At 66.9% G+C, this 46,170-nt stretch carries 40 protein-coding genes (1 of these 40 cut by a window edge); 15 read left to right on the top strand and 25 right to left on the bottom strand.

The features are described from left to right. Positions 1 to 280: 280 nt before the first annotated feature. From DFR39_RS18085 to DFR39_RS18065, 5 genes are all read right to left on the bottom strand, one after another. Positions 281 to 1,789, bottom strand: a complete 1,509-nt coding sequence (locus DFR39_RS18085; protein WP_133605236.1) for a tripartite tricarboxylate transporter permease — start codon at positions 1,787 to 1,789, stop codon at positions 281 to 283. 13 nt (positions 1,790 to 1,802) lie between these two features. Next, positions 1,803 to 2,267, bottom strand: coding sequence for a tripartite tricarboxylate transporter TctB family protein (locus DFR39_RS18080; RefSeq protein ID WP_133605235.1), 465 nt, complete (start codon positions 2,265 to 2,267; stop codon positions 1,803 to 1,805). Positions 2,268 to 2,409: 142 nt separating this feature from the next. Further along, positions 2,410 to 4,209 carry a type IV pilus assembly ATPase TfpB gene (gene tfpB / locus DFR39_RS18075; protein WP_133605234.1) on the bottom strand — a complete coding sequence of 600 codons (1,800 nt, stop codon included), beginning with the start codon at positions 4,207 to 4,209 and terminating at the stop codon, positions 2,410 to 2,412. Continuing rightward, positions 4,206 to 5,006: a spermine/spermidine synthase domain-containing protein gene (locus DFR39_RS18070; RefSeq protein ID WP_211343903.1), complete on the bottom strand. Its 801-nt coding sequence runs from the start codon at positions 5,004 to 5,006 to the stop codon at positions 4,206 to 4,208. The genes tfpB and DFR39_RS18070 overlap by 4 nt, the downstream gene beginning before the upstream one ends. Continuing rightward, the gene (locus tag DFR39_RS18065) at positions 5,003 to 5,533 is read right to left on the bottom strand and encodes a DNA-deoxyinosine glycosylase (protein WP_133605233.1); all 531 of its coding nucleotides are present in this window, start codon (positions 5,531 to 5,533) and stop codon (positions 5,003 to 5,005) included. Before DFR39_RS18065 ends, DFR39_RS18070 begins: the two co-directional genes overlap by 4 nt. A gap of 38 nt (positions 5,534 to 5,571) precedes the next feature. On the opposite strand from DFR39_RS18065, the gene DFR39_RS18060 reads away from it, so the two are divergent. Continuing rightward, a complete protein-coding gene (locus DFR39_RS18060) occupies positions 5,572 to 6,381 on the top strand; it encodes a mechanosensitive ion channel family protein (RefSeq protein ID WP_133605232.1) in 810 nt (269 codons plus the stop codon). On the opposite strand, the gene DFR39_RS18055 is transcribed toward DFR39_RS18060, so the two are convergent. The 5 genes from DFR39_RS18055 to DFR39_RS18035 form a co-directional block, all read right to left on the bottom strand. Beyond that, on the bottom strand, positions 6,378 to 7,199 hold the full coding sequence (locus DFR39_RS18055) for a TatD family hydrolase (protein ID WP_133605246.1): 822 nt from the start codon (positions 7,197 to 7,199) through the stop codon (positions 6,378 to 6,380). The two genes, DFR39_RS18060 and DFR39_RS18055, sit on opposite strands and share 4 nt — an antisense overlap. A 140-nt stretch (positions 7,200 to 7,339) precedes the next feature. Continuing rightward, positions 7,340 to 8,206, bottom strand: coding sequence for a formyltetrahydrofolate deformylase (gene purU, locus DFR39_RS18050; RefSeq protein WP_133605231.1), 867 nt, complete (start codon positions 8,204 to 8,206; stop codon positions 7,340 to 7,342). Between the two features lie 43 nt (positions 8,207 to 8,249). Beyond that, positions 8,250 to 8,924, bottom strand: coding sequence for an ABC transporter ATP-binding protein (locus DFR39_RS18045; protein WP_133605230.1), 675 nt, complete (start codon positions 8,922 to 8,924; stop codon positions 8,250 to 8,252). Further along, positions 8,917 to 10,188 carry a lipoprotein-releasing ABC transporter permease subunit gene (locus DFR39_RS18040; RefSeq protein WP_133605229.1) on the bottom strand — a complete coding sequence of 424 codons (1,272 nt, stop codon included), beginning with the start codon at positions 10,186 to 10,188 and terminating at the stop codon, positions 8,917 to 8,919. Before DFR39_RS18040 ends, DFR39_RS18045 begins: the two co-directional genes overlap by 8 nt. 52 nt (positions 10,189 to 10,240) lie before the next feature. Beyond that, on the bottom strand, positions 10,241 to 10,930 hold the full coding sequence (locus DFR39_RS18035) for a hypothetical protein (protein ID WP_133605228.1): 690 nt from the start codon (positions 10,928 to 10,930) through the stop codon (positions 10,241 to 10,243). A gap of 148 nt (positions 10,931 to 11,078) precedes the next feature. Between DFR39_RS18035 and DFR39_RS18030 the strand changes: the two genes are divergently transcribed. Further along, positions 11,079 to 12,362, top strand: a complete 1,284-nt coding sequence (locus DFR39_RS18030; RefSeq protein WP_162849578.1) for an alpha/beta fold hydrolase — start codon at positions 11,079 to 11,081, stop codon at positions 12,360 to 12,362. On the opposite strand, the gene DFR39_RS18025 is transcribed toward DFR39_RS18030, so the two are convergent. Genes DFR39_RS18025 through DFR39_RS18015 form a run of 3 tightly spaced genes read right to left on the bottom strand, consistent with a single transcriptional unit; the run spans position 12,334 to position 15,428 of the window. After that, the gene (locus tag DFR39_RS18025; protein WP_133605226.1) at positions 12,334 to 13,800 is read right to left on the bottom strand and encodes a sensor histidine kinase; all 1,467 of its coding nucleotides are present in this window, start codon (positions 13,798 to 13,800) and stop codon (positions 12,334 to 12,336) included. The two genes, DFR39_RS18030 and DFR39_RS18025, sit on opposite strands and share 29 nt — an antisense overlap. Continuing rightward, positions 13,797 to 14,468: a response regulator gene (locus tag DFR39_RS18020; protein ID WP_133605225.1), complete on the bottom strand. Its 672-nt coding sequence runs from the start codon at positions 14,466 to 14,468 to the stop codon at positions 13,797 to 13,799. The genes DFR39_RS18025 and DFR39_RS18020 overlap by 4 nt, the downstream gene beginning before the upstream one ends. Positions 14,469 to 14,528: 60 nt before the next feature. Beyond that, positions 14,529 to 15,428, bottom strand: coding sequence for an alpha/beta fold hydrolase (locus DFR39_RS18015; protein WP_133605224.1), 900 nt, complete (start codon positions 15,426 to 15,428; stop codon positions 14,529 to 14,531). 246 nt (positions 15,429 to 15,674) lie between these two features. Here DFR39_RS18015 and gbpA point away from each other — a divergent pair, with 246 nt between their 5' ends. Beyond that, positions 15,675 to 17,150: an N-acetylglucosamine-binding protein GbpA gene (gbpA, locus tag DFR39_RS18010; RefSeq protein WP_133605223.1), complete on the top strand. Its 1,476-nt coding sequence runs from the start codon at positions 15,675 to 15,677 to the stop codon at positions 17,148 to 17,150. An 88-nt stretch (positions 17,151 to 17,238) separates the two neighbouring features. Here gbpA and polA read toward each other — a convergent pair whose 3' ends face one another. Beyond that, positions 17,239 to 20,004 (bottom strand): DNA polymerase I, encoded by a 2,766-nt coding sequence (gene polA, locus DFR39_RS18005; RefSeq protein WP_133605222.1) that lies wholly within the window; start codon positions 20,002 to 20,004, stop codon positions 17,239 to 17,241. Positions 20,005 to 20,075: 71 nt separating this feature from the next. Here polA and DFR39_RS18000 point away from each other — a divergent pair, with 71 nt between their 5' ends. From DFR39_RS18000 to DFR39_RS17985, 3 genes are read left to right on the top strand one after another with little or no spacing between them, the layout of a single operon-like run. Next, entirely contained in the window at positions 20,076 to 20,375 is a 300-nt protein-coding gene (locus tag DFR39_RS18000) for a hypothetical protein (RefSeq protein WP_133605221.1), read from the top strand. A 46-nt stretch (positions 20,376 to 20,421) separates the two neighbouring features. Then, complete coding sequence (locus DFR39_RS17995) at positions 20,422 to 21,405, top strand: homoserine kinase (RefSeq protein ID WP_133605220.1); 984 nt, start codon at positions 20,422 to 20,424, stop codon at positions 21,403 to 21,405. Between the two features lie 19 nt (positions 21,406 to 21,424). Further along, positions 21,425 to 22,282, top strand: a complete 858-nt coding sequence (locus DFR39_RS17985) for a BPSS1780 family membrane protein (protein ID WP_162849577.1) — start codon at positions 21,425 to 21,427, stop codon at positions 22,280 to 22,282. A 90-nt stretch (positions 22,283 to 22,372) separates the two neighbouring features. On the opposite strand, the gene DFR39_RS17980 is transcribed toward DFR39_RS17985, so the two are convergent. After that, the gene (locus DFR39_RS17980) at positions 22,373 to 24,604 is read right to left on the bottom strand and encodes a PhoX family protein (protein ID WP_133605217.1); all 2,232 of its coding nucleotides are present in this window, start codon (positions 24,602 to 24,604) and stop codon (positions 22,373 to 22,375) included. Between the two features lie 163 nt (positions 24,605 to 24,767). Further along, entirely contained in the window at positions 24,768 to 27,179 is a 2,412-nt protein-coding gene (locus tag DFR39_RS17975; RefSeq protein WP_246030884.1) for a UvrD-helicase domain-containing protein, read from the bottom strand. A gap of 94 nt (positions 27,180 to 27,273) precedes the next feature. Between DFR39_RS17975 and DFR39_RS17970 the strand changes: the two genes are divergently transcribed. Further along, complete coding sequence (locus DFR39_RS17970; protein WP_133605216.1) at positions 27,274 to 27,678, top strand: YchJ family protein; 405 nt, start codon at positions 27,274 to 27,276, stop codon at positions 27,676 to 27,678. A gap of 467 nt (positions 27,679 to 28,145) precedes the next feature. Continuing rightward, on the top strand, positions 28,146 to 28,874 hold the full coding sequence (locus DFR39_RS17965; RefSeq protein WP_133605215.1) for a pseudouridine synthase: 729 nt from the start codon (positions 28,146 to 28,148) through the stop codon (positions 28,872 to 28,874). Between the two features lie 21 nt (positions 28,875 to 28,895). Here DFR39_RS17965 and pbpG read toward each other — a convergent pair whose 3' ends face one another. From pbpG to DFR39_RS17935, 6 genes are all read right to left on the bottom strand, one after another. After that, on the bottom strand, positions 28,896 to 29,918 hold the full coding sequence (pbpG, locus tag DFR39_RS17960) for a D-alanyl-D-alanine endopeptidase (protein WP_133605214.1): 1,023 nt from the start codon (positions 29,916 to 29,918) through the stop codon (positions 28,896 to 28,898). 127 nt (positions 29,919 to 30,045) lie between these two features. Then, positions 30,046 to 31,587: a 2-isopropylmalate synthase gene (locus DFR39_RS17955; RefSeq protein ID WP_133605213.1), complete on the bottom strand. Its 1,542-nt coding sequence runs from the start codon at positions 31,585 to 31,587 to the stop codon at positions 30,046 to 30,048. A gap of 196 nt (positions 31,588 to 31,783) precedes the next feature. Further along, positions 31,784 to 32,620: a CDP-diacylglycerol--serine O-phosphatidyltransferase gene (gene pssA, locus DFR39_RS17950; RefSeq protein WP_133605212.1), complete on the bottom strand. Its 837-nt coding sequence runs from the start codon at positions 32,618 to 32,620 to the stop codon at positions 31,784 to 31,786. Positions 32,621 to 32,820: 200 nt separating this feature from the next. Next, on the bottom strand, positions 32,821 to 33,837 hold the full coding sequence (gene ilvC / locus DFR39_RS17945; RefSeq protein ID WP_133605211.1) for a ketol-acid reductoisomerase: 1,017 nt from the start codon (positions 33,835 to 33,837) through the stop codon (positions 32,821 to 32,823). A gap of 143 nt (positions 33,838 to 33,980) precedes the next feature. Continuing rightward, positions 33,981 to 34,472 (bottom strand): acetolactate synthase small subunit, encoded by a 492-nt coding sequence (ilvN, locus tag DFR39_RS17940; RefSeq protein WP_133605210.1) that lies wholly within the window; start codon positions 34,470 to 34,472, stop codon positions 33,981 to 33,983. Positions 34,473 to 34,657: 185 nt separating this feature from the next. After that, entirely contained in the window at positions 34,658 to 36,451 is a 1,794-nt protein-coding gene (locus DFR39_RS17935) for an acetolactate synthase 3 catalytic subunit (protein WP_133605209.1), read from the bottom strand. 254 nt (positions 36,452 to 36,705) lie between these two features. Between DFR39_RS17935 and DFR39_RS17930 the strand changes: the two genes are divergently transcribed. From DFR39_RS17930 to DFR39_RS17910, 5 genes are read left to right on the top strand one after another with little or no spacing between them, the layout of a single operon-like run. Continuing rightward, positions 36,706 to 37,272: an RNA polymerase sigma factor gene (locus DFR39_RS17930; RefSeq protein ID WP_133605244.1), complete on the top strand. Its 567-nt coding sequence runs from the start codon at positions 36,706 to 36,708 to the stop codon at positions 37,270 to 37,272. Then, positions 37,269 to 37,730 carry a DUF3619 family protein gene (locus DFR39_RS17925; RefSeq protein ID WP_133605208.1) on the top strand — a complete coding sequence of 154 codons (462 nt, stop codon included), beginning with the start codon at positions 37,269 to 37,271 and terminating at the stop codon, positions 37,728 to 37,730. Before DFR39_RS17930 ends, DFR39_RS17925 begins: the two co-directional genes overlap by 4 nt. Positions 37,731 to 37,752: 22 nt before the next feature. Next, complete coding sequence (locus DFR39_RS17920) at positions 37,753 to 38,601, top strand: DUF3106 domain-containing protein (RefSeq protein ID WP_133605207.1); 849 nt, start codon at positions 37,753 to 37,755, stop codon at positions 38,599 to 38,601. Further along, positions 38,598 to 39,113, top strand: a complete 516-nt coding sequence (locus DFR39_RS17915) for an RDD family protein (protein WP_133605206.1) — start codon at positions 38,598 to 38,600, stop codon at positions 39,111 to 39,113. Before DFR39_RS17920 ends, DFR39_RS17915 begins: the two co-directional genes overlap by 4 nt. Beyond that, the gene (locus DFR39_RS17910) at positions 39,110 to 39,490 is read left to right on the top strand and encodes a diacylglycerol kinase (RefSeq protein ID WP_133605205.1); all 381 of its coding nucleotides are present in this window, start codon (positions 39,110 to 39,112) and stop codon (positions 39,488 to 39,490) included. The genes DFR39_RS17915 and DFR39_RS17910 overlap by 4 nt, the downstream gene beginning before the upstream one ends. 93 nt (positions 39,491 to 39,583) lie before the next feature. On the opposite strand, the gene DFR39_RS17905 is transcribed toward DFR39_RS17910, so the two are convergent. Both DFR39_RS17905 and DFR39_RS17900 read right to left on the bottom strand, forming a co-directional pair. Further along, complete coding sequence (locus DFR39_RS17905; protein WP_133605204.1) at positions 39,584 to 39,922, bottom strand: P-II family nitrogen regulator; 339 nt, start codon at positions 39,920 to 39,922, stop codon at positions 39,584 to 39,586. A gap of 60 nt (positions 39,923 to 39,982) precedes the next feature. Continuing rightward, on the bottom strand, positions 39,983 to 42,034 hold the full coding sequence (locus tag DFR39_RS17900; protein ID WP_133605203.1) for an NAD(+) synthase: 2,052 nt from the start codon (positions 42,032 to 42,034) through the stop codon (positions 39,983 to 39,985). A gap of 56 nt (positions 42,035 to 42,090) precedes the next feature. On the opposite strand from DFR39_RS17900, the gene DFR39_RS17895 reads away from it, so the two are divergent. Then, positions 42,091 to 43,293, top strand: a complete 1,203-nt coding sequence (locus tag DFR39_RS17895; RefSeq protein ID WP_133605202.1) for a GNAT family N-acetyltransferase — start codon at positions 42,091 to 42,093, stop codon at positions 43,291 to 43,293. Positions 43,294 to 43,356: 63 nt separating this feature from the next. On the opposite strand, the gene ppa is transcribed toward DFR39_RS17895, so the two are convergent. After that, positions 43,357 to 43,899 (bottom strand): inorganic diphosphatase, encoded by a 543-nt coding sequence (ppa, locus tag DFR39_RS17890; RefSeq protein ID WP_133605201.1) that lies wholly within the window; start codon positions 43,897 to 43,899, stop codon positions 43,357 to 43,359. Between the two features lie 253 nt (positions 43,900 to 44,152). On the opposite strand from ppa, the gene DFR39_RS17885 reads away from it, so the two are divergent. After that, positions 44,153 to 46,170 carry the 5' portion of a sodium-translocating pyrophosphatase gene (locus tag DFR39_RS17885; RefSeq protein WP_133605200.1) on the top strand. It continues 136 nt past the right edge of the window, so 2,018 of the gene's 2,154 nt are visible here — the first part of the coding sequence; its start codon is at positions 44,153 to 44,155; its stop codon lies beyond the right edge, outside the window.

The following is a 46,170-nucleotide window of genomic DNA, read 5'->3' as shown; positions in this document are numbered from 1 at the left end:
TACTGTTCGCCGCGCTTTTCGCTTCCCTTCACTCACCACCACCGCTCTTGCGAGCCGCTGTGATCAGCGAAGCCCGCAACTGTAGCACAGGATTTTTGGCGCGCAAGCAACTTTTTCATGCGCCGTCTTCACGCCCGCTAGACCAAGCGTCTTTCGGGGCAGCCAAGGGCTGGGCGACCGCGAAAGAGAAAAAGCCCCGCAGCTTTCGCTGCGGGGCCATTCCACATACTTGGCGCCGACGAGTCCAACGCCAGGTCGGCGCTTGGCGGCAGGTTCAGACTCAGTCTTCGTCCTTGAACGCCTCTTCGCGCTTGTTCTTGATGGACGGCAGCATGACCACCACCACCATCAGCGTCGCGGCGATCAGCAAGCTGGCCGACAAGGGGCGCGTCATGAAGGTGGTCCAGTCGCCGCGCGACAGCAGCAAGGCGCGGCGCAGGTTTTCTTCCATCATGGGGCCGAGGATGAAGCCCAAGAGCAAGGGAGCAGGCTCGCAGCGCAGCTTGTAGAACAGGTAGCCCACCACGGCAAAGAGGGCCGTCAGGTACACATCGAAGCTGTTGTTGTTCAGCGTGTAGGTGCCGATGCAGCAGAACACCACAATGGCCGGAAACAGGAAGCGATAGGGAACGGTGAGCAGCTTGATCCAGATGCCGATCAAGGGCAGGTTCAGGATGACCAGCATCAGATTGCCGATCCACATGGACGCGATCAAGCCCCAGAACAGTTCCGGATTGCTGGTCATGACCTGCGGACCGGGCTGAATGCCCTTGATGGTCATGGCGCCCACCATCAAAGCCATCACGGCATTTGGCGGAATACCCAGGGTCAGCATGGGAATGAAGCTGGTCTGTGCGCCGGCGTTATTGGCCGATTCGGGACCGGCCACGCCCTGGATCGCACCCTTGCCGAACTTCTCCGGCGTCTTGGACAGCTTTTTCTCCAGCGTGTAGGCCGCGAAGGAAGACAGCAGCGCACCGCCACCGGGCAACACACCCAGGATGGATCCCAGCGAGGTACCGCGAAGCACGGCGGGCCAGGCATCCTTGAAGTCCTGCTTGGTCGGCCACAAACCCTTCACATCCTTGGTGAAGACCTCGCGATGCTCGGCGGGCTTGCCGAGGTTGGCGATGATCTCCCCGAAACCGAACACGCCCATGGCGATGACGACGAAGTTGATGCCGTCGGTCAACTCAGGAATGTCGAAGGAGTAGCGCGGGGTGCCGGAAATCACATCGGTGTTGACCTGCCCCAGCAACAGGCCCAGCAAAATCATGGCGATGGCCTTGATCAGAGAACCTGAGGCCAGCACCACGGCACCGATCAGACCCAGCACCATCAGCGAGAAGTACTCGGCCGGACCAAACTTGAAGGCCAGTTCGGTCAGCGGCGGCGCAAATGCGGCAATCACGATGGTGCCCACGCAACCGGCAAAGAAGGAGCCCAGACCGGCGGCCGCCAAGGCGGCGCCCGCGCGACCCTGGCGGGCCATCTGGTAACCATCGATCGCGGTGACGACCGAGCTCGATTCGCCCGGCACATTGATCAGAATGGCCGTGGTCGATCCGCCGTACTGTGCGCCGTAGTAGATGCCTGCCAGCATGATCAGGGCGGGCGTCGCGTCAAGCGCATAGATTGAGGGCAGCAGCATGGCGATGGTGGCCACGGGGCCCAGACCCGGCAGCACGCCGATCAGGGTGCCCAGCACCGCACCGCCAAAGGCGTACAGCAGATTCTGCAGCGTGAGCGCCGTGCCGAAGCCCAGCGCCAGATTGTTCAAAAGTTCCATGTCCCGCTACTCCTCAACGCCCCAGGAAGGTGGGCCACAGCGGGATCACCAGATTCAAGCCCCACACAAAGATGACCCAGCTGCCGACCGTGAGGAAGGCAGCCGTGAGCAGGGCTTCCAGCCACTTGAACTCATCACCGGCCATGGCAGCAATCACCACCAGCAGGGGCAGCGCGATCACCATGCCCAGGTGCGGCAAGGCCCAGCCGAACAGCACGATGGCCCCGACGATGACGCCAAGCGGGCGCCAGGCGATGGCACCAATGCGGCCGCCGTCCTCCGATTCGATGGTCAGCGCCTTGAACAGCACCACGGCTCCCAGCACGGCGAGCAGAATGCCCAGGCCAAAGGGGAAGTAGCCGGGGCCGGGTCGGGCCGAATTGCCGAAGCTGTATTCCGTAGCGCCCCAGGCAAAGCCCAGGCCCACCAGCAAGAACATCAGCCCCGACCAGAAGTCTGTTTGACTTTTGATCTTCATGTGAGGAACCCTCTATCGCATTGGACTGCCCGCATTCTAGGCAGCCCCCTCCTGCGACCCTGTGTGGTTTCCACGTAAGCATCTGCCACAGCGCAGCCCGGCAAAGCGGGCCGAAGGCGGCCTCAATGCCTCAGGGCATTCCTCAGGCTTCCCATTGCGGAGTGCTGCGCAAGACCTCTTCCAGCGTGGTCAGGCCTTCCGCCACCTTCATGGCCCCTGCAAGGCGCAGGGGCCTCAAGCCCTCATGCATGGCCTGACGCCGCAAGGCGGACGCATCAGGCGTGGGGTGGATGGTGGCCTTGACGGCCTCGCTGACGATCAGCAATTCATACAGGCCGGCACGCCCACGGTAGCCCGTGTTGCGGCAGTCCAGGCAACCCACCGGCTTATAGGGCTTGACCCCACCGCTCATGCGCCAGTGCTTGAGCATCTCGTTGAGCGTCTCGCGCGTCACCTGCGGGTCGGGCTGCTTGCAGGTCGGGCACAGAGTGCGCACCAGCCGCTGAGCCAGCACCCCGATCACGGTTGCCGTGATCAGATAGGGAGGCACACCCAGATCGGTCAGGCGGGTAATGGCCGAGGCGGCGTCATTGGTGTGCAGGGTGCTGAAGACAAGATGCCCGGTCAGTGCCGCCTGAATGGCCATCTCGGCCGTTTCCAGGTCGCGGATCTCGCCCACCATGATGATGTCCGGATCCTGGCGCATCAGGGCGCGCAGGCCTTCGGCAAACCCCAGGTCCAGCGCGGGCTGCACCTGGGTCTGATTGAAGGCCGGCTCGATCATCTCGATCGGGTCCTCGATGGTCGTGACATTGACCTCGTCCGTGGCCAAACGCTTGAGCGTGGAGTAGAGCGTCGAGGTCTTGCCGCTGCCGGTGGGCCCAGTCACCAGGATGATGCCGTGGGGCTGGGCCGTCAGGCGGGTCCAGCGCTCCGCGTCATGGCCGGCAAAGCCCAGCTGGTCCAGGCTCTTCACGGCGGTATCGGGGTCAAAGATGCGCATCACCATCTTCTCGCCGAAGGCCGTGGGCAAGGTGGAGAGGCGCATTTCCACCTCGTCCCCAGCCGGGTTGCGCGTCTTGATGCGGCCATCCAGCGGGCGGCGGCGCTCCACCACGTCCATGCGGCCCAGCAGCTTGATACGCGAGGTCATGGCGCTCATCACCGAGGGCGGCAGCTGGTAGACCGTGTGCAGCACCCCGTCGATGCGGAAGCGGATCACGCCCATATCGCGGCGCGGCTCCAGATGGATGTCACTGGCGCGCTGGTCAAAGGCGTACTGCCACAGCCAATCCACCACCTGGACCACACCCTGGTCGTTCGCGTCCAACTGCTTGTTGCTCTTGCCCAGCTCCACCAGCTGCTCGAAGCTGGCGATCTGGGTCACTTCGCCCGTCTTGGTGGCGGCACGCACCGAGCGCGCCAGGGTGTAGAACTCGGTGGTGTAGCGCGCAATCTCCAACGGATTCGCCAACACCAGGCGCACCGGCTTGCGCGCATGCGACTCGATCTGGGCCACCCAGCTGCGGTCATAGGGCTCGGAGGTGGCGATCACGACCTCGGTCAGCCCCACCTGCACCGGCAGACAGCGCTTGGCCTCCGCGTAGCCCACCGACATGATGTCGGACACCCGCCCCACATCAACCTTGAGCGGATCGATGCGCAGATAAGGCATCTGCGCCCTACTGGCTAGCCACTCGGTGAGCTGCTCCAGATCCAAAGACTTGCCGGTGCCCGCGCGCACCAGACCCGCATGCCCCAGGCGCACAAGGGGATGCAGTGAGGAATCCCCCGCCGCAAAGCGAGCCTCCGTGCGCTGCACCTGATCGGCATCTACCAGCCCATCCTCCTGCATCCAGCGCAGGAGGGTGCGCCACTCCAGCCGGCCCTCGGGCTTGACGGGGCCGGCGGCAGGCTTGGTCGGGGATGGCTTCGCACTCATGCTTGCGACTCGCTCAGAAGCTGGTTGATGATGCTCATCGGCAGCGGCCTCACCAGGCGCAACCATTTGCGCGCCGGCAAGTCGTACTGCGATTCGATGTTATCTGCACGCCGCTCCAGCGTCTCCCGGTCCGGCACCTGCACGCCTCGCGCGGCCACCACCACGGTATTGCCTTCCTTGGTGGGGGCCAGGCTCCAGACCTGGTCGCTGCCAAAGACCCGGGCAATGCGCGCGGCACTGCGTGCAAAGCTGGCGTGGCGGCCGAAGAGATTGACCGTCATCAGCCCCCCGTCCTCCAGCACGGCACGGCAGTCGGCGTAGAAGGCTTCGTCGTCCAGCACCGGGGAGGCGGCATCGTGGTCGTAAAGGTCCACATTCAGCACCGCGGTGCTCTGCCAGTTCGCCGGGTCGGCGACCCAGGCGGCGGCGTCCTCGTTGAGCACGCTCAGGCGCTGGTCGTCCTCCGGCAGATGAAACCAGGCCCGGCAGGCCGAGATCACCGTGGGATTGAGCTCCACGGCGGTGGTCTTCATGCGCAGCACCTTGTGACTGAAGCGGGTCAATGCCGCCGCGCCCAGCCCGAGCTGCACCACCCGCCCCTCGCGCAGGGACGCGCTGTCACGCCAGAGCATCCAGGCCATCATGCGCTGGATGTATTCCAGCTCCAGCTGCTGGGGCTTGCGGATGCGCATCGCGCCTTGCACCCAGATGCTGTCCAGGTGAAGGTAGCGCACACCATCATGCTCGCTCAGCGTGGCGGGCACCCAGTCAATCTTCTTGTTGCTCTTCTTGCTCATGGCGTGAGTAGACCATGGCGGGCGAAGACCTCGCGCCAGGCTGCGAGCTTGCGCTCGAAGGACCAGCTGGCATTGGCCGGACTGCTGGAGGGCAGACGGTAGACCGGCCGGCCCAGGGCGGCCGTCACCCTCATCAGCCGGGCCGATTCGCCGCCGTTATGCGCCACGGCCTGCAGCTGGGGCAGGCGCGCGGCCAGACCGGCCAGATCATTGGGCTCGGCGGCACGGATGGCACTGTCCAGACTGCCTTCGCGTTCGCAGGCGGCATAGACATCCCAGATGGCCAGGCCGCGTGCGCGCACCCGCTCCAGGCGCTGCTCATAGCCCAGGGCACGCAGATCCTCACCCCACAGGGCAGACAGCAGGGGCCAGAACTGATTGCGTGGGTGGCCGTAGTACTGCTGAGCGGCCAAGGAGGCGGCGCTGGGAAAGCTGCCCAGCAGCAGCAGGCGGGCGCTGGGCGCCCAGACCGGGGCCAGGCCTTGCCATCTTGGGGGGTGGGCAAGCGCTGCAGGCTTTGCCATCATGAGCCTATCCGGCACAGACACAGGGAGAGTTCCTCATCATGAACACCGAAGCAATCTGGCAATTCATCAGCACCCAAGGCCTGGATTTCGGCCTCAAGGTGCTGGCCGCCCTGGCGGCCTGGATCCTCGGCCGCTGGATTATCAGTCTGGCCGTTCGCCTCTTCACCCGCGCGCTGGAAGCCGGCAAGCGGGTGGACTCCACCCTCTCCAACTACCTGCGCTCCATCCTCACGGTGCTCTTGAACATCGTGCTGGTGCTGGCGATTTTGGACATCTTCGGCATCAAGACCACCTCCTTCGCCGCCCTGCTGGCCGGCGCGGGCCTGGCCATCGGCACGGCCTGGGGCGGCCTGCTCACGCATTTCGCCGCGGGTGTCTTCATGCAGGTGCTGCGGCCCTTCAAGGTGGGCGACTTCGTACAGGTGGGCGGCGTCACCGGAACGGTCAGCGAGATCGGCCTGTTCGGCACCACGGTGATCACACCCGATAACGTCCAAACCATCATCGGCAACAACAAGATCTTCTCGGACACCATTCAGAACTATTCCACCCTGCCCCACCGCCGGGTGGACTGCGTGGCCAAGGTGGCCAATACCGTGGACCCGCTGGACGCCATCGCTCGTCTGCGGCCCGTGATCGCCGCCATCCCGAACGTGGTGGCCAAGCCGGCACCCGATATCGAGATCCTGAGCTTCACCCCCGAGGGCCCACTGCTCTGCGTGCGCCCCTACTGCCACACCGACCACTACTGGCAGGTCTATTTCGACACCCACAAGGCCGTGGTCGCCACCTTCGGCGCCGCCGGCTATCCCGTGCCAGAAACCCCGCTGGCGCCGCGCAACCGCTAAGTGCGCATCAACGCGGCCAGGCGCGGCAGGGCCGCCAGGGTATTGGCCCGGGTGCAGGCGGCGGTGGCCTCCAGGGTCCAGCCGCGCAGATGGGCCAGGCTCTGGGCAATGCGCGGCAGCTCGGCCGGCTCGTTGCGGCCCTGGGCCTGGCCCGCGGCGCGCTGCTCGGCGGTGGCATAGAGCCAGTGCGGCGGAATGTCGGGCGCATCGGTCTCCAGCACCAGGCTATCGGCCGGCAGCTCGGCCGCCAGGCGGCGGATCTGCAGCGAGCGCTCATACGTGAGTGTGCCGCCGAAACCCAGCTTGAAGCCCAGGGCGATGAAGGTGTCGGCCTGCTGGCGGCTGCCATTGAAGGCGTGCGCAATGCCGCCCCGCACCACGGTGCGGCGCAGGCCGCGCAGCAGCTGGTCGGCGCTCCTGCGCACATGCAGGATCACCGGCAGCTCGAAGCGCTGCGCCAGCCTGAGCTGTTCGGTGTAAAAAAGCTCCTGGCGGTCCGCGTCCAGGCCCGGCACAAAGAAATCCAGGCCGATCTCGCCCACGGCCACCAGGCGCGGGTCCTCGCGGTGGCGCTCCAGCAGACGGGCCAAGGTGGCCAAATCCTCGTCGCGCGCCTTCATCACATAAAGCGGATGGATGCCCAGGGCATAGGCAAAGCCATGGGCATGCGCCAGATCGCGTGCGGCCTCGAAGTCGAAGGCGCCGACCGCGGGGATCACGATTTGCGAAACACCCGCAGCGCGGGCGCGAGACACCACCTCGTCCCGATCCGCGTCGAACTCCGGCGCGTCCAGGTGGCAGTGGCTGTCCACCCACATGAGGCTCACCCACCCCCGTTGACGCTGCGCGTCTCCCCCTCAAGGGGGCGCAGCCAGTGGCCTGGCAAAGCCAGTTCCACGGCTGCCGCTCGGCTCGACCGAGCTTTTGCGATGAGGAGCCGGCTTGCCGACATCGGGCCTTACCTGAACACCACCGTGCGGTGGCCGTTGAGCAGCACGCGGTGCTCGGCATGCCACTGGATGGCGCGCGCCAGGGTCACGCATTCCACATCGCGGCCCATGGCCACCAGCTGCTCGGGCGCCAGGCTGTGGTCGATGCGCGCCACCTCCTGCTCGATGATGGGGCCCTCGTCCAGGTCCGAGGTCACATAGTGGGCCGTGGCGCCGATCAGCTTGACCCCGCGCTCATAGGCCTGGTGGTAGGGCTTGGCGCCCTTGAAGCTGGGCAGGAAGCTGTGGTGGATATTGATGGCCCGGCCCGAGAGGTATTGGCACAGCTCGGGGCTGAGGATCTGCATATAGCGCGCCAGCACCACCAGGTCGATGCGGTTCTCCTCGATCACCTCGATGATCTTGCGCTCCTGCGCCGCCTTCTGCTGAGGCGTGCTGTTCAGCAGCGGGAAGTGGTGGAAGGGAATGTTGTGCGAGGCGGCCAGCTGGTAGAAGTCGCGGTGGTTGCTGACGATGGCCGGGATCTCGATGGGCAGATGCCCGGTCTGCACGCGGAACAGCAGATCGTTCAGGCAGTGGCCCAGCTTGGACACCAGCAGCAGCACGCGGGTCTTGGTCTCGCGGCCCACCAGCTCCCAGTCCATCTGCAGGCGCTGGGCCAGAGGCTCGAAGGCCTGGCGCAGGGCCGCGCCCTCGGCCGGCGCCGCCGCCTCGAACTCGATGCGCATGAAGAAGCGCTGGTGGTCGGCGTCACCATGCTGGTGCGAGGTGACGATATTGCCGCCCTGCTCCAGCAGAAAACCGGTCACGGCGTGGACGATGCCGGCCTGGTCGGGGCAGCTCAGTTTCAGGATGAAGCGGGCGGTCTGGCTCATACAGCGGTGGCGGCTGGGTTGGAGAGAAATCGGGCCCGCGATCCTACTGCAGGGCGCCGCCCACCAGTTTCAGCTGCGTTTCGCAGCGCGCGGCCAGGCCCTGGTCATGGGTCACCAGCACAAAGGCCGTGCCCTGGGCGCGGGCCGTCTCCAGCATCAGGGCGAAGACGGCGTCGGCCGTGTCGCGGTCCAGATTGCCGGTGGGCTCATCGGCCAGCACGCAGGCCGGCTGGGTGACCAGGGCGCGGGCGATGGCCACGCGCTGGCGCTCGCCGCCCGAGAGCTCGGCCGGTCGGTGCGCCAGGCGCTGGCCCAGGCCCAGCCGGGCCAGCATGGCCGCCGCACGCTCGCGCGCCGCGGCCACCGGCTCGCGCCGCACGCGCAGGGGCATGGCCACATTGTCCAGAGCGCTGAACTCGGGCAGCAGGTGGTGGAACTGGTAGACAAAGCCCAGATGCTGGTTGCGCCACTGGCCCAAGGGCGCCTCGCCCATGGAAGCCAGATTGCGGCCCATCAGCGTGACCTGGCCGCTCGTGGGCTTGTCCAGCCCACCCAGCAAGTGCAGCAGGGTGCTCTTGCCCGAGCCCGAGGCGCCCAGCACCGCCAGGGTCTGGCCGCGCGCCACGCGGATGTCCACGCCCTTGAGGACCTGCACATCCAGGCCCCCTTCCTTGAAGCGGCGGCTCAGGGCCACGCCCTCCAAAACGAGATCATTCATAACGGAGCGCCTCGGCCGGTTGCACGCGGCTGGCGCGCCAGCTCGGGTAGAGGGTAGCCAGGAAGGCCAGGATCAGGGAGGTCACGGCAATCGGAATGATGTCGGCGCTCTGCGGGTCGCTGGGCATGCGGCTGATGAGGTAGATGCTGCCGGGCAGGAAACTCACATTCAGCAGTCGTTCGATGGCCGGCACGATCACATCGATATTGAAGGCCACCAGCAGACCCAGGCCCACGCCCGAGAGCGTGCCGATGATGCCGGCCGTGGCGCCCTGCACCATGAAGATGGCCATGATGGAGCGCGGGCTGGCGCCAAAGGTGCGCAGGATGGCGATGTCGGATTGCTTGTCCGTCACCGTCATCACCAGGGTGGAGACCAGGTTGAAGGCCGCCACCGCCACGATCAGGGTGAGGATGATGCCCATCAGGCGCTTCTCCACCTGCACCGCGTCGTACCAATTGGCATTGGTGCGGGTCCAGTCGCGCACGCGCAGCTCGGCGCCCAAAGCGCCCATGAGCCGCTCACCCACCCGGCGCGCCTCGTGCACATCGTGCAGCTTGAGCTGCACGCCGCTGGGGCCGCCGGTGCGGAACAGGCGTGCCGCATCGTCGATATCGATCAGCACCAGGCCGCTGTCGTACTCGTAGTGGCCCGCATGAAAGATGCCCACCACGGTGAAGCTCTTCAGGCGCGGCGTGGTGCCGGCGGGTGTGACCTGACCGCCGGGCGCCACCAGGGTGAGCTTGTCCCCCTCACGCACGCCCAGCTGGCGCGCCAGCTCGCCGCCAATGACCATGCCCCATTCGCCGCTGCGCAGCCGGGTGCTCACACCCTGCTTGAGCAGCTGGGCCGCCAAGGGGGTGATCTCGGCCTCGCGCTGCGGATCGATGCCGCGCACGATGGTGCCGCGCATCTCTTCGCCGCGCGCGATCAGGGCCTGCGAGAGCACGAAAGGCGCCGCACCGGCAATCCGCGGCCCCACCTCGGGCATGTCGCGCACGCGCTGGGCCACCGCCTGCCAATCTGCCAGGCCCTGGCCGTCATAGCTCATCAGCTCCACATGGGAGATGACGCTGAGCATGCGGTCCCGCACCTCCTTCTGGAAACCATTCATCACCGAGAGGACGATGATCAGGGCCGCCACCCCCAGGGCGATGCCCAACACCGACACGCCGGAGATGAAGGAAATGAAGCGGTTGCGCCGCCCGCCTCGGCCGGCGCGGGTGTAGCGCCAGCCGATCTGCAATTCATAGGGCCAATTCATGGGGCGGGATGCTAACCGAGGGGCGCCCCGCGGCGGCTTGGCCCATGAGGAGTCAGAGCTGCGCGGCGGGGTTCGATGCCGGCACCGTGGCAGGCAAGGCGGCCAGCAGCTCCCTGTAGACGGTCAGACGCTGCAGATAGGCTTCGCGCTCAGGCCAGGCGGGAAAGTCCTGGGCCAGACGCTCTTCCTGCGCCACCGCGTCCTGCTCGGCCGACGACGGCTGCTCGCCCCGCTGCAGGCGCTCGATCAAGCCCTCCAGGCGCGCCGCCGGCTCGCGGATCACGCGGGGCAGGCGCGCCATATCGTAGTTGCGGCACTGCCGGCGCGCGTCGTCTTCCCGCTCGACCAGGAGATGCGCCTGATGCATGTCCTGCATGTCCACGGCATCGCTGATCTGCAGCGCGAAGTGCTGCCGAACTTCATCCCGGCATTGCGCGCCGGTCTTGCCGCTGTCCCAGTCCCCACGCGCCGGCAGGGGTGGGTACTGCCTTCGCTCCTGAAGCCAGGTGAAGCAGGCCATGCGCTGCGTGCTGCCCAGCGCAAACTGCCGGCTGCAAGCCGCAAACGCTCCCTCGGGCAGCCCCTGGGCAAAGACCTGCCCCTCCACCCAGTCGGGATTCACACCCGCTGGCTCGGCGGCCTCGGCCCGCTCACGCTGCTCTTGCCAAGCCCAGCCCAGAATGCACAGGGCGCCGACCACGGTCAGAAAAGCCCAGGCCCTGTTGTAACGCGCACGGTTCATGCGCCCGGATGCTAACCGGGTTCACGGCGCCGCCCATCTTCAGCCAGCCTTCATCCCGCTCTCAGCCGGACTTCATCTCGCCCGGCCATCGTGCCCTGGCCGGTCCATGGCGACCGTTCAGCCCTTCCTAAGCACGAAAGGACCCCTCATGCGCTTCAAGCCAGTCTCTTTGCCACGCCCCTCCAGCCCATGCCGCCAGCCCTGGCGGCGCCCGGTTCTGGCCCTGCTGTTCAGCAGCGCCGTGTTGACCGCTTGCGGCGGTGGCGGCGACAGTGGCGCTAGTGGCAGCACCGCCCAAGCCGCAGCAGCGCCCCGCCTGCTGCGCAGCCAGAGCTATGACAAGGCGCCCAGCCTGGACGCCCTGGCCAGCAGTGCCCAGCTGCTGCGCTACCGCATGCCGGCCCTGCGCGGCGGCGAGACCGAGGCCAACAGCCTGCTCTTCCTGCCCCGAGGACAGGCCCCCGCGGGCGGCTGGCCCCTGCTGGTCTGGGCCCATGGCACCGTCGGGGTGGCCGATGACTGCGCGCCCAGCCGGCGCTTCCAGGACTCGCCCGAGCGCAGCATGGTGGAAGCCTTGCTCAAGGCCGGCTATGCGGTGCTGGCGCCCGACTACGAAGGTCTGGACGCACCGGGCCCCCACCCCTATCTCAGCCTGGACAGCCAGGGCCGCGCCATCGTCGCCGCGGTCGAGGCGGCCCATGAGCTCAAGTCGCTGAGCCTGAGCAAGGCCTGGGCGGTGATGGGCCACTCCCAGGGTGGCTTTGCCGCCCTGGCCGCCGCCGAACATGCGCCGAGCATCGCCGCCCGCTACCCCCTGCGCATCACCCTGGCCCTGGCCCCAGCCGCGGATCTGCCCGCCACCCTGACCGAGCTCGTGGAGCGCGTGCGCGACCTGGAAGCCAAGCTGCTGGCCGGGGATGCGAGCGTGGCCGAGGCCCTGGTCGAGACCGCCTACAGCCTGGCCTTCAACGGCACCATGCTGGCCCATGGGCTGCAGGCCCAGGATCCCGCGCTCAAACCCGGCCTGATGCTGCATGAGAGCTTTGTGCCCCTGGCCGAGCTGGCCCTGCGCGACAGCGATTGCGGCGCCTTCGAACAGGCCCTGCAGACGGGCTTGGCGCAGCATGTACAGGCGGGCGGACGGCTCAGCGAGTTCCGCTCCGTCAAGCCCGACGCCTTCGAGCAGCCCGCGCTGCGCGCCGCCGTGGCGCGCAATCTGCCGGGCCGCCAACGCCTGCAAGCGCCGGTGTTCTATCTGCAGGGCAGCGAAGACGAGCAGACCCCCGTCAAGGCCGCGCGCGCCCAAGCGGCCCGCATGCAGGCCCTGGGCACCGCGCTGCAGTACCTGGAAGTACCTGGGGCCACGCACAGCAGCGTGGTGGATTCGCAGCTCGACACCCTCATCAGCGTGCTGCGCCAGCACCATCGCTGAGCGCTGCCGGCTCGGCGCCGTCAGGCCAGCACAGCAGCACCAGCAGGCCCCCGCCGGGGGCATCATCCAGCTGCAAGCTGCCCCCTTGAGCCTGCATCACGCTGTCGGCAATGGCCAGGCCCAGTCCGCTGCCGGGCTGAGCCTGGCCCGGCAGCCGGGTAAAGCGGCTGAGTACGGCCTGGCGCCACTCGGGCGCAATGCCGGGCCCCTGATCCGCCACCGTGGCGCGCAAGCACCCAGGCTCGCGCCACAGGCGCAGCCTGACCGTGCCGGCCTGAGGACCGTACTTGATCGCGTTCTCCACCAGATTGGCAAACAGCGCATGCAGGCCCTCGGGACGCGCCATCAGCCACAGCGGTGACTCGGGCGCCTCGCAATCGAGCACCACCTGGCGCAGCCGGGCCAGCGGCGCCAACTCGGCCAGCACCTCGGGCACCAGCTGGGCTAGGTCCAGACGTTGCAGAGCCCCCTGCGCCTCGGCCTCGCTGCGCATCAGGGCCAGCAGCTGGTTCACCAGACGTACCGCCCGCTCGCTGCTGCGCAGCATGCCAGCCAGCAGGGCCTGACTCTGAGGCTCGCCACTCAGCTCGCGCAGGGACTCGGCGTACACATTCAGGGCCGTGAGCGGGGTGCGCAGCTCGTGCGCGGCGTCGGCCACAAAGCGGCGCTCGCGCGCCCGGGCCTCGCGCAGCTGGGCCAGCAACCGGTTGAGCGCGCTGACCAGGGGGCGCAGCTCCTGGGCCTTGGAAGGCGCCACAAAAGGCTCCAGATCCTGGGCGCCGCGCCGCGCGACCTCCTCGCTGAGCCGACGCCAGGGCCGCAGCGCCCAGCGCACCGACAACCAGGCCGGCAGCAGCAGCAAGGGCAGGCTCACCAGCAGGGGCAGCACCAAGAGGCCCCGGCCCTCCAGGGACACCATCAGAGCCATCACCGAGTGCGGGTAAACAAAGCTCAGGCTGGTCTGCTCGCCGGCTGCAGCACCCTGGCCCTGCACGGTCAGCACCAGCCAGCTGTCACCGGCATGCTCCAAGGTGTGCAGACCCGGGGGGTGCGGGCCCAGCAAGGCCTCGGCCAGACCGGCACTGGCAAACAGGCGCTGCGGGCCGCGCCACATCACCATGCCATTGGGTAGCAGGTCCTCGTCCTGTGCGCCCTCGCTGCCGCTGCGGTTCCAGCGATCCACCTGCTCCAGCACCCGGGCCAAGGCCTCGGGCTGATCGGCCAGGGCCTGGGCTGACATCACCACGGCCTGCATGGCCGGAATGGACTTTTCCATCTCGCTTTGCGAGATCTCATCGGCCAAGAGCCAGGCCACCAGACTCAGCCACAGCAGCGTGACCAGGGCGGCCTGGGCCAGCAGCAGACCACGCACCAGGGAGGGCTCGCGCAACCGCTGCCACAGGGCCGCGACACCGCGCCACCACGGCGCCTGCGTCATGGGCCCGCCGGGGGCTGGCGATCGATCACATAGCCCACACCCCGGATGGTGCGGATATAGCCCTCCCCGATCTTGCGCCGCAGGCTGGAGATGTGCACATCCAGCACATTGCTCTCGGCCGCACTGCCTTCCAGCACCTGGTCCTCCAGATGGCGCCGGGTCAGCACCCGGTCGGCGCGCTTGAGCAGGGCCGACAGGAGCTTGAACTCGCTGGGCGAGAGCTCCAGCGCCTGGCCGTCCAGCGTCACACGACGGGCTGCTTCCTGCAGGCACAGGCCGCGCAGCTGCAGCTGTCCCTGCTCCAGGCCGTAGCTGCGCCGCGCCAGGGCACGCACGCGCGAGAGCAGCTCGCTGAGCGCAAAGGGCTTGAGCAGAAAGTCATCGGCCCCGCCATCCAGGCCGCGCAGGCGCTCCGACAGGGCATCACGCGCGCTCAGAATCAGCACCGGCGCCTGCCGCTCCTGGCGCCGCATCCAGGCCAGCCAGGCATGGCCATCGCCATCGGGCAGACCCAGATCCAGCACCACCAGATCGGCCGGCTGCTGCAGCCAGCGGGCCTGGGCATCCACCAGGCGTCTGACCCAGGTCACGGCATGGCCCTCGGCCTCGAAGGCCAGGCGTACCCCGTCACCCAGATCCAGATCGTCTTCCACCAAGAGCAGCTTCATGCGCCGAATTAGAGCAAGCCCGTCTGAAGAGCTTGTGAAGGCAGGGCAAGCGGGCTGCGCTCAGGGCCCCGGCGCGCAGCGCCGCTGCCCCGGCTCACCCTGCAGGCGCGGGCAATGGGCGGCCACCAGGCGGTCCACGGCAGCGGCCACGGCCTGTGGATGGCGGCGCTGCAGATAGTGCTCGTCACCGGGCAGACGCTCGACGCGCTGCACCGCGGCCAACCGCCGCCAGTCCTCCCACAGCCGGGTGACCATGGCGGCAAAAGCGCCTTGCTCGATCAAGGGCCAGTCCGTGCGCGCCATCAGCAGGGCGGGCGGCGGCGGATTGGCCAGGGGCGGCAGCTCGGCCAGACAGTCGGCATGGCTGTCGAACTCCTGGCGCACGGCCTCGCTGAAGACCAGGCTGCGCAGGGTGCGCACGGTCGCCACCATGCCCGGCGTCTCCCGCTGCATGCTGGCCCAGTGCTCGGGGTGGGTGGGCTCCAGCAAGATGAGCCCCGCCACCTCCCGCGGATACAGGCGCGCAAAAGCATGCTGATACAGACCACCCAGGGAATGCCCCAGCAGGAGATAGGGCGGCTGCGCCCCCGATTGCCGCAGCAAGGCGTGCAACTCACGCGCCACCGTGCAGGGATCACGCGAGCCGGCAAGACGGGGGCTCGCGCCATAACCCGGGCGGTCATAGAGGAACACCGGATGCCGGGGCGTCAGCAGCGGCACCAAATCCGCCCAGACCTCATGGGAGTCGCCCAGGCCGGACTGCATCACCACCGTGGGACCAGGTCCCTGCCCGAGCTGCAGCCGGGCCAGCTGCTGCGGCCCTTGCGGTGTGGACAGCGACACCGGCTCGGGCCGCGGCAGGCTGGCACAGCCCAGCAGCAGGCTGGAGAACAGCAAGGCGAGCAACTTGCGCGGTCCGGACTTGCAGGCCCATGCCCCGTGTTTCACGTCTGAATTCATATCCACTCCTAAAGATACCAATCTGAGACCAAAACAGCGTCAATAGACGGATTCTCAAATCCCAAGATGAGCAATCCCTGAACGGGAACCGTGAATGCTGCGCCTGGTAAGCCCCGGGTTGCAGTGGTAAGTCTTTGAACAATCAATACCAAAACACTACCAATATCCAGAGAATCCGCGACGTCATGAACCGGCCCGCCCGGCCCGCGGCCACGTGCCGCCACTCTCACAAGGACGAAGCAAGCCATGTCGCACCCATCCACACCCTCTTCATCCTCTTCATCCTCACGCTGGCTGCGCCTGCTCGGTCTGGGCCTGCTCGGGCAAGGCCTGGCCCTCAGCGCCCTGGCGCACGGCTATCTCAGCCAGCCCGAGGCCCGTGGCCTGCTGTGCCGCAGCGGCGCCAACAGCCAGTGCGGCGCCGTGCAATGGGAGCCGCAGAGCCTGGAGGGCTTCTCCGGCTACCCCGAGCGCGGTCCGGCCGATGGCCAGATCGCCAGCGCCGGACTGGTGCAGTTCGGCGCCCTGGATGAGCAGAGCGCCGTGCGCTGGAGCAAGCGCCCCATGAGCGCTGGCGCCCAGACCTTCAGCTGGACCTTCACGGCCAACCATGTCACGCGCAACTTCCGCTACTACATCACCCGCGCCGACTGGAACCCCAACCAGCGCCTGAGCCGCTCGGCCTTCGAACCCCAGCCCTTTTGCAGCCATGACGGCGGCATGCGCCAGCCGCCCAAGCAGCTCAGCCATGTCTGCCAGGTGCCGGCGCGCAAGGGCTACCAGCTGATCCTGGCCATCTGGGAAGTGGGCGATACGCCCATGAGCTTCTACAACGTGGCCGATGTGATGTTCGAGGGCAGCGGCGGCGGCAACCCCACGCCCGCACCCGGCTGGGAGCCGCGCGGCGTGCTCCACCCCTCCACCGATCTGGCCGTGGGCGACCAGTTGATGACGCGGGTGTTCGACGCGCGCGGCGAACGCCGCGAACTGCAGACCCGGCTGAGCATTGCCCGCGCGGCCGACGGTCAGCGCGAGAGCTGGCCCTATCTGCTGGCCCAGCGCATCAATGCCGAGCAGTCGCGTCTGCTGCAGGCCGGCGTGCGCGCGGCGGACGGCCGCATCGCCCCGGCCCCGGGCCGCAACGAGGTCTTTGCCCAGGCGGCCAGCGGCATCGAGCGTGTGGAGGTGCAGATCGAGAAGGCCCCGGCCGCCGCAGCCGATCTGCTGGTCAACGGCCTGAACCCCAGCCCCAGCATCGTCAATGGCCAGCTGAGCCTGAGCTTTGGCCTCACCGCCGTGGGCGAGCTGGACATCACGGCCACGGTGCTGGACCACGGCGGCCGCACCAAGGGCACGGTGAGCCTGAGCCTGGCCAACAGCGGCCAGACGGTGTTGCTGCCCCTGCAACAACCCCAGGCCGGCCACCACCAGCTGGTGCTGCGCGGCGTGGTCAAGGGCAGTGGCGCCCTGGTGCAGAAGACCTTTGATCTGATGATCAGCGGCGGCAGCAGCACCACGCCGCCGGCCACCGCCCAGTACCGCTTCCCCGAGGGCCTGCGCGAGTACAAGGCCGGCACCCGTGTGCTGCAGCCCAAGAACGGCCGCGTCTATGAATGCCGCGCCTGGCCCAACGCCGGCTACTGCGTGCAGTGGTCCCAGCATGCCAACCAGTTCGAGCCCGGCGTGGGCACGCACTGGCAGGAAGCCTGGATCGCGCGCTGAGCGCGGGTCGGTCACGGCGGCGCTCAGCGCCGACCGTGACGTGCTGGACTCAGGGGCGCCTCAGGGCGCCCTTTTCGCATCTCGCACCTCAGTGCGCCTCGTCCCAGTTGGCGCCCACGCCCACCTCGGCCAGCAGGGGCACCTTGAGCTGGGCCACGCCGGCCATCAGGCGGGGCACCTCGGCCTTGACCCAGTCCAGCTCGGCCTCGGGCACCTCGAAGACCAGTTCGTCGTGCACCTGCATGATGATGCGCGTGGCCAGGCCGCGGGCGTCGAGCTCGTTCTGCACCGCCACCATGGCCAGCTTGATCAGGTCGGCCGCCGTGCCCTGCATGGGCGCGTTGATGGACTGGCGCTCCGCGCCGGCGCGGCGCGGTCCGTTGCCGCCCTTGATCTCAGGCAGGTAGATGCGGCGGCCGAACAGGGTCTGCACATAGCCCAGCTCGGCGGCGCGGGACTTGGTCTCGTCCATATAGCGCTTCACGCCGGCAAAGCGGGTGAAGTAGCGGTCGATGTAGTCCTTGGCCGCCTTCTGCTCGATGCCCAGACTCTGGGCCAGGCCGAAAGCGCCCATGCCATAGATCAGGCCGAAGTTGATGGTCTTGGCATAGCGGCGCTGCTCGCTCGTGACCTCGTCCAGCGGCACGCCGAAGACCTCGCTAGCGGTGGCGCGGTGTACGTCTTGCCCCTCCTGGAAGGCGCGCAGCAGGCCCGGGTCCTCGCTGATATGGGCCATGATGCGCAGCTCGATCTGGGAGTAGTCGGCGCTGACGATGCAATGCCCCGGCGGCGCGATGAAGGCCTCGCGCACCTTGCGCCCTTCCGCGGTGCGGATGGGGATGTTCTGCAGATTGGGCTCGTTGCTGGAGAGGCGCCCCGTCACCGTCACCGCCTGGGCATAGGTGGTGTGCACCCGGCCGGTGGCCGGGTTGATCATCAGGGGCAGCTTGTCGGTATAGGTGCTCTTGAGCTTGGCCAGGCCGCGGTACTCCAGGATCTTGGCCGGCAGCGGGTAGTCCTGGGCCAACTTGTCCAGCACCTCCTCGTCGGTGGAGGGGGCGCCGGTGGCGGTCTTCTTCACCACGGGCAGGCCCAGCTTGTTGAACAGGATCTCGCCGATCTGCTTGGGGCTGCCCATATTGAAGGGCTGGCCGGCAATCTCGTAGGCCTGCTGCTCCAGGGCCACCAGGCGCTGGGCCAGCTCGTGGCTCTGGGCCTGCAGGCGGCTGGCGTCGATCAGCACGCCGGTGCGCTCCACCCGCGCCAGGGCCGCCGAGGTGGGCAGCTCGATCTGCTCGTAGACGAAGTTCAGCCCGGCCTCGGCTTGGATCTGGGGCAGCAGCAGCTCGCTGAGCTGCACGCACATCTCGGAGTCCTCGCCCGAATACTCGGTGGCGCGCGCCACATCCACCTGGGCAAAGGGAATCTGGTGGGCGCCCTTGCCGCAGAGGTCTTCGTAGTTGATGCCGCTGCGGCCCAGATGGCGCTCGGCAAGGGCCGAGAGCCCATGGGTCTTGTGCGCCTCCAGCACATAGCTCTGCAGCATGGTGTCGTGCGCATAGCCCGCCACGGCGATGCCATGGTTCATGAACACATGGCTGTCGTACTTGATGTTCTGGCCCAGCTTCTTCTTGCTGGCATCTTCCAGCCAGGGCTTGAGTCGGGCCAGCACGGCATCCAGCGGCAGCTGCTCGGGCGCGTCCGGGCCCTCGTGGCGCAGCGGGATGTAGGCGGCCCTGCCCGGTTCCACGGCAAAGGAGATGCCCACGATGCGGGCCTGCATGCCGTCGAGCGAATCCGTCTCGGTATCCAGCGCGGTCAGCGGCGCAGCCTCAATGCGCGCCAGCCAGGCGTCCAGCTGCTCCCAGCTCAGCAGGGTCTCATAGCGGCGCTCCAGCGGCGCGGCGGGCGGGGTGGGCGCGGCGGAGGCGTCCGGAGCGGCAGCGGGCGCAGCGGCCTTGGTCTTGGGCGCGGGCAACTCGCCCGTGAGTTCCTTGAGCCAGGTCTTGAAGCCGTAGCGGCCGTAGAAGCCGGCCAGGCCGCTCTCGTCCACCGGCTTGAGGGCCAGGGCCCCCAGGGCCGGCCAGCCGGGCACATGACCGTCCAGATCGCAGTCGCAGCGCACGGTCACCAGCTTGCGGCCCATGGGCAGCCAGTCCAGGGCCTTGCGCAGGTTCTCACCGGCCACGCCCTTGATCTTGTCGGCGTTGGCCATCACGCCGTCCAGCGAGCCATGCTCGGCAATCCATTTGGCCGCGGTCTTGGGGCCCACCTTCTCGACGCCGGGCACGTTGTCCACGGCGTCGCCCATCAGGGTCAGATAGTCGATGATGCGGTCCGGCGGCACGCCGAACTTCTCCAGCACGCCGGCCTCGTCCAGGCGCTCGGGCGGCTTGGCCATGGTGTTGATCAGGCTCACATCGGGCGTGACCAGCTGGGCCAGGTCCTTGTCGCCGGTGGCCACCACCACCTGGTGGCCGCTGGCCGCGCCCAGGCGGGCCAGGGTGCCGATGGCGTCGTCGGCCTCGATGCCGGGCACTTCCAGCACCGGCCAGCCCAGCAGGCGCACCACCTCGTGGATGGGCTCGATCTGGGCGCGCAGATCATCGGGCATGGGCGCGCGCTGGGCCTTGTACTCGGGGTACCACTCATCGCGGAAGGTCGGGCCCTTGGCATCGAAGACGCAGGCGGCATGCTCGGCGCCGATGTCATCGCGCAGCTTCTTCATCATGGCCACGATGCCATGCACCGCCCCGGTGGTCTGGCCCTCGGGGCCGCGCAGATCGGGCAGGGCATGGTAGGCGCGGTACAGGAAGCTGGAGCCGTCGACCAGCAGCAGAATCGGTTTGCTCATGGGGCGCGATTGTCCGCGAAGCCGCAGCCGGCCCGCCGCCGGGTGCGCCTTAGAATGGCAGCATCATGACGATGAAGCGCCCGCTCCTCTCCCTGCTGCTCGCCGCCCCGCTGAGCCTGGCCGCCACGGCGGCCCTGGCTCTGGATGTGCCCGAGCCCCAGGTCAAGCAGATCGTGCTGGAGGACGACCACACCCGCGTCGAGGAACTGCGCGTGCGCGGCCAGACCCAGAAGGTCACGGTCCAACCCAAGAACAGCAAGGCCCCCGCCTACGAGATCATCATGGGCGATGGCAGCCGTGACCTCTCCGCCGGCCCCGGGTCCACCCGTGGCGCCGCTGGCCAACGCGTCTGGCGCCTGCTGGATTTCTGAGCCCTGGGGCCTGCCCCGCCCCGGCATTGCGACTCCACTCCTCCTCATGGCCGTCTTCACCGAAGTCTCCCTGGCCCAGGCTCAAGCCCTGGCCGACCGTCTGAACCTGGGCGCCGTGCAGGCCCTGCAGGGCATCAAGGCGGGCATCGAGAACACCAACTACTTCCTCAATACCGAAAGCGGCAGCTATGTGCTGACGGTGTTTGAGCGGCTCACGTTCGAGCAGCTACCCTTCTACCTGCGCCTGATGGAGCATCTGGCGCAGCGCGGTGTGGCCGTGCCGGCCCCGCATGCGGACGCCCAGGGCGAAATCCTCTTCGAGCTGGCGGGCAAGCCCGCTGCCGTGGTGGACAAGCTGGCCGGCGGCCACCAGCTGGCGCCGGACCTGCACCATTGCCAGCAGGTGGGCGCCCAGCTCGCCCGCATGCACCTGGCCGGCCAGGACTTCCCCTTGAGCCAGCCCAATCTGCGCGGCCTGGCCTGGTGGAGCGAGACCGTGCCCGTGGTCCTGCCCTTTCTGAGCCCTGCACAGTCCGAGCTGATCAGCAGCGAGCTGGCGTTCCAGCAGCAGCTGGCCGCCTCGCAGAGCTATGCCGAGCTGCCGCGCGGCCCCATCCACGCCGACCTGTTCCGCGACAACGTGATGTTTGCCGAAGTGGAAGGCGGACTTCCGGGGCGGGAGCGCCTGACCGGCTTTTTCGACTTCTACTTCGCTGGCGTCGACACCTGGCTCTTCGATCTGGCCGTGTGCCTGAACGACTGGTGCATCGACCTGGCCAGCGGCCGCCTCGATGCCGCACGCGCCCAGGCCTTTGTCGATGCCTACGAGGGCGTGCGCCCGCTCAGCGGTGCCGAGCACCGCCTGCTGCCCGCCCTGCTGCGCGGCGCCGCCCTGCGCTTCTGGATCTCGCGCCTGTGGGACTTCCACCTGCCGCGCGACGCCGCCCTGCTCAAGCCCCATGACCCCGGCCATTTCGAACGCGTGCTGCGCGAACGGGTGGCCGAGCCCTGGCACGCCCTCAAAGACTGAACGCCCAACGCACGCCGCCGTGTCCAACTCTTCCCTGCCCCTTCATCTGCAGACCGTACCGGCCCGCCATGGCGTGCTCTGGGTGCGGCACGGCTTCAAGATCTTCAAGCGCCGGCCCATGGCACTGAGCGGGCTGCTGGCCCTGTGCATGCTGGCCGCCTTGCTGGCCCTGCTGGTGCCGGTGCTCGGCTCCATGCTGCTGTTGATGGGCCTGCCCCTGATGAGCCTGGGCTTCATGCTGGCCACTCATCTGGTGCTGCAGAACCAGAATCCGACGGCCTCCGTCTTCCTGGCCCCCTTCAAGCTCACGGCCACACGTCGCAACAGCCAGCTAGCCCTGTGCTCGGGCTATGCCCTGGCCACGGTGCTGGTGATGGTGGCCAGCAATGCGGTGGATGGCGGCGCCTTCCAGAACCTGCAGGACCTGATGGCCGACCCCAAGGCCAACGACCCGGCCTATGAGGCCGCCCTGCAGGCCGCCATTGGCGACCCGCGCCTGTTCTGGGGCATGGTGTGCCGGCTGTCCCTGGCCACCTTGCTGGCTGTGCCCTTCTGGCATGCGCCGGCCCTGGTGCACTGGGGCGGCCAGGGCGCGCTGCAGGCCCTGTTCTCCAGCACCCTGGGCGTCTGGCGCAATCGCGGTGCCTTTGTGCTCAATGGACTGATCTGGGTGGGACTGATCGTGAGCCTGTCCATGGGCCTGGCCCTGCTGACCAGCCTCTTGGGCCTGGGCCAGATCCTGCCCATGCTGGCCCTGCCCCTGGGCCTGCTGCTGTCCACGGTGTTCTACGTCTCGCTGTACTTCACCTTCATTGACTGCTTCATGTTCGGCGCCCCCAAGGATCTGCCGGAGCCCCCGGCTGCCAGCGCCTCGTGAAGCTTCAGGCGCTGACGGCAAGAGCCCGAGCCGCCCGAAGCCAGGCATGAAAAAACCCCGCCGCGGCGGGGTTTTCCATTGGGCGGTGGCTTAGCTGCCGATGCGGCCGCCGTCGTTCTTGGTGATCACGATGGTGGCAGAACGGGGACGCTTGCCGGCCCCATAGCCCGCGTTGCTGGGCCACTGGCTGCTGTACTTGCTCGGATCGCCAATATTGGCCATGGCCGTGCCCTCACCCGGGTGCTGGATGTTGACGAAGATCGCCTTGCCGTCCGGCGTCTCGCACAGGCCGGTGATCTCGCAGTCCTTGGGGCCGACCAGGAAACGCTTGAGCGTGTCGGCCGTGGGGGCCTTGCCCACATAGGTATCCACGTTCAAGGCGCTGCCATCGGCCTTGGTGTAGCTGAGGGTCTTCTTGGCACCGTCGCCCACCTGACCGGGAATGGCGGCCAGCATCATGCAGTTGGTGACATCGGTGTAGGCGCCGTCATCGGTCTGGATCCAGCAGATGCCGGTGGAGGGGCTGAAGACCAGACCGTCGGGGCTGGACAGGTCCTGGTCACTGGTCAGGCTGGACAGATTGATGCTGCCCGCAGCGGCAGTGGATTCGGCGCCGAACAGGTACACGTCCCAGGTGAAGCTGGTGGCGGTGGAGCCGGCGGAGCCTTCCTTGATGCGCAGGATGTGGCCGTTGGGATTGCCCGTCTGGTTGCTGCTGCCGCCCTTCACATCGGTGTAGACGCGCGGATTGGCGCTGTCGGGCGCCATCTGCGAGCTGCTGCTGGGCTCGACACGGCGGTTGCTGTTGTTGGTCAGCGCGAAATAGATCTCGCCATTGGCCGGATTGACCGAGCACCACTCGGGACGATCCATCTTGGTGGCGCCCACGGCGTCGGCCGCCAGACGGGTGTTCACGCAAATATCGCCCTGATCGGCGAAGGCATAGGCGCTGTAGCCCGCAATCGCGCTATTGGACAGGGCCAGCTCGATCCACTGACCGCTGCCATCGCTGGCGAACTTGGCCACATAGAGCTTGCCGCTGTCCAGGTACTTGTCGCCGGCGGCCATGCGGTTGGCGGGGTTGGCATCGGCCGCGTCCCAGTTGGCCGCGCTGACGAATTTGTAGATGTACTCGCCGCGCGAGTCGTCGCCCATATAGGCGGCCAGCGGCTTGCCCACGACGGGCGTGCCGAAGGCAGCGCTCTCATGCGCGAAGCGGCCTAGCGCGGTGCGCTTCTTGGCCAGCTTGCTCTTGTCGTAGGCATCGATCTCGACGATATAGCCCTGCGCATTCATCTCGTTGCGATAGTCATCGCTGCCATCGGCCGAGCTGCCCAGCTTGCTGTTGTTCCAGCGCACATACTTGTCTTCGCTGCCGGCGCTCTCCCAGCCATGGCGCGAAGCGGCGCCTTGGCTGCGGCCATAGCGCTTCAGCGCGGCGACACTCTTGTCATTGCCGCGTGCGGCGTCATCGGTGGACGAACGGGTGAAGTAGCCCGCCCAGTTCTCTTCGCCCGTCAGCAGCGTGCCCCAGGGGGTCTTGCCGGTACCGCAGTTGTTCAGGGTGCCGCGGGTCTTGGTGCCGGTGGGCGAGTACTTGGTGACGAGCAGCTTGTTGCCACGTGCCGGGCCGCTGATTTCCATCTCCGTCAGGGTGGTCAGGCGGTAGTTGAAGGCGGAATCCTTCACATAGGACCACTTGCCATCGCCAGCCTTCTTCACCTCGACCACGGACACGCCATGGATGGCCAACTCCTTGTCCACCTCGGAGGCCGGACGCGGCAGCGTCGAGGTGCCGCCATTGGCGTGCAGGAAGAAAGACGAGAGCTTCTCGTCGGTGGTGGCCTCATGGTTCATGCCCAGCAGGCCGCGATCGGCGGCCGTGGTCGAGGGCTTGCCATCGGCGCTCAGGCCGAACCACTCCATGCCGTCATGGTGGTCACCGGCACGGTTTTCATAATCGGTGTCGCTGCCGTCGTTCTTGTAGTCGGCCGTCGCCGCGCGCAGCGGGTCGCCCAGCGCGTAGATCACGCTGAAGCTGTAGCCGGCGGGCACGCTGACCTTGTCTTCCAGGCTCTTGGCGACAGCCGCAAAGCCCAGCTTGTCCAGGGGCTTGACGGTAGGCGGGGTGGGGATCAGATCGTCATCGCTGCCGCCACCGCAGGCCGTCAGGCCCACACCGCCAAACACCGCGGCCGCCGCGCTGCCGACGGCACCGCGAAGGAGGGAGCGGCGAGCCAGGCGCGCCTGCAAAACGCTGTCGAAGTTCTCGTTGCGGCTGTTGTTGTAATCGATCTCGTCGGGGGCAAAGGTCTTGGACATGGAAAACTGCCTCTAGCGGTTGCTTGAAGCCGCGCAGTCTGCGCAGACGCAATGACCCGCCTGTGACAGTTCCATGATGTTCCAGCGAAACCCTTTGGCCCATCTCGCATGGCCCGCCAGGCGCCCCCCCCTGCCGATCGCGCCCGCGCCGCTAACGGCCCCCTCAGTCGATGGGCGTGAGCTTGGCCACGCCCAGGGCCAGCCACTTCACGCCGTGGCGGCCGAAGTTGACCTGGGCGCGCGCATCGGGGCCACTGCCCTCCAGGGTCATCAGCACGCCCTCGCCGAACTTGGTGTGGAACACGCCCTTGCCCACGCGCAGGCCGCCATGCTCCTCGTCCACCTTCTTCTTCATCGAGGCCGGCACCGGCGGCTCCACCCAGGCCGCCTTCTCATTGCTGTAGGCCCGCTGGCCAGCACCCACCATGGACTTGAGCCCCGAGCCGCGCGACCAGGCCTCCTGGTACTCCTTGGCAAAGCCCGAACCAAAGCCCTGGTTGCGCGGGGTCAGCCACTTGAGCGCGGCCTCGGGCAGCTCGTCGAAGAAGCGGCTCTTGACGTTGTAGCGCGTCTGGCCGTGCAGCATGCGGGTCTGGCAGAAGCTCATGTACAGGCGCTGGCGCGCCCGCGTGATGGCCACATACATCAGGCGGCGTTCTTCCTCGAGACCATCGCTGTCGGAGAGCGAGTTCTCATGCGGGAATAGGCCTTCCTCCAGGCCGGTGATGAAGACGGCGTCGAACTCCAAGCCCTTGGCCGAGTGCACGGTCATCAGCTGGATCGCATCCTGGCCGGCCTGGGCCTGGTTGTCGCCGGCCTCCAGCGAGGCGTGCGTCAGGAAGGCCGCCAGGGGCGACATGATCTCGCCCGTCTCGGCATCCGGCGTCACGGCCGCGGCCGCCACCGCCAGGGGCAGGCCGGCCGCAATGGTGCCGGGCGCGGTCTCGTCCACCGGCAGGGCAATGGCGTCCTTGCCAAAGCCCTCCTGGGTGACAAAGGCCTCGGCCGCATTCACCAGTTCGGCCAAGTTCTCCAGGCGCTCGGCGCCTTCCTTCTCGGTGCGGTAGAAGTCCGCCAGGCCGGAGGTCTCGACCACCTGCTCGATGATCTCGCGCAGGGTCAGGCCTTGCGTGAGATTGCGCATGGAGTCCACCAGCTGGGTGAAGCCCACCAGATTGGCCCCGCCCTTGCCCGCCACCGCGCCCACGCTCTGCCAGAGGCTGCGACCGCTGCTGCGCGCGGCGTCCTGCAGCTGCTCGATGGTGCGGGCGCCGATGCCGCGGGTGGGGAAGTTCACCACGCGCAGGAAGCTGGTGTCATCGTTCGGGTTCTCGATCAGCCGCAGATAGGCCAGCGCATGCTTGACTTCGGCGCGCTCGAAGAAGCGCAGGCCGCCGTAGACGCGATACGGAATGCCGGCATTGAAGAGCGCTGACTCGATCACACGCGACTGCGCATTGCTGCGGTAGAGCACCGCGATTTCCTGCCGCGGCATGCCCGCGCGGTGCAGGCTTTGCGCCTCCTCGATCAGCCACTGCGCGTCATTGAAGTCGCTGGCCGCCTCGTGCACGCGGATGGGCTCGCCCGGGCCCATCTCGGTGCGCAGGTTCTTGCCCAGGCGGCGGCTGTTGTTGGAGATCAGGGTGTTGGCCGCGTCCAGGATATTGCCGAAGCTGCGGTAGTTCTGCTCCAGCTTGACGACCTTCTTCACGCGGAACTCGCGCTCGAAGTCCGACATATTGCCCACGCGCGCACCGCGGAAGGCGTAGATGCTCTGGTCGTCGTCGCCCACGGCAAACACGCCCTGGCCCGCGCCCGGTGGCGCAAACATCTTGAGCCAGGCGTACTGCAGCTTGTTGGTGTCCTGGAACTCATCCACCAGCAGGTGCTGGAAGCGGTGCTGGTAGTGCTGGCGCAGGGCCAGGTTGTCGCGCATCAGCTCGTAGGAGCGCAGCATCAGCTCGGCAAAGTCCACCACGCCCTCGCGGGCGCACTGGTCCTCGTAGGCCTGGTAGATCTGCACCAGCGTCCGGGTCTGCTCGTCGCGCTGCTCGATGTCCTTGGGCCGCAGACCGTCTTCCTTGGCCCCGGCGATGAACCAGCCCACCTGCTTGGGCACAAAGCGCTCCTCGTCCAGCTTCATGGCCTTGATCACGCGCTTGATGGCGGAGACCGTGTCGCTGGCATCCAGTATCTGGAAGCCCTGCGGCAGGCCGGCCAGCTTCCAGTGCGCGCGCAGGAATCGGTTGCACAGGCCGTGGAAGGTGCCTATCCACATGCCCCGCACATTCACCGGCAACATGGTGGACAGACGCGTGAGCATCTCCTTGGCGGCCTTGTTGGTGAAGGTCACGGCCATGATGGCACCGGGCGTGGCCTGCCCCGTCTGCAGCAGCCAGGCGATGCGGGTGGTCAGCACCCGGGTCTTGCCCGAACCGGCGCCGGCCAGGATCAGGCTGGGCTCGGCGGGCGCGGTCACGGCCGCGTACTGCTCGGGATTGAGATTCTTCAACAGGCCGGCGCCAGCAGGCGGCGGCGGTGGCGCAAACATGTCTTCTTGGGGGGGCAGACTCATCCCGGCATTCTAGAGTTCGGGCCCTGGGCCGGCGCCCCTTCACCGCGGCGATTGAGGCATGATGCGGCGCCAGCAGAGTCAACCATCCCCCCGCATGAATTCGAACGACACGCTGCCCTGCCCCTGCGGGCGCCCGGCAAGCTATCAGCACTGCTGCGGCCGCTGGCACCAGGCTTTCTCAGCCGGTCAGGGCCTGTGCGCGCCGGACGCCGAAAGCCTGATGCGATCGCGCTACAGCGCCTTTGTGCACGGACTGAACGACTATCTCCTGGCCAGCTGGCATGCCAGCACCCGGCCGGCCACGCTGGAGGCGAACGAACCCGGGCTGCAATGGCTGGGCCTGCAGGTGAAACATCATGCACAGCAGGACGCCGAGCATGCCACGGTCAGCTTTGTCGCCCGCAGCAAGCTGGGCGGACGCGCGCACCGCTTGGTGGAAACCAGCCGCTTCGTCCGGGAAGACGGCGCCTGGTTCTATGTGGATGGGGATGTGGGGTGATCGCGGCGCTCTGGGGGGCGGGGCGACGGCGATGCGCGGCATCCAGCCTGGCCCTGCGGGACAGGGCGACGGCAATGCGCCGCACCCAGCCTGGCCCTGCAGGACAGGGCCAGTCCTTCGGCCGGCGTCGGACAGTCCTCAGGACTGTCCTCGGTCCGGCCTCAGCCCAATTTCCTGCTGGGGGGCCAGGATTGGGAGCGCTGGGAACGGCCCAGCAAATTCAACAACCATGTCCGAACCGTGAGAATGAGCGGGCGGTGTCCGACGGTATAGGTCTTGGGCATGGCGTACTCCAGGGAGTGTTCGGCTGCTGCTGAAACAATGATGGGCTTGGTAGATGACAGCATTCTTTCCTCCGGGTTTCCCCGCTGTCACTCCCCCCTTTTTGGGGCGTAGCCCACATCTGGGCATATTTCACGGCCCTGAGCCCGATGCCAGGGACAGTGCCAGCGCCCAACACACGGAACATGTTGCAGATCCTCCACGCTGACGACCATCTGGTCGCGATCAACAAGCCCGCCGGCCTCCTGGTGCACCGCAGCCAGCTTGATGCCCACGAGGAGGTCTTTGCACTTCAGCTGCTGCGCGACCAGCTGGGCCGACCGGTCTGGCCGGTACACCGGCTGGACAAGGGCACCTCAGGCCTGCTGCTGTTCGCCCTCTCGTCCGAGATGGCGAGCGAGCTGGGCCTAGCCTTTGAGCAGGGCCGGGTGAGCAAGCGCTATCTGGCCCTGGTGCGGGGCTGGCCTGCGCGGAACGAGGGGCTGATCGACCACGCCCTGGCCAAGGATCCGGAGCGCGCCTCGGCGGGCCAGACGCTGCTGCCGGCTCGCACGGCTTGGCAATGCCTGGCCCGAGTGGAGTGGCCTCTCAGCAGCGATGCCCGCTTCAGCAGCACCCGCGCCGCCTTGCTGGAGTGCCGGCCCCAGACCGGGCGCCGCCACCAGATCAGGCGCCATCTCAAGCATATGGCGCACCCCATCCTGGGTGATGCCACGCATGGCAAGGGCCCGCTGAACCGCGCGGTAGCAGGCTATCTGGGTCTGCAGCGTCTATGGCTGCATGCCGCCGAGCTGCAGCTTCAGCACCCGGCGGATGGCCGCCGGCTCGAGATCAAGGCGCCCTGCGGGCCCGAATGGGCCGCCTTGCGCGAGCACGGTCTTTGGATGGGGCCCGAGGAGGACCTGCGAACGTAGTCGCTTACCGCGACTTTTCGATCAGCCCGGCAAATCCATCTTGCTCGTGGAGGTGCCGGGAAGGCTGCTCACCCACTTGCGAACACGCTCGGCGTCGCCGATACGCGAGTACTTGCCGGCCGAATCCAGGAACACCATGATGACCTTGCGTCCGGCCATCTGGGCTTGCATCACCAGACAGCGTCCAGCCTCACTGATGAAGCCTGTCTTCTGCAGGCCAATATCCCAGGCACCGCTGCGCACCAGGCCATTGGTGCTCTGAAAGGCCAGTTGGCGGCGACCGACGGTCACCGAATGCGCCTTGGAGGTCGAAAGCTCGCGCAGCACAGGGTATTCGTGGGCCACCTTGACCAGCGTGGCCAGATCCTTGGCGCTGCTCTGGTTGCGGCTGGACAGGCCGGTGGGCTCCACATAGCGCGTATCGAGCATGCCCAGAGACTGGGCCTTGGCATTCATGGCCGCGACAAAGGCGCTCAGCCCCCCCGGGTAATGACGCCCCAGCGCATTCGCCGCACGATTCTCGGAGGCCATCAGGGCCAGATGCATCATCTCGCCGCGACTCAAAGTCGTACCGATGGCCAGACGCGAGCCAGTGCCCTTCTCGGTGTCGATGTCTTCATCGGTGATGGTGAGCATCTCGTCCATGCTCAGACCGGCCTCGACCACCACCAGCGAGGTCATCAACTTGGTGATGGAGGCAATCGGCAGCACCGCCTGCGAATTCTTGGACAGCAGAACCTCGTTGGTGTCCTGATCCATCACAAAGGCCACGGCGGACTTGAGGTCCAAGGGATCATCCGTCGCGTGGAGACCGTAGATCTGCCCGAACGAGGGCCGGGCGGCCACCACGGCAGCCGCGGCCGCCTTGCGTGGCACCCGCGCTGCGGGCTTGGCCTTGCGCACGCTCTTGGCCGCGGGGGCTTTTTGAGCCTTCTGGGCCTTCTGGGCCTTTTGGACCTTTTTGGAGGTGCTGGCCTGAGCCTCCTGCGTGACCAGGGGGGCTCCGACCAGCAGTGCGGTGCCAAGCACCGCTCCCGAGAACATGCGAACAAAAGTCTTCAATCCAGCCCCCAACAACAGTCACCATCAGTGTAGGTGATAGGTAAAAGTCGGGCAAGATCAAAAACTTAGGCGCGGCATTTGAAGTATTGCCTCGCCTTTTCGAGCCTGCTCAACCCTGCGCTGCCACGCGTTCGATCTTGCTTTGCAGCTTGTTCAGCGCGCTCAAATATGCCTTGGCCGAGGCCACGACGATATCGGGATCGGCACCAACGCCGTTCACCACGCGCCCCGCATGCTGCAAACGCACCGTGACCTCGCCCTGCGATTCTGTGCTGCCGCTGGTGATGGCGTTCACCGAGTAAAGCAGCATTTCGGCGCCACTTTGTACGGCCGACTCGATCGCGCGTAGGCTGGCGTCCACAGGCCCATTGCCATCGCTCTCGGCCCGGTGCTCCACCGGACCGGCGGCGAACACCACGCTGGCATGCGGTCGCTCACCGGTCTCCGAGCGCTGGGACAGGGACAGCAGGCGGAAATGCTCCTGCTCCGAGCTCACCGACTCATCCATCACCAGGGCGATGATGTCCTCGTCGAAGATCTCGTTCTTGCGGTCAGCCAGGTCCTTGAAGCGCTGGAAGGCGGCATTGATCTCGGCCTCGGACTCCAGCTGGATGCCCAGTTCCTGCAGGCGCTGCTTGAAGGCATTGCGGCCGCTGAGCTTGCCCAGCACGATCTTGTTGGCGCTCCAGCCCACATCTTCGGCGCGCATGATCTCGTAGGTGTCGCGGGCCTTGAGCACGCCGTCCTGGTGGATGCCCGAGGCATGGGCAAAAGCGTTCGCCCCCACCACGGCCTTGTTGGGCTGGACCACGAAGCCGGTGGTCTGGCTGACCATGCGCGAGGCCGGCACGATCTGGCTGGTCTCGATGCCCACGTCCAGACCGAAATAGTCACGGCGGGTCTTGACGGCCATCACGACCTCTTCCAGCGAGCAGTTGCCCGCGCGCTCGCCCAGGCCGTTGATGGTGCACTCGATCTGGCGGGCGCCGCCGATCTTCACGCCGGCCAGGGAGTTGGCCACCGCCATGCCCAGGTCGTTGTGGCAATGCACCGACCAGATGGCCTTGTCGGAGTTGGGCACCCGCGCACGCAGCTTGGCGATGAAGTCGCCATACAGCTCGGGGATGGCATAGCCCACGGTGTCGGGGATGTTGATGGTGGTGGCGCCCTCGGCGATCACCGCCTCCACCACGCGGGCCAGGAACTCCGGGTCGGAGCGGTAGCCATCCTCGGGCGAGAACTCGATATCGCCGCACAGATTGCGGGCGAAGCGCACCGCCAGCTTGGCCTGCTCCAGCACCTGCTCGCGCGTCATGCGCAGCTTCTTCTCCATATGGAGTTCGCTGGTGGCGATGAAGGTGTGGATGCGCGAGCGCGCCGCGCCCTTGAGCGCCTCGGCGGCGCGGGCGATGTCGCGGTCATTGGCACGGGCCAGGGAGCAGACGGTGCTGTCCTTGATGGCATCGGCAATCGCACGCACAGCCTCGAAGTCGCCATTGCTGGACGCGGCAAAGCCGGCCTCGATCACGTCCACGCGCAGACGCTCGAGCTGACGGGCGATGCGTAGCTTCTCGTCCTTCGTCATCGAGGCGCCGGGCGATTGCTCGCCGTCGCGCAGGGTGGTGTCGAAGATGATCAGCTTGTCAGCCATGGCGTTCTCCGTGAGAGGCTGGGTTGAAGACAGAGGAAGGCAAAACAAAGGCCCGCGAAGCTGCTGCTTGGCGGGCCTGTAGTGCTGAGAAAACCTGTGCTTGAGACGTGTGCAATCAGCGCGCCCGGACGGGTGCGCCTAGTAGCAGAGCGAAAGCAAAAGTGTTCATGCGCTCGAATATAGCACGCGTGTTTGCTCAGTGGTGCAGGCCGCGCTCATCGGGCTCGTCGGTGGAGGTGGCGATCACGCTCACCGGCCGTCCCTTGGCCTTTTTGTAGAGATAGACCGCGTAGCCCGAGAGGCCGTAGAGACAGAACAGGCCGAAGATGGCGCGCTGCGGATACAGGCTGATCAGGGCGATACCCAGAGCCACGGCCACCAGCACCACAAAGGGCACGCTGCGCCGCGCACCAAAGACCTTGAAGCTGTAGAAGGGCGCATTGGTCACCATGGACAGGCCGGCAAACAGAGTCACGCCAAAGGCGCTCCAGGCCAGCCAGTCGATCTGCGAGGCATTGCGGTAGCCCGCGTCGTCGAAGAGCCAGATCAGGCTGATGACCAGGGCCGCGGCCGCTGGGCTGGGCAGGCCCTGGAAGAAGCGCTTGTCCACCACGCCGATATTCACATTGAAGCGCGCCAGGCGAAGGGCCGCGCCGGCAATGTAGACGAAGGCCGGAATCCAGCCCGCCTTGCCCAGATCCTTGAGGCCCCACATATAGACGATGAGCGCCGGCGCGGCGCCGAAGCTCACCATATCGGAGAGCGAGTCCATCTGCTCGCCAAAGGCGCTTTGCGAATTGGTCATGCGCGCCACGCGGCCGTCCAGTGCGTCCAGCACAGCGGCGCAGAAGATGGCGATGCAGGCGGTCTCGAAGCGGCCATGCATGGCCATGACGACGGCATAGAAGCCGCAAAACAGCGCGCACAGCGTGATGCTGTTGGGCAGGGCATAGATGCCCTTGCGGCGCGGACGCTGGGGCTCCAGGACTTCGTCCTCGTCCAGGTCGGCGCTCTTGTTGTGGGGGTCGGTCATGGGGCCGGAGGATACAACAGTGACTCCAAAGAAAAAGCCGCGAACGGGTCGCGGCTTTGCTGCTTGGAGTGCTCAGCCAGTCCACACGAGATGTGGACTGGCCTTCGGATGGCGTCGGACCGTCCTCGCCCGCTCACTTGCAGGTGAGCGGTCCTTCGCGAGGCGTCGCCGAGTGCGCAGGCACTCGGCTCGGTCCTCGCTCAGTTCTTGCTCTGGTCGACCAGGCGGTTCTTCTTGATCCAGGGCATCATCGCGCGCAGCTTCTCGCCCACCTGCTCGATCTGATGCTCCGAGGTCAGGCGACGACGGCTGATCAGCGTCGGCGCGCCGGCCTTGTTCTCCAGGATGAAGCTCTTGGCGTATTCGCCGGTCTGGATGTCCTTCAGGCACTGCTTCATGGCCTTCTTGGTCTCCTCGGTCACAACGCGCGGGCCGGTGACGTACTCGCCGTACTCGGCGTTGTTGGAGATCGAGTAGTTCATGTTCGCAATGCCGCCTTCGTAGATCAGGTCCACGATGAGCTTGAGCTCATGCAGGCACTCGAAGTAGGCCATTTCGGGCGCGTAGCCGGCTTCCACCAGGGTCTCGAAACCGGCCTTGATCAGCTCCACGGTGCCGCCGCACAGCACGGCCTGCTCGCCGAACAGATCGGTCTCGGTCTCTTCGCGGAAGTTGGTCTCGATGATGCCGGCCTTGCCGCCGCCGTTGGCCGCGGCGTAGCTCAGGGCCAGATCACGGGCCTTGCCGCTCTTGTCGGCATAGACGGCGATCAGGTGCGGCACGCCGCCACCCTGGGTGTAGGTGCCGCGCACGGTGTGGCCGGGGGCCTTGGGGGCGACCATCCAGACGTCCAGGTCGGCACGCGGCGTGACCTGACCGTAGTGCACATTGAAGCCGTGGGCAAAGGCCAGCGAGGCGCCCTGCTTGATATTGGGCTCGACTTCCTTCTTGTAGACCTCGGCGATCTGCTCGTCGGGCAGCAGGATCATCACGACGTCGGCGGCCTTCACGGCCTCGGCGATCTCGGCGACCTTGAGGCCGGCGTTCTCGGCCTTGGCCCAGGAGGCGCCGCCACGGCGCAGACCGACGGTGACCTTGACGCCGCTGTCGTTCAGGTTCTGGGCATGGGCGTGGCCTTGTGAGCCGTAGCCGATGATGGTGACGTTCTTGCCCTTGATGAGGCTCAGATCAGCGTCCTTGTCGTAGAAAACGTTCATGTCGGTCTCCAGGAAAAATCAGTGCGGTAAGAATGCGGGGCCCAGGTTCTTGATGAACTTGTCGCCGGGCCGCCCCAAGACAAGTTCATGGCCCCCTCGGGGGGCGGCGCACGGGCCGTCAACGGCCCCGCGCCTGACGGTGGTCATACACGAAGGATGCGCTCGCCGCGGCCGATGCCGCTGGAGCCGGTGCGCACGGTCTCCAGGATGGCGGTGCGGTCGATGGCGTCGATGAAGGCGTCGAGCTTGGTGGCGTCGCCGGTGAGCTCGATGGTGTAGGTCTTCTCGGTCACGTCGATGATGCGGCCGCGGAAGATGTCGGCGGTGCGCTTCATCTCCTCGCGCTCCTTGCCCACGGCGCGGACCTTGATCAGCATGAGCTCGCGCTCGGTGTAGTTGCCCTCGGTCAGGTCCACGACCTTGACCACCTCGATCAGCCGGTTCAGGTGCTTGGTGATCTGCTCGATCACCTCGTCCGAGCCGGTGGTCACGATGGTCATGCGAGAGAGCGAGGGGTCCTCGGTGGGCGCCACGGTCAGGCTCTCGATGTTGTAGCCGCGGGCCGAGAACAGCGCGACCACGCGCGAGAGCGCGCCCGGCTCGTTCTCGAGGAGCAAAGCAATGATGTGTCTCATGAGGGATCCTTCTTGGCGGCGGGCTCTTCAGACCGGCGGCGGTAACCGACGGCCCTTGGCGCGCGCTTGAGAGGGTTGCTAGAGGCTGGCGGACATCCGGGGGCCTGGCGCCCCGCTCCGGTCGCACCCCTCGCCGCGGTAACGGCGGGAGGCCGGCCGGCGCAGGCGGCGCCGCGGCCCGACCCTTACAGGTCTTCGGAGCCCAGCAGCATTTCCGAAATGCCCTTGCCCGCCTTGACCATGGGCCAGACGTTCTCGGTCGGATCGGTGCGCACGTCCAGGAAGACCGTGCGGTCCTTCAGGCGCATGGCTTCGCGCAGGGCCGGCTCCACATCGGAGGGCTTCTCCACCAGCAGGCCCACATGGCCATAGGCCTCGGCCAGCTTGACGAAGTCCGGCAGCGCATCCATATAGCTGTGCGAGTAGCGGCCCTCGTAGTCCAGCTGCTGCCACTGGCGCACCATGCCCAGATAGCGGTTGTTCAGCGAGACGATCTTGACCGGCGTCTTGTACTGGAAGCAGGTCGAGAGCTCCTGGATGCACATCTGGATGGAGCCTTCGCCGGTAATGCAGAACACATCCGATTCCGGCTTGGCCAGCTTGATGCCCATGGCGTAGGGCAGGCCCACGCCCATGGTGCCCAGACCGCCGGAATTGATCCAGCGGCGCGGTTCCTCGAAGCGATAGAACTGGGCCGCCCACATCTGGTGCTGGCCCACGTCCGAGGTGATGTAGGTGTCGCGGTCCTTGGTCAGGTTCCACAGGGTCTCGACGACCATCTGCGGTTTGATGACCTCGTCGGAATGCTTGTAGGCCAGGCACTCGCGGCGGCGCCACTCATTGATCTGGCTCCACCAGGCGTTGATGGCATTCGAGTCCGGCTTGGCCTGCGCCTCTTTCAGCTGATGGATCAGCTCCTGCAGCACGTCCTTGACGTCGCCGACGATGGGAATGTCCACCCGCACCCGCTTGGAGATCGACGAGGGGTCGATGTCCACATGGATGATCTTGCGCTCCACCGAGCCGAAGTGCTTGGGGTTGCCGATCACGCGGTCATCGAAGCGCGCACCCACGGCCAGCAGAACATCGCAGTTCTGCATGGTCATATTGGCCTCGTAAGTGCCGTGCATGCCCAGCATGCCCAGGAACTTGGGGTCCGAGGCCGGGATGGAACCCAGGCCCATCAGGGTGTTGGTGCAGGGATAGCCCAGCAGATTGACCAGCTCCCGCAGCTCGGCCGAGGCTTCGCCCAGGATCACGCCGCCGCCGGTGTAGATATAGGGACGCTTGGCCTGCAGCAGCAGTTGCACCGCCTTGCGGATCTGACCGCTGTGACCCTTGCGCACCGGGTTGTAGGAGCGCATCTCCACCCGCTCGGGGTAGTGGAAGGCCGCGGTGTTCAGCGACACATCCTTGGGGATGTCCACCACCACCGGACCGGGACGGCCGGTGCGGGCGATGTGGAAGGCCTTCTTGAGAGTCACCGCCAGATCGCGCACATCCTTGACCAGGAAGTTGTGCTTGACGATGGGGCGGGTGATGCCGACGGTGTCGCATTCCTGGAAGGCGTCCAGGCCGATGGCCGGCGTGGGCACCTGTCCGGTGATGATCACCATCGGGATGGAATCCATATAGGCGGTGGCAATGCCGGTGATGGCATTGGTCACACCCGGGCCCGAAGTCACGAGCGCCACGCCCACCTCGCCGGTGGCGCGTGCATAGCCATCGGCTGCGTGGATGGCCGCCTGTTCATGGCGCACCAGCACGTGCTGGATGGTCTGCTGCTTGTACAGCGCGTCGTAGATGTAGAGCACCGCGCCGCCCGGATAGCCCCAGAGGTACTTGACGCTCTCGGCCTGCAGGCAGCGAACCAGGATTTCGGAGCCGTTCAGCTCCGCGGAGGAAGGGGGGGAATACGGCGTTTGCGCCCTGCTATCGACAGCAGCGGCACGCTTGACTTCCGCGCTAGACATGTCCATTTCGAACCTCAGTGAATTTCTCTAACGAAAAACCATCGGTGCTCCTACTCGCGCCCTTGTGAGGCGGACTTGGAGCCTGCGCGGTCAAAAACGAGGCGCCCGGGTCGGGCAGCCGGCTTGAGACCCAAAAGCTCTTTGTGCGAAGCAACATTATGCACGGGTTTATTAGCCCGGCCGCGAAGCCGCCCCGGATCTGCGGTCGAAATGCAATAATCCGCGCCGATTTCGCCAGCATCGGGCTTGCCCGCAGTCTCTTGGCCACCGACAAAGAACTCAACGAATTCCTCCGCAGCGTCGAAAAGCGTGCATTCAAGCGCAGCGCCTATCTGGTGCGCGACGACGACGCCGCCTTGGACATCGTGCAGGACGCCATGATCCGGCTGGCCGAGAAATACTACGACCGCCCCGCGGCGGAGCTGCCCCTGCTCTTCCAGCGCATCCTGTCCAACGCCACCATGGACTGGTTCCGGCGGCAGAAGGTGCGCAAGTCCGTGATGCAGAATCTCTCGGACTTCGAGGGCGGTGATGGCGAAGACGATTTCGACCTGCTGGAGTCCCTGGAGGTCGGTGATGGCATGCTGGGCGGTCTGAGCGCCGCGGACGAGGTGTCTCGGGCCCAGATCTTGCATGCCATCGACAAGGAAGTCGCCGAACTGCCGGCGCGTCAACGCGAAGCCTTCCTCCTGCGTTACTGGGAGGAATTGGATGTCGCGGAGACGGCGTCCGTGATGGGCTGCTCGGAGGGAAGCGTGAAAACGCACTGCTCCCGGGCGGTTCATTCGCTTGCAAAATCGTTGAGGGCCAAGGGGATCACGCTATGAGCAACAAGCCGACCATTTCCGAGCTGGATGTCTCGCGTTTCGGCCTGCGCGTCGCGGCAGGCTTGACCGAGCACAGCGAGGCCCTGCCCGCCGACATCAGCGAGCGCCTGCGCTTTGCCCGTGAGCAGGCCATGGCACGCGCACGCGTCGTCCGAGCCACCCGCCCCGAAACCGAGACCACCCTGATTCAGCAAGGTGGCAGCCTGGCCCTGGGCGGCCCGGGCCGTGGCCGCTGGCTCAAGCTCGCCTCCCTGCTGCCCCTGCTGCTGCTGGTCGGCGGGCTGCTGCTGATTCAGCACAGCCAGTGGTATCAACAGATCCGCGCTGCGGCCGAGATGGATGCTGCACTCTTGTCCGACAAGCTCCCGCCGGCGGCTTACGGGGATCCGGGCTTCTCGGAGTACCTGAGCGACGAAGAGCAGCAGGCCGGCGGCGAGGCCGCGGCCGTCAAAGAGTGAGCCAGAGGGCAAGTCCCACAGCATGATCTCCAAGGTCTCCAGCCCCTCCGGCCTTCTGTGCCTGGCCCTGTCGCTCTACCTCAACTCACACGCGGTGCAGGCCCAATCCGCTGAAGCGGCTGCGGCCTCTGCGCCCCTGGCCGCGACGGAAGCCTCGGCACCCGCCGTGGCGGCCCCGGCGGCGCCCGCACCGGTGGCCGTCAAGCCCACGCCAAGCGTCACCACTCCTGATTGGCGCGCACTGAGCGCGGCCCAGCGTCAGGTGCTGGCCCCCCTGGCCGCCGACTGGGCCAGCATGGACCCGGCTCATCGCGGCAAATGGCTGGAGCTGGCAGCCCGCTATCCACAACTGCCGGCCCATGAACAGGAGCGTGTCCAGCAGCGCATGAGCGAGTGGGCACGCTTGAGCCCGGCCGAGCGCCAGCAAGCACGCCTGACCTTCCAGGCCGCCCAGCAACTCAAGGCCGATGAGCGGCAAGCCAAGTGGGAGGCCTATCAGGCCCTGCCCGTGGAGAGAAGGCAGGAACTGGCAGACAAGGCCGCACAGAAGGCCGCCCTCAAGGTGGTTCCAAGCACCGCAGCCCCCATCCCCGCCGCGGCCACGGGCGCGACCCGCAGCGACAAGAGCGCCACGGCGCCAGTGGCACCCGCGCTGGTTCCCCTGCGCGTGCAGACCGGCAGCCCCGCCACGGGCACGGCGGTCCTGCAGGCCCGCCCGGGCGCGAGCACGATTCTGATCACCCAGGGGCGAGCCCAGCTGCGTCAACCGACGGGACAACCCAAGCTGGCCATCAATATGCGAGGCCTGGACAGCAAAACCCTTCTGCCCAAGCCGGCCTCGATCCCGGCCAAAGCGGCGTCACAGCCATGAGCGCCGACGCCGTGCCCGGCCTGGCCCGTCGCCTGGCGTGCTTCCTGTACGAGGGCATGCTGCTCTTCGCCGTGGCCATGGCCGTAGGCCTGATCTATTCCCCGCTGGCCCAGCAGCGCCATGCCCTGGAAAGCCGCTTCGGCCTGATGCTGGCCCTCGGCCTGGGCTTTGCCGCCTACTTCGTCTACTTCTGGAGCCGCAGCGGCCAGACCTTGCCCATGAAGACCTGGCGCATCCGCGTGGTGCGCAACGATGGGGCACCTCTCAGGCCTGCACATGCCCTGCTGCGCTTCGTGCTGAGCTTTGCATGGTGGCTGCTGCCCATGGTTGCCGCCATACAGCTGCGCAAGCATGGTCTGGGATTTGGCGCCATCTCGGCCGTGGGACTGCTGGGACTGCTGGGCTATGCCAGCCTTGCCCTGGTCCTGCCCGGACGGCAGTTCCTGCACGATTTGCTGAGCGGGACACGTCTGGTCCATGCCGAGGCGCCCGCAAAGGCAGTTCGCGCATGAGCAATCCCCACAAGGGACGCACCGGACTGGACCGCATCCTGCGCGCCGCCGGCTATTCCTGGGCCGGCCTGCGAGCGGCCTATAGCGGCGAGAGCGCCTTCCGCCAAGAGGTCTGGCTGATGGTGTTGGCCACACCCCTGGCCTTCTGGCTAGGCCAGGGCTGGGTGGAGGTGGCCCTGCTGATCGGCTCCCTGCTGCTGGTGCTGATCGTGGAGCTGCTCAATTCGGGCATCGAGGCCGCCATCGACCGCGTGGGCTTCGAGCTGCACGATCTGTCCAAGCGCGCCAAAGACCTGGCCAGCGCGGCCGTGATGCTGGCCCTGCTGCTGGCCGGCGGCGTGTGGGCCGCGGCCGCCTATCACCGCTTCATCGCTTGAGTTGAGCGAACGGCATCCGGGGATCCGGCTGTGCCGGGACCTCGGATGCGCTCCCCTTGAGGGAACCGGCGTAAGCCGGTAGGGGATGGGCTTTTAGACCGCCGCTTCGTCGGTCTCGCCGGTGCGGATGCGCACCACCTGCTCCACCGGGGTAACGAAGATCTTGCCGTCGCCGATCTTGCCGGTCTTGGCGGCCTTGAGGATGGCGTCGATGCAGCGATCCACCTCGTCGTCGCGCACCACCACCTCCACCTTCACCTTGGGCAGGAAGTCCACCACGTACTCGGCGCCGCGGTAGAGCTCGGTATGGCCCTTCTGGCGGCCGAAGCCCTTGACCTCGGTGACGGTCAGGCCCGAAGCGCCCACCTCGGCCAGCGCCTCGCGGACTTCGTCCAGCTTAAAGGGCTTGATGATGGCGGTGATCTGCTTCATGACACGGGCTCCGGATGGGTTAACAAGGGACTGGTCAGGATTTAAGCATGGATCACCGCATCAATCCGGGATTCGCGCCAGGTCGGCCAGCCAGACCGCGGCCTGCGAATCGCTGGGCGCACGCCAGTCGCCCCGCGGCGACAGCGAGCCGCCACTGCCCACCTTGGGCGCATTGGGCACGCAGCTGCGCTTGAACTGACTGCCCTGGAAGAAGCGGCGCACGAAGATGCCCAGCACCCGCTTGATCTCGGCCAGGCTGTATTCGTTGCGCGCCACATGGGCCTCGTCGGGCCAGGCACCCTGCCCCCGGTCACCCCAGGCGTGGCGGGCCAGAAAGGCGATCTTGGCCGGTGCATAGCCGTGGCGCAGGGTGTAGAAGAGATTGAAGTCCTGCAGCTCGTAGGGCCCGATGGCGGCCTCGGTGCTCTGCAAGACCTGACCCTGGGCGGCGGCGCTGGCCGGCACCAGCTCCGGGCTGATCTCGGTGCCCAGGATGTCCAGCAGCACGCCATGGTCCACCGCCTGACCGAGCTGGCGGGTCTCGGCCACCCAGCGCACCAGGTACTGGATCAGGGTCTTGGGCACGCTGGCGTTGACGTTGTAGTGCGACATATGGTCGCCCACGCCATAGGTGCACCAGCCCAGGGCCAGCTCGCTCAAGTCGCCCGTGCCCAGCACCAGGGCGCCCTGGTGATTGGCCAGGCGGAACAGGTGGTTGGTGCGCTCGCCCGCCTGCACATTCTCGAAGGTCACGTCATAGACCGGCTCGCCGCGGGCGTAGGGATGGTCCAGGTCCTTGAGCATCTGCAGGCAGCTGGGCCGGATGTCGATCTCGGCCGCCTCGCAGCCCACGGCGCGCATCAGGCGCCAGGCCTGGTCACGGGTGCGCTCGCCGGTGGCAAAGCCCGGCATGGTGTAGGCCAGGATGTGGCTGCGCGGCCAGCCCAGCTTGTCCATGGCGCGCGCGGCCACCAGCAGGGCGTGGGTGGAATCCAGACCACCCGAGATGCCCACAACCAGCTTCTTGATGCCGCTGGAAGCCAGCCGCTGCACCAGGGCCTGCACCTGGATGTTGTAGACCTCCTGGCAGCGCTCGTCGCGCCGCGCCCGCTCGGCCGGCACATAGGGGAAGCGCTCCACGCGGCGCGCCAGGGGCAGGGGCGCGTCCAGCGCCAGGCCCAGGCTGAAGCTCACGGTGCGAAAGCCCTTGAGCTGGGCCGCGTGCTGGCGCACCGAGTCGCCAAAGCTGGTCTGGCGCATGCGCTCGCGGGCCAGGCGCTCCAGGTCGATATCGGCCGTGATCAGCTGCGAGCCCGCCGCGTAGCGTTCGGACTCGGCCAGCAGCTCGCCGTTCTCGCACAGCAGGGCATGGCCGTCCCAGGCCAGATCGGTGCTGGACTCGCCCTGCCCCGCCGAGCTGTAGGCATAGGCCGCCAGGCAGCGGGCCGACTGCTGAGCCACCAGTTGGCGCCGGTAGGCCGCCTTGCCCACCAGGGCATTGGAGGCCGAAAGGTTGAGCAGCAGGCTGGCGCCGGCCAGGGCCGCGTAGGACGAGGGCGGGATGGGCGTCCAGACGTCCTCGCAGATCTCGGCATGCAGGCGCAGCAGGGGCAGATCGCTGGCGGCAAAGATCAGGCGGCTGCCAAAGGGCACGCGCTGGCCCAAGAGCTCGATCTCATCGCCCAGGGCCTCGTCGGCCGCGCTGAACTGGCGTGCCTCGTAGAACTCGCCGTAGTTGGGCAGATAGCTCTTGGGCTGCACGCCCAGCAGGCGACCGCGCTGCAGCAGCACCGCGCAGTTGAAGAGCCGCTGCTCGAAGCGCAGGGGCAGGCCCACCACCGCCACCGTGGGCAGGGACGCCGAGGCCTTGAGCAGGGCCGCCAGGGCCGCCTCGCAGCCGTCCAGCAGGGCGCGCTGGTGGAAGAGGTCATCGCAGGTGTAGCCCGAGAGCCCCAGCTCCGGAAAAGCCACCACGGCCGCACCGCGTGCCGCGGCCTCGCGCAGCAGCTCGGCATGGCGCTCGCCATTGAAGAGCGGATCGGCCACCCGGCACTCGGGCGAGGCCAGGGCGATGCGGGCAAAGTCGTGCGCGTAGAGATTGTCGAAATGCATGCCCGAATCCTGCCATCAAAGCGCGGGGTTTGCGCCTGCCCCTAAGATTTGCGCCGATGAGCGCGCCCCCTGCCGATGATGAGCTGCACCTGCGGGTCGATGACGATCCCGCCGCCCTGCCCCGCGAGGCCTGGAACGCGCTGTTGGCGGCCTCGGCCCAGCCCACGCCCTTCATGCGTCTGGAGTATCTGCAGGCCCTGCACGGCAGCGGCTCGGCCGTGGCCCAGACCGGCTGGCAGCCGCAGTTCCTGAGCCTGTGGCGCGGCCGGCAGCAAGAGAACGCCGAGCTGCTCGCCGCCTGCCCCGCCTATCTGAAGGCCCACAGCTACGGTGAATATGTGTTCGACTGGGCCTGGGCCGATGCCTACCGACGCCACGGCCTGGACTACTACCCCAAGCTGCTGGTGGCCGTGCCCTTCACGCCCGTGCCGGGCAGCCGCCTGCTGGCGCGCGACGCGGCCTCGCGCCGCCTGCTGATGCAGGGCCTGCAGACCCTGGCCGAGCGCCTGGACCTGTCTTCCGCCCATCTGCTCTTCGGTGATGCGGCCGATTTCGCGGTGGCCCAGGCCCAGGGCTGGATGCAGCGCGAGGGCGTGCAGTTCCACTGGCGCAACCGCGAGCCTCAGCCCTATGCCGATTTCACGGACTTCCTGGCCTCGCTGCAGCGTGAGAAGCGCAAGAAGATCCAGCAGGAGCAGCGCCGGGTGCGCGAGGCCGGCATCGTCTACGAGGTGCTGCAGGGAGCGCAGATCACGGCGGCCGACTGGGACTTCTTCCACCGCTGCTACCAGCTCACCTACCGCGCCCACCACAGCACGCCCTATCTGCGGCGCGAGTTTTTTGCCGCCATGCAGAGCGAGATGGCGGAGTACTGGCTGCTCTTTGTGGCCCAACGCATGGTGGACGGCGTAGCGCAGCGCGTGGCCGCCTCGCTCATCGCGCTGGACCCGCACACCCGCCGCGCCTACGGCCGCTACTGGGGCGCGCTGGAGCCCATCCCCTGCCTGCACTTCGACGCCTGCTACTACCAGCCCCTGTCCTGGTGCATCACGCAGGGCTACCGCGCTTTCGAGGGCGGGGCTCAGGGGGAGCACAAGATGGCGCGCGGCCTGCTGCCCGTGGGCACGGGCTCGAGCCACTGGCTGGCCCACCCGGACTTCAGCCAGGCGGTGAACGACTTCCTGGCACGCGAGGGTCAGGCCATGCGCGACTATACGGACGAGCTCTCGGAGCACCAGCCCTTCAAGCAGGGCGCATGAAAAAAGCGCCCCGCGGGGCGCTTCCTCGTTGGCACCGGCCAAAGCGGCCGGTTGCACGGGCCATCAGGCCTTCTGCTCGGCCTTGGCGTAGTTGGCCAGACCGGCCACCACCTCGGCCTTGGCGGCCTCGGGGCCTTCCCAGCCCTTGACCTTGACCCACTTGCCGGCTTCCAGATCCTTGTAGTGCTCGAAGAAGTGCTGGATGGCCTTCAGGCGCATCTGGTTGATGTCCTCGGGCTTGGTCCAGTGCTCGTAGATCGGCAGGATCTTGGTGGTGGGCACAGCCAGCAGCTTGGCGTCGCCGCCGGCTTCGTCGTCCATCTGCAGCACGCCGATGGGGCGGCAGGTCACGACCACGCCGGGGGTAAGCGGGAAGGGGGTGATCACCAGCACGTCCACCGGATCGCCGTCGTCCGACAGGGTCTGGGGGATGTAGCCGTAGTTGCACGGATAGTGCATGGCCGTGGTCATGAAGCGGTCCACGAACAGGGCGCCGCTCTCCTTGTCCACTTCGTACTTGATCGGATCCGCGTTCATCGGGATCTCGATGATGACGTTGAATTCTTCAGGGGCCTTCTTGCCCGGGGTCACGTTGTGCAGGCTCATGATGTGGTGCTACGCCAGGGGAAACCCGGATTCTAGCGGCAGGGCTTGCCTGGGGCTGACACCAGCCTGCCCCAAAAACCAGGCTCCTGCCCTGTCATCCACTGGTAAACGCTCAAGCACGGGCGCTCGGGCCTCCACTAGCATGAGCTCGACCGACCTGTGGACATGGCGAGAGCGTGCAGGGCTGGCGTTTGTTGTACTCGACTCACAGGCGTCCCTTCATCACGGCAGTACCACCAGAGGAGACATGCTTATGTCGACGGAAGTAGCGCTGTACTTCGCACTGGCCTGCGGTCTGGCCGCAGTGCTCTACGGTTTCATCCAGCGCAGCTGGATCCTCAGCCAGGACGCGGGCAACGCCCGCATGCAGGAAATCGCCGCAGCCATCCAGCAAGGCGCCGCGGCCTATCTGGCCCGCCAGTACAAGACCATCGCCATCGTCGGTGTGCTGCTGGCCGTGCTGATCGCGGTCTTTCTAGACCTGCGAACCGCGGCGGGCTTTGTGGTGGGCGCCGTGCTCTCGGGCGCCTGCGGCTTTATCGGCATGAACGTGTCGGTGCGCGCCAATGTACGCACCGCCCAGGCGGCCACCCAGGGCATGGGGCCGGCCTTGAATGTGGCCTTCAAGGGCGGCGCCATCACCGGCATGCTGGTGGTGGGCCTGGGCCTGCTGGGCGTGGGCCTGTTCTTCATGTACATCGCCGGCGGCAGCGGTGCGGGTCTCAAGGCCGATTCGGCCACGCTCAAGCCCCTGCTGGGTCTGGCCTTCGGTTCCTCGCTGATCTCCATCTTCGCGCGCCTGGGCGGCGGCATCTTCACCAAGGGCGCCGATGTGGGCGCCGACCTGGTGGGCAAGGTGGAAGCCGGCATTCCCGAGGATGACCCGCGCAACCCGGCCGTGATCGCCGACAACGTGGGCGACAACGTGGGCGACTGCGCCGGAATGGCGGCCGACCTCTTCGAGACCTATGCCGTGACCCTGATCGCCACCATGGCCCTGGGCGCGCTGATGATCTCGGGCGCCACGTTGCAGGCGGTGATCTATCCCCTGGTGCTGGGCGGCTTCTCCATCATCGCCTCCATCATCGGTTGCTCCATGGTCAAGGCCAGCCCCGGCATGAAGAACGTGATGCCGGCGCTTTACAAAGGCCTGGTGGTGTCGGGCGTGCTCTCGCTGATCGGCTTCTTCTTCATCACCCGCGCCGTCATGCCGGACGATGCCCTGGGCAGCGCCGGCTCGCAGATGCGTCTCTTTGGCGCCTGTGTGGTGGGCCTGCTGCTGACCGCCGGCATGGTCTGGATCACCGAGTACTACACCGGCACCGACTACAAGCCGGTGCAGCATGTGGCCCAGGCCTCCACCACCGGCCACGGCACCAACATCATCGCTGGCCTGGGCGTGTCCATGCGCTCCACGGCCTGGCCGGTGCTCTTCGTCTGCATTGCCATCGTGGTGGCCTACAAGCTGGCGGGCCTGTACGGCATTGCCATCGCCGCGACCTCCATGCTGAGCATGGCCGGCATCGTGGTGGCACTCGATGCCTACGGCCCCATCACCGACAACGCGGGCGGCATTGCCGAAATGGCCGAGCTGCCGGACAGCGTGCGCGCCATCACCGACCCGCTGGACGCCGTGGGCAACACCACCAAGGCCGTGACCAAGGGCTATGCCATCGGCTCCGCCGGCCTGGCCGCCCTGGTGCTCTTCGCCGACTACACGCATGCGCTGGAAGCCCGCGGCATGCAGGTGAGCTTCGACCTCAGCAACCATATGGTGATCGTGGGCCTCTTCATCGGTGGCCTGATCCCCTACCTCTTCGGTGCCATGGCCATGGAGGCCGTGGGCCGCGCCGCGGGCTCGGTGGTGGAGGAAGTGCGGCGCCAGTTCCGCGACATCAAGGGCATCATGGAAGGCACGGGCAAGCCCGAGTACGGCCGCGCCGTGGACATGCTGACCAGCGCCGCCATCAAGGAAATGATCGTACCCTCGCTGCTGCCGGTGATCGTGCCCATCCTGGTGGGCATGTTCCTGGGTGCCGAGGCCCTGGGCGGCCTGCTGATGGGCACTATCGTCACCGGCCTCTTCGTGGCCATCTCCATGTGCACCGGTGGCGGCGCCTGGGACAACGCCAAGAAGTACATCGAGGACGGCCACCATGGCGGTAAGGGCAGCGAGGCTCACAAGGCGGCCGTCACTGGCGACACCGTGGGCGACCCCTACAAGGACACCGCCGGCCCGGCCGTGAACCCGCTGATCAAGATCATCAATAT

Source organism: Roseateles asaccharophilus (assembly GCF_004362405.1).
Lineage (GTDB): Bacteria > Pseudomonadota > Gammaproteobacteria > Burkholderiales > Burkholderiaceae_C > Kinneretia > Kinneretia asaccharophila.
Note: the sequence above shows the minus strand (reverse complement) of the source record. Positions and strands in the feature narration are given on the sequence as shown.

Bases quoted from the DNA above. Each gene is read 5' to 3' on its own strand.
- DFR39_RS17915 (WP_133605206.1), top strand. From the start codon at position 38,598: ATGAGCGCCGACGCCGTGCCCGGCCTGGCCCGTCGCCTGGCGTGCTTC.
- ppa (WP_133605201.1), bottom strand. From the start codon at position 43,899: ATGAGCCTGCACAACGTGACCCCGGGCAAGAAGGCCCCTGAAGAATTC.
- pbpG (WP_133605214.1), bottom strand. From the start codon at position 29,918: ATGTTCTCGGGAGCGGTGCTTGGCACCGCACTGCTGGTCGGAGCCCCC.
- DFR39_RS17920 (WP_133605207.1), top strand. From the start codon at position 37,753: ATGATCTCCAAGGTCTCCAGCCCCTCCGGCCTTCTGTGCCTGGCCCTG.
- DFR39_RS17905 (WP_133605204.1), bottom strand. From the start codon at position 39,922: ATGAAGCAGATCACCGCCATCATCAAGCCCTTTAAGCTGGACGAAGTC.
- DFR39_RS18035 (WP_133605228.1), bottom strand. From the start codon at position 10,930: ATGAACCGTGCGCGTTACAACAGGGCCTGGGCTTTTCTGACCGTGGTC.
- DFR39_RS17955 (WP_133605213.1), bottom strand. From the start codon at position 31,587: ATGGCTGACAAGCTGATCATCTTCGACACCACCCTGCGCGACGGCGAG.
- gbpA (WP_133605223.1), top strand. From the start codon at position 15,675: ATGTCGCACCCATCCACACCCTCTTCATCCTCTTCATCCTCACGCTGG.
- DFR39_RS18070 (WP_211343903.1), bottom strand. From the start codon at position 5,006: ATGAGCAAGAAGAGCAACAAGAAGATTGACTGGGTGCCCGCCACGCTG.
- DFR39_RS17970 (WP_133605216.1), top strand. From the start codon at position 27,274: ATGAATTCGAACGACACGCTGCCCTGCCCCTGCGGGCGCCCGGCAAGC.
- ilvN (WP_133605210.1), bottom strand. From the start codon at position 34,472: ATGAGACACATCATTGCTTTGCTCCTCGAGAACGAGCCGGGCGCGCTC.
- DFR39_RS17975 (WP_246030884.1), bottom strand. From the start codon at position 27,179: ATGAGTCTGCCCCCCCAAGAAGACATGTTTGCGCCACCGCCGCCGCCT.
- DFR39_RS18030 (WP_162849578.1), top strand. From the start codon at position 11,079: ATGCGCTTCAAGCCAGTCTCTTTGCCACGCCCCTCCAGCCCATGCCGC.
- pssA (WP_133605212.1), bottom strand. From the start codon at position 32,620: ATGACCGACCCCCACAACAAGAGCGCCGACCTGGACGAGGACGAAGTC.
- DFR39_RS17995 (WP_133605220.1), top strand. From the start codon at position 20,422: ATGGCCGTCTTCACCGAAGTCTCCCTGGCCCAGGCTCAAGCCCTGGCC.
- DFR39_RS18065 (WP_133605233.1), bottom strand. From the start codon at position 5,533: ATGATGGCAAAGCCTGCAGCGCTTGCCCACCCCCCAAGATGGCAAGGC.
- DFR39_RS18085 (WP_133605236.1), bottom strand. From the start codon at position 1,789: ATGGAACTTTTGAACAATCTGGCGCTGGGCTTCGGCACGGCGCTCACG.
- DFR39_RS18040 (WP_133605229.1), bottom strand. From the start codon at position 10,188: ATGAATTGGCCCTATGAATTGCAGATCGGCTGGCGCTACACCCGCGCC.
- DFR39_RS18080 (WP_133605235.1), bottom strand. From the start codon at position 2,267: ATGAAGATCAAAAGTCAAACAGACTTCTGGTCGGGGCTGATGTTCTTG.
- DFR39_RS17925 (WP_133605208.1), top strand. From the start codon at position 37,269: ATGAGCAACAAGCCGACCATTTCCGAGCTGGATGTCTCGCGTTTCGGC.
- DFR39_RS18000 (WP_133605221.1), top strand. From the start codon at position 20,076: ATGAAGCGCCCGCTCCTCTCCCTGCTGCTCGCCGCCCCGCTGAGCCTG.
- DFR39_RS17935 (WP_133605209.1), bottom strand. From the start codon at position 36,451: ATGGACATGTCTAGCGCGGAAGTCAAGCGTGCCGCTGCTGTCGATAGC.
- DFR39_RS18015 (WP_133605224.1), bottom strand. From the start codon at position 15,428: ATGAATTCAGACGTGAAACACGGGGCATGGGCCTGCAAGTCCGGACCG.
- ilvC (WP_133605211.1), bottom strand. From the start codon at position 33,837: ATGAACGTTTTCTACGACAAGGACGCTGATCTGAGCCTCATCAAGGGC.
- DFR39_RS18025 (WP_133605226.1), bottom strand. From the start codon at position 13,800: ATGACGCAGGCGCCGTGGTGGCGCGGTGTCGCGGCCCTGTGGCAGCGG.
- DFR39_RS17965 (WP_133605215.1), top strand. From the start codon at position 28,146: ATGTTGCAGATCCTCCACGCTGACGACCATCTGGTCGCGATCAACAAG.
- purU (WP_133605231.1), bottom strand. From the start codon at position 8,206: ATGAGCCAGACCGCCCGCTTCATCCTGAAACTGAGCTGCCCCGACCAG.
- DFR39_RS17900 (WP_133605203.1), bottom strand. From the start codon at position 42,034: ATGCATTTCGACAATCTCTACGCGCACGACTTTGCCCGCATCGCCCTG.
- DFR39_RS17980 (WP_133605217.1), bottom strand. From the start codon at position 24,604: ATGTCCAAGACCTTTGCCCCCGACGAGATCGATTACAACAACAGCCGC.
- DFR39_RS18020 (WP_133605225.1), bottom strand. From the start codon at position 14,468: ATGAAGCTGCTCTTGGTGGAAGACGATCTGGATCTGGGTGACGGGGTA.
- DFR39_RS17895 (WP_133605202.1), top strand. From the start codon at position 42,091: ATGAGCGCGCCCCCTGCCGATGATGAGCTGCACCTGCGGGTCGATGAC.
- DFR39_RS18060 (WP_133605232.1), top strand. From the start codon at position 5,572: ATGAACACCGAAGCAATCTGGCAATTCATCAGCACCCAAGGCCTGGAT.
- tfpB (WP_133605234.1), bottom strand. From the start codon at position 4,209: ATGAGTGCGAAGCCATCCCCGACCAAGCCTGCCGCCGGCCCCGTCAAG.
- DFR39_RS18045 (WP_133605230.1), bottom strand. From the start codon at position 8,924: ATGAATGATCTCGTTTTGGAGGGCGTGGCCCTGAGCCGCCGCTTCAAG.
- DFR39_RS17910 (WP_133605205.1), top strand. From the start codon at position 39,110: ATGAGCAATCCCCACAAGGGACGCACCGGACTGGACCGCATCCTGCGC.
- DFR39_RS18055 (WP_133605246.1), bottom strand. From the start codon at position 7,199: ATGTGGGTGGACAGCCACTGCCACCTGGACGCGCCGGAGTTCGACGCG.
- polA (WP_133605222.1), bottom strand. From the start codon at position 20,004: ATGAGCAAACCGATTCTGCTGCTGGTCGACGGCTCCAGCTTCCTGTAC.